Origin of the sequence: Sulfitobacter sp. 1A12157, from assembly GCF_043557345.1 — a bacterium.
In the GTDB taxonomy this organism is placed as follows: Bacteria; Pseudomonadota; Alphaproteobacteria; order Rhodobacterales; family Rhodobacteraceae; genus Sulfitobacter.
On record NZ_JBIFFV010000008.1, the window covers coordinates 168,553 to 215,605 of the forward strand.

Below are 47,053 nucleotides of genomic sequence, written 5' to 3' on the forward strand. Positions count from 1 at the left end.
TTGGCCTTGCCCGGATGCGCGCGCGGCCCACCTTGGCCAAGCGAACGCCCTACGTCTACGCACCACGGACCAGCTTTCTCATCGGGCGGCTCTTGGGCCGCGCACGGGACCGCGACTGACCGGTCCCGTCTTTTGCTGGAACTGGCGTAGCCCTTGCGATAAGGCTGCGCCAAGCACGGGAATATAGATATGACACGCCACCTCATCACCTCCGCCATCCCCTATATCAACGGGATCAAACATCTGGGTAACCTCGTGGGCAGCCAGCTGCCTGCGGACCTCTACGCGCGCTACCTGCGGGGCCGGGGGCAGGATGTTCTGTTCCTCTGCGCCACGGACGAGCACGGCACCCCCGCCGAGCTTGCCGCCGCGAAAGCGGGCAAACCGGTCGATGAATATTGCGCCGAGATGTATGAAACACAGGCCCGTATCGCCGAAGGCTTCGGCCTGTCCTTCGATCACTTTGGCCGCTCGTCCAGCCCGCAGAACCGCAAGCTCACCCAGCATTTTGCCGGTGCTCTGGCGGATCAAGGGCTGATCGAGGAAGTCTCCCAACGGCAGATTTACTCGCCGACCGACGGGCGTTTCCTGCCCGACCGCTATGTCGAGGGCACCTGCCCCAACTGCGGGTTCGAGGATGCGCGCGGCGATCAATGCGACAATTGCACCAAGCAGCTTGACCCCGAAGATCTGATCAACCCGCGTTCGACCATCTCGGGCGCCACCGATCTGGAGATGCGCGAGACCAAGCACCTGTTTTTGAAGCAAAGCCAACTCAAGGACGAACTCGACGCCTGGATCGACAGCAAGACCGATTGGCCCGTGCTGACCACCTCCATCGCCAAGAAATGGCTGCATGACGGCGACGGGCTACAAGATCGCGGCATCACCCGCGACCTGAGTTGGGGCGTGCCGGTGAAACGCGGCGATCAGGACTGGCCGGGGATGGAAGGCAAGGTCTTCTACGTCTGGTTCGACGCCCCCATCGAATACATCGCCTGCGCGCAGGAATGGGTCGATGCGGGCAAGGGCACCGATTGGGAAAGCTGGTGGCGCACCGACAAGGGCGCCGAAGACGTGCGCTATACCCAGTTCATGGGCAAGGACAATGTCCCCTTCCACACCCTGAGCTTCCCCGCCACAATCAAGGGGTCCGGCGAGCCGTGGAAGCTGGTGGATTACATCAAGTCCTTCAATTACCTCAATTATGACGGCGGTCAGTTCTCCACCTCGCGCGGGCGCGGCGTCTTCATGGATCAGGCGTTGGAGATCCTACCGGCGGATTACTGGCGCTGGTGGCTCCTAAGCCACGCGCCCGAGACCTCGGATGCCGAATTCACTTGGGAAAATTTCCAAGCCTCGGTGAACAAGGACTTGGCCGACGTGCTGGGCAATTTCGTCAGCCGGATCACCAAGTTCTGCCGCTCCAAATTCGGCGAAGCGGTGCCCGAGGCCGGTGAATACGGCGAGGCGGAACAGGCGCTTATCGAAGACATCACCGCCCGCGTCGCCCGTTACGAGACGCTGATGGAGGCGATGGAGGTTCGCAAATCCGCCGCCGAACTGCGCGGCATCTGGGCTGCGGGCAACGAATATCTGCAAGCCCAAGCGCCTTGGACCACCTTCAAGACCGACCCCGACCGCGCGGCGGCGCAGGTGCGGCTGGCGTTGAACCTGATCCCGCTCTATGCCGTGCTTTCCGCACCCTTCATCCCCACGGCCTCGGCCTCGATGCTGGCGGCGATGAAGGTCGACGACATGCCGTGGCCCGACGATGTGCCCACGGCCTTGGGCAAGCTTGCCCCCGGCCACGGCTTTGAAGTGCCCGAGGTGCTTTTTGCCAAGATCAGCGATGAGGACCGCGAAAGCTGGGCCGAACGCTTCGCCGGTAAGCGCGACTGATCAGAAATGTAGGAACGGCGGCGCGCGGTCATGCGCCGCTGTTTCGTTCTACGGCAGAAGCGCTCGGCTAACCGCCCCGCGCCCGCTTTACGTCTGGCACCGCGCGCACCGGTCCCACGCCATTCGCCGCCGCCTCCACACCCCGAAACCGGACGCCATGCCCCCGCCCCTCGGGATCCCGCGCCGCGGTGAGCCATCCGTGGACAATCCGGGCCGTCTCCTCCCCCGGGTGCATCTGAAAGCCGCCCTGCGGCGTCTGCCCCGCAAGCGCCTGCGCCCAAAGCGTGTCGATCTCTGCCCCATCGCAAAGCCGCGGCCCGAACAGTTCGCCGATATGCTGCCCGATCAGACAATCCCCCAGCCCATAGGTAACCCCGCAGGCCGCCTCATTGGCGTGGCAAACGCGCCCATCGGGGGAAAAAACCACCTCGATTTCGACCATATCGGCTTTGACGGGGGACAGGATGGCGTCACCCGCCGCCCCCTTCCCGCCCGCGGGGCCAAGAGAGGGCACAAGCGCCCCGCGAAGCCCCGCCTTGGGCAGCCCGCCATCTAGGTTCTGCCTAAACATGCGCCGCTCTGCCGCGAATACGATGGAGATGAGCGGAAGTTGCCCCGAGGTAAGCCTGCCCTCATGGCGGGCGGTATCTTCCCCGGACAGGCGCGCCATCTCACGCCGTTTGCCACGCCCAAAAACGCGACGCAGCGGTGCAAAGGTCAGCATCCGCGCACCATAGCCGCGCAGGCGAAAAGCCTTTTGCTGCAGATGGTTGAGCCATCTCACACCCTTCCCAAATCCCGCCATACGCCTGTCTCTGCCTCATCCTGTCCCACTGCCGACTTGGCGCAGGATTAGTGGCAAGGTCTTACGACCGAGTTAAAAAATGTAGGCACAGTGTGAACTTGCGAGAGCCTTATTTTGGCCCTATTCCGACAGCTATTAACCAAGTGTTAATATCAGATAGGATAAAGATGTTCCGGGTCGCCCATACAATTCACCACGATCACGACCTCGGACTTGTGCTGCTTGCAGCGCTGCTTTGTATCTTCGGCAGTTGGGTGGTGTCGCGGCTCTATAAGCATGTGCTTGAACAGCCCCGCCCACAGGCGCTGATCTGGTGCTATCTGACTGCGATGACGGCGGGGGTGACGATCTGGTGCACCCATTTCATCGCGATCCTTGCCTATCAGCTCGACGCGCCGGCGACCTTCCAATTCACGCTCACCTTCCTGTCGCTGATCATCGCCATCGTCGGCTCGATCCTGGGTGTCGTCATCGCGGGGCTGCTGAAATCCCGGCGGGCCACGGTTCTGGGCGGGACGATCTTTGGATTGGCGATTTCGGCCATGCATTATACCGGCATGGTCGCCTATCGCGTGCAGGGCACGATCCATTGGGACATGGGCTATCTGACCGCCTCCGTCATCATCGCGGTCGTGCTTGCGACCCTCGCGCTTGCCGCGGCGGGCCGTGGGGGCAAGGGCAGCGTGCTGTGGATGACGGCGCTTTTGGCGCAGGCGATCAACCTGCTCCATTTCACCGGCATGGCCGCCTTTCAGGTTACCCCGCTGGCCGCGCAGCCGCTTTACGTCAATCCGGTCGAGTACAAGTTGATCGCGCTGATCATCGCCGGGACCGCCGCCATCATCGCGCTGGCCGCGCTCTTTAGCTATGTGGTCGAAAACCGCACCCGCAACGAAAGCGTCGAGGAACTGCGTCAGGCCCGCGATGCCGCCGAAAGCGCCAGCCGGGCAAAGTCGGAATTCATGAGCGTGCTGAGCCACGAATTGCGCACCCCGCTGACCATCGTGATCGGCTACGCCAGTTTCATGTCGGAACTCAAACGCCACAACCTTGCCAAGCTCGGCCCGGATGAGAAACCGCAGTCCGAACATTTCACCAAGATGGGCGATCAGGCGGAACTCTACGGCCAGCGCATCAAATTCGCGGGCGGGCAATTGTTGACCATTATCAACGATATCCTCGACTATACGAATATGGAGTTGAACGACCTCGCGCTCGACAAGACCGCCTTCGAGACCCGCGCGCTTTTGGAAGAGGTCGTCGAAGCGCACCACGGTTCCGCGCATGACAAGACCGCCACGCTGCATATCGACACCCCACCGCTAACCGTCACCGCCGACCGCCGCCGCAGCCTCCAATTGCTGGGCCATATCGTCGGCAACGCGCTGAAATTCTCCAAGGCGCGGGACATCTACCTGCGCGCCCGCCCACAGGCGGGCGGGTTCGTTTTCGAGGTCGAGGACAATGGCGTCGGCATCGCCGCGCAGGATCTCGACCGCATTTTCGAGGCTTTCACCCAGATCGAAGACGCCGATGACCGCGCCGAAGGCGGCACCGGGCTGGGCCTCGCGATCTGCAAGAAGCTGGCCCTCGCCCATGGCGGTGACATCACGGTCAAAAGCACGCTCGGTCAGGGCACGACCTTTACCGTCTTCATCCCCGGGGCCACGCAAGTGGTAACGCCTGCGAGGCTGGCGAAAGCAAGCTAAGTCTTTGAAAAGCTGGTGCGGGCGGTGGGACTCGAACCCACACGGGGCTACGCCCCAACAGATTTTAAGTCTGGTATGTCTACCATTCCATCACGCCCGCATCGGGGCGCACAATAAGCATCACGCGGGCGGTGTAAATGGGCGAATGGCCCTAGCCTCAAGGTTCAGGGGCTAAGGTTCTGTGGCTGCGGTTTAGGCCGTATCGGCGAGCATGGTTTCCTTCACCGCCTCCATCGCCACATAGGTCGAGGTGCTGGCCACATGCGGCAGGGTTGAGATGACCTCCCCCAGAAAGCGGCGATATTCCGACATGTTCCGCGTGCGCACCTTGATCAGATAGTCGAAATGGCTCGCGATCATATGGGCCTGTTCGATCTCTGGCACCTTGGCCACGGCGAGGTTGAAGGCCCGCAAGGCCGCCTCGCGTGTGTCATTCAGGCGCACCTCGACAAAGGCGACATGATCCAGCCCCAGCCGGATCGGGTCCAACAAGGCGCGATAGCCGAGGATCACGCCGCTTTCCTCCAACCGGCGCAGCCGCGCTTGGGTGGGGGATTTCGACAGGCCGATGCGTCGGGCAAGATCGGTGATGCTGATGCGCCCATCCTCGGCCAACACCGAGAGAATCGCACTGTCAAACCGGTCCAGATTGAAAAGCTCATTTGACATGCCGCCCCCTCTTCTTCAGTCATAACGACTATCGTGACGTCTACATTAAGTCGATTAGCCTTCTCAACATGCGGTATTCTGGTCCAAACATCAACTGGAGCTTGCCATGGCCCTCGATCACGCCCCCGCCCTTCGCCAAACCATCGACGCGCGCACCTATGCCGAGCCTGACGCGCTGCTGACCGAACTTAAAGCGCAGGCCGATCTGTCGCCCGGGGACCGCGCCAAGATCACCGCCGATGCGGCGGGATTGGTGCGTGACATCCGTGGCACCTCGGCCCCCGGCATGATGGAGGTCTTCCTCGCCGAATATGGCCTCAGCACCGAAGAGGGCGTGGCGCTCATGTGTCTGGCCGAGGCGCTGTTGCGCGTGCCGGATGCCGAGACCATCGACGCGCTGATCGAGGACAAGATCGCACCTTCCGATTGGGGCCGCCACATGGGGCATTCGACCTCGAGCCTCGTTAACGCCTCCACATGGGCACTGATGCTGACGGGCCGCGTGCTCGACGACGACCAGCCCGGCCCGGTGCGCCACCTGCGCGCGGCGATCAAACGTCTGGGGGAGCCGGTGATCCGCACCGCCGTCAGCCGCGCGATGCGTGAGATGGGCCGCCAGTTCGTGCTGGGCGAGGACATTCAGGCGGCGATGAAACGCGCCCGCGGCATGGAAAAGAAGGGCTTCACCTATAGCTACGACATGCTGGGCGAAGCCGCGCGGACAGAGGCGGATGCGAAACGCTATCACCTCAGCTACTCCCGCGCGATCTCGGCCATCGCCGATGCCTGCACCCATGACGACATCCGCAAGAACCCGGGCATCTCGGTCAAGCTTTCGGCCCTGCACCCGCGCTACGAGTTGGCGCAGGAGGAGGCCGTGATGCGCGATCTGGTGCCGCGCCTGCGGGCGCTGGCGCTTCTGGCGAAATCGGCTGGCATGGGGCTCAACATCGACGCCGAGGAGGCCGACCGCCTCGCGCTCTCGCTTGAGGTCATCGACACGGTGATGGGCGAGCCCGCCTTGGCCGGTTGGGACGGTTTCGGCGTGGTCGTGCAGGCCTATGGCCCGCGCGCCGGGGTGGTGATCGACACGCTCTACGACATGGCGCAGCGCCACGACCGCCGCATCATGGTGCGGCTGGTCAAGGGCGCCTATTGGGACACCGAGATCAAGCGCGCGCAGGTCGAGGGGATCGACGGTTTCCCGGTCTTCACCCGCAAGGCGGCCACGGATGTGAGCTACATCGCCAATGCCCGCAAACTTCTGGGCATGACCGACCGCATCTACCCGCAGTTCGCCACCCATAACGCCCATACCGTCGCCGCCGTGCTGCATATGGCCGAAGACCCCGAGGCCTACGAGTTCCAGCGCCTGCACGGCATGGGTGAGACGCTGCATGACATCGTCAAGCGCAAGCACGGCACCCGCTGCCGCATCTACGCGCCCGTCGGCGCGCACCGCGATCTGCTGGCCTATCTCGTCCGGCGTCTTTTGGAGAACGGCGCGAACTCCAGCTTCGTGAACCAGATCGTCGACGAGGACGTACCGCCCGAGGTCGTGGCCGCCGATCCCTTCGACCAGTTGCAGGACGCGATCCCGACGATCCCGAAAGGCCCGGAAGTCTTCCAGTCGCAACGCGCCAATGCGCGGGGCTTCGATCTGGCGCACACCCCGACCCTCGCCGCCATCGAGGAGGCCCGCGCCCCCTTTGCCGAGGCGACATGGGAAGCCGCACCGCTGCTGGCCGGCAAGGCCGCGCCCGAGGCTCCCCAACCGGTCGCCAACCCCACCGGCAAGGCCTCTCCCGGTACCGTGCGCCCGGCCTCGGAGGCCGACGTGGCCACGGCGCTTGACCATGCTGCCCCTTGGGACGCCTCGCTCAACACCCGCCGCGCCACGCTTCTGCGCGCCGCCGACATGTTCGAGGACCGCTTTGGCGAGATTTTCGCCCTGCTCGCCCGCGAGGCCGGCAAGGGCCTGCCCGACTGCGTCGCCGAGTTGCGTGAGGCGGTGGACTTCCTGCGCTACTACGCCGCACAGGCGACCAACGAGCCGCCCGCGGGCCTCTTCACCTGCATCTCGCCGTGGAACTTCCCGCTGGCGATCTTCTGCGGGCAGGTCACCGCGGCGCTGGCGGCGGGCAACGCGGTGCTCGCCAAACCGGCCGAGCAGACCCCGCTGATCGCCCATCTGGCGGTCAAGGTGCTGCACGAGGCCGGCGTGCCGCGCGCAGCCTTGCAACTGCTGCCCGGCGGCGGCGAGGTGGGGGCTGCGCTTACCGGCGATGCCCGCGTGAACGGCGTGGCCTTCACCGGCTCCACCGCCACCGCCCTGCGCATCCGCGCCAACATGGCCGAGCATTGCGCCCCCGGCACGCCCCTGATTGCCGAGACCGGCGGCTTGAACGCAATGATCGTCGACAGCACCGCCCTGCCCGAACAGGCCGTGCAGGCGATCGTCGAAAGCGCCTTCCAGTCCGCGGGCCAGCGCTGCTCGGCGGTGCGCTGCCTCTACGTGCAGGAGGATATCGCCGAGGACCTGATCACCATGCTCAAGGGCGCGATGCAGGCGCTGCGCATGGGCGATCCGTGGCATCTCTCGACCGACGTCGGCCCGGTGATCGACGCGGCCGCGCGCAAGACCATTCTGGAGCATATCGAGACCGCCCGCGCCGAAGGCCGGCTGATCGCGGAACTGAAAGCCCCCGAGACCGGCACTTTCGTCGGCCCGGCGATCCTGCGGGTGGGCGGCATCGCCGACATGAAGCGCGAGATCTTCGGCCCCGTGCTGCATGTGGCGACCTTCAAGAGCCATGAACTCGACGATGTGATCGACGCGATCAACGCCACCGGCTACGGGCTCACCTTCGGTCTGCACACGCGGATCGACGACCGGGTGCAGCATGTCTCGGAGCGGATCGAGGCGGGCAATATCTACGTCAATCGCAACCAGATCGGCGCCATCGTCGGCAGCCAGCCCTTCGGCGGCGAGGGGCTCTCGGGCACCGGGCCGAAGGCGGGCGGGCCGAACTATCTGCCCCGCTTCGCGGCGCCCGACCATCAGGAGGCCGCGGGCACATGGGACAACGCGCAGCAAAGCCTGCCCGACCTCCCCGCGCATCCCTCCACCGTGCTTGAAACCCAGTCGATGCCCGGGCCGACCGGCGAGAGCAACCGCCTCTCCACTCTGCCCCGGCCCGCGCTTCTCTGCATGGGACCGGGGGCCGAGGCGGCTACGGCGCAGGCCAAGGCCGTGCGCGCCCTCGGCGGTGTCGCGGTCGAGGCCACAGGCCGGATCGCCCCCGACGCGCTCACCACCGGCCCGGCCTATGGCGGCGTGCTCTGGTGGGGCGATGAGGAGACGGCGCGGCAGATCGACAAGGCGCTGGCGGCCCGCGAGGGGGCGATCATCCCGCTGCTGCGCGGCAAGCCCGACACCGCGCGCGTGCGCGCCGAGCGGCATGTCTGTGTTGACACCACCGCCTCGGGCGGCAATGCACAGCTCTTGGGGATGATGGCCTGAACGGGCCGCACAATTAGGGGGAGCGCCATGCTGACGAACCGCGATATCGAAGAACTGACGCAGTTTCGCCGGGCGCTCCACCAATATCCCGAGGTTTCGGGCGAGGAGGTCGAGACCGCCCGGACCATCGCGGCGGAGTTGGAGAAACTTGCCCCTACCCGCATCCTCACCGGTCTTGGCGGGCATGGTGTAGCGGCGGTCTTCGACAGCGGCATCCCCGGCCCTACGGTGCTCTTCCGCGCGGAACTCGACGCCCTGCCGATCCCCGAGGAACATGACATTCCTTGGGTCTCTAAGGTGCCGGGCAAGTCCCACGTCTGCGGCCACGACGGCCATATGACCATGCTCTTGGCGCTCGGACGGATGATCGCGCGCCGCCCCGTTGCGAAAGGCCGCGTGGTGCTGATGTTCCAGCCCGCCGAAGAGGACGGCAGCGGCGCGCGGGCGGTGGTGAACGACCCTACCTATGCCCAGATCGCCGCCGGTTATGCCTTTGCCATTCACGTCGAGCCGGGCCGCCCCTTTGGCCATGTCGACACCGCGCCCGCGCTGATCAACTGCGCCTCAAAAGGCATCTCCGTCACCCTGCACGGCAAGACCGCCCATGCCGCCACCCCCGAAGACGGCACCTCCCCCGCCCTTGCACTGGCCGAGTTGATCCCGGTGCTGCAGGCGCTCGGCCCCGGCGGGACGCTTAACGATGACTTCCGTCTCATCACCCTCACCCATCTGCGCATGGGCGAGCCGACCTTTGGCGTCGCCCCGGGCGAAGCCGCGCTTTACGCCACCCTGCGCAGCACCCGCGACGCGGCGCTGGCCGAGATCGAAGCGGCCCTGCGCGCCGAAGTCGCCCGCGTGACCGAGGCCCATGGCCTGACGGCAGCTTTCGCAGAATCCGACCATTTCGCCGCCTCCATCAACCACCCCGAAGCTTACGCGATCGCCGCCGCGGCGATGGACGCGCTCGGTGTGTCGCATGGGCAGAAAAACCTGCCGATGCGCGCTTCCGAGGATTTCGGCCTGTTCGGGCGCGATGCCAAGGCCGCGATGCTCTGCCTCGGCCCCGGCGAGGGCTATGCCGCCCTGCACAATCCCGATTACGATTTTCCCGATGATCTGATCCCCGTAGGTGCCGGTATTTTTGAGCGGATCGCGCGGGATTTGCTCGGTTCTGCTTGACAGAAGCCCCCGCGGGCGCAGCTAAGGTCATGACGACCCCCCGCGCCGCTTGACGCTGCGGACGACTTGGCAAAGGCTGGCCCGCATGTTCCCGATCCGTGATCACAACCCCTCGGGCCGAACGCCCTTTGTCACCTATGGGCTGATGGCGCTCAACATCGGGGTGTTCCTGTCGTCCCTGTCGCTGATGGCGGATGAGCGCGCCTTGGCCGAGTTTTACTACAGCTACGCCCTGCTGCCCGCGCGGCTGAGCCATGGGGAGGGGTATTTCGGCCTCATAACCTCGCAATTCCTGCATGGCGGCTGGATGCATCTGGCGGGTAACATGCTGTTTCTATGGATATTCGGCGACAATGTCGAGGATGAGATGGGCCATGGGCGCTATTTGCTGTTCTACTTTGCCTGTGGCATCGCCGCCGGACTGGGCCAAGTCGTGACTGAGCCGCTGTCATGGGTGCCCATGGTCGGCGCCTCGGGCGCGATTGCGGGGGTGATGGGGGGCTACCTGCTGCTTTTTCCGCGCGCCAAGGTCGATATTCTGGTGATCTTCATCGTGTTCTTCCGCATCTTCGCGATCCCGGCTTGGATCATGTTGGGCCTGTGGTTCGCCATGCAGTTCATCGGCGGGATCGGCGCCACGCCGGGCAGCGGCGGGGTGGCCTATTGGGCCCATGCGGGCGGGTTCATCGCGGGGCTGTTGCTGACCCTGCCGCTCTGGCTGCGGCGGGGCGGTTTCGCCTTTTGGCGGCAGACCCACGGCCTTCCGCCCCATGCCGCCGCCGATTATGACCTGAGCGAAAGCCGCATTCCGAAAGTGAGACGCAGATGACCGAAACCTCCGAAACCCGCCGCGACTCTTGCCACTGTGGGGCCGTGGTGATCGAGGCGCTGTTCCCGCGTGGTCTGGCCTCGGCCGCGCGTTGCACCTGTACCTTTTGCCGCCGCCGCGCTGCCGCTACCGCCACGGCACTGGCCGAGACGGTGACCGTGTTGAAAGGGGCCGGGAACCTCACGCTCTACACTTGGGGCACCCATACCGCACAGCACTATTTCTGTAAGACCTGTGGCATCTATACCCACCACCGCCGCCGCTCGAACCCTGATGAATGCGGTGTGAACCTTGGTGCGATCGAAGGGGTCTTGCCTTGGGAGATGGAGCCGCTGCCCTATAGCGATGGCATCAACCACCCTTCGGACCGCGACCCCGGTTAAAGACTGGAGATCACGCCCTGCATCCGGGCCAGCAGCCCCGGTTGCGGCGCGGCTTGTTCGCGGCGCTGGTCCACGCTTTCATGCAGCCGCTCGGACGGATCCGCGCCCACCAGCCGGCGGCGGCGGGTCACCAGCATCTTGCCATAGCCGCGCCAACGCCCGATGGAGGGGGCAGCGGGGTCTTGATCGAACCGCGTGGCCCAGCCTGCGGGCAGTGGCAGGCCGCTTTCCTCCATCCGAGACAGCAGCCAGACCAGCGGGATATTGGCCAAGGGGCGCGCGGCCTCATGCCCGCCCAACTGGCCCCCCACGTCGCCATGGGTGCCGGGGAACCAGACCTGCTCAAGCCGCCCGTCATAGCCCTCGGGCGTGGTCCATAGCACCGGGGCATAGGCGACGCGGGTCTCGTTCAGGGCCAGCGCCTGAAAGCCGTTCTTCACGTTGCGGCTCAGGTCGTGGTTGTGGAACATATGCAGCGGCTGCGAGAACCGCCAGAACAGCGGCGCGTTGAGGCCCAGCGATTTGACCGTATCCCAAACGCCAATCGCCTCGATTTCGACCTCGGGGTGGCAATTGGCGCGGGCAAAGAGGTCGCCCGCCTTGCTCAGGTGATGCGCCTCGTAATGGCGGTAGACATCGCGGATGTTACGCTCTGTCGCCACCTCGGCACGCAGAAGCCCCACCCGGTCGATCACCCCGGCGAGGGAGCGCACCGCATAGCCGCCGCGCGAATAGCCCATCAGGAAAATCCGATCTCCGGGCCGGTAGCGCGAGGCGAGATAGCCATAGGCGCGGCGGATTTGCCGGTTGATCCCACGGCCCAAGATCACATCCCGAGCGCTGCGCCAATCGCGCCATTGCAGCCCCGGCTCGTAATAGATCGACAGGGCGCTGCCCATCTCGCGGCAAAGGCCATAGGCAATGCCCGCGTTGGTCTCGCGCCCCAGATCGAGCGAAGACATGGTCCCATCGAGGATGATGACATGGGTCACCGCCCCCCGGCGCGGGCCGAAATCGCTTTCAGGCCGCCGCCAGAACCGCCCGAAAAGCCGTTGGAACAGGGTTTTACTCGGCTGCGATTGCGGCACCTTGCAGCATCTCCCAGACCCGGTGCGGGGTGAACGGCATATCCGCCTGCCGCACGCCGCGTTCCCACAGGGCATCCTGCACCGCATTCGACACCGCCGCCAAGGCGCCGACGGTGCCCGCCTCCCCGCAGCCCTTCATGCCCATGGCATTGGCGGTTGAGGGGACTGGTTCGGATGTGAAAGAGATCATCGGCAGGTCGGCGGCGCGGGGCATGGCGTAGTCCATAAAGGTGGCGGTCAGAAGCTGTCCATCCTCGTCATAGACCACCCGCTCCTGCACCGCTTGGCCGATGCCCTGCGCCACCCCGCCATGGACCTGCCCTTCGGCCAGCATCGGGTTGATCAGATTACCGAAATCATCGACCACCGTGTATCGGTCGAGCGTCACCACCCCGGTCTCGGGGTCGATCACCACCTCGGCCACATGCGCCCCGTTGGGATAGCTGCGCCCCGGCAGGCTGGCGCGTTCGTGATGGCTCAGCAGATCATCCCGCCCCTTGGCGCGGGCCATTTCGGCCACCTCCAGCATGGTCGGGCTGATGTTCGACCCTTCCGCGCGAAATCGTTCGTCGTCAAAGGTGATATCCGCAGCGGCGACGCCCAACTCTTCGGCCAGAAAGCCGGTGAAGACTTCGGTGATCTTCGCCACAGTCGCCAAGGTCGCCGTGTTCTGCGTGGTGACCGAGCGCGAGCCGCCGGTGCCGCCGCCTTTCTTGATCAGATCGCTGTCGCCCTGCACCACGTCGATCCGCTCGGCGGGGATGCCGGTCTGGTCCGAGAGGAACTGCGCATAGACCGTCTCATGCCCCTGCCCATTGCTTTGGGTGCCGACATAGATCGTCACCCGGCCATCGCCCTCGAAAACCACCTTGGCCCCTTCGGAGGGATCGCCCAGAATGCTTTCGATATAGTAACCCAGCCCCTGCCCGCGCAGCAGGCCGCGCTTGGCATCTTCCGCCCGGCGCGCGGCGAAACCATCGCGTTCGGCCTCCTGCCCCACACGGGCCAGCAGCCGCGCGAAATCGCCCACGTCGTAAAGCTCGCCCGTCGCGGTGGTATAGGGAAATTGCTCTGGCTTGATGAAGTTGATCCGCCGCAACTCCCATGGATCGACGCCCAACTCTCGCGCGGCACGGTCCATCAGCCGCTCCAGCACATAGATCGCCTCGGGCCGACCGGCCCCGCGATAGGCGTCGACCTGCACGGAGTTGGTGTAGAACCCTTCGACATGCAAATAGGTGTCTTGCACGTCATAGACGCCCATCAAGACCTTTGAGAAGAGCTGCGACTGGATCGGCTGGCCGAACTGGCTGTTATAGGCCCCAAGGTTGCAGCGCGTGTCGACGCGGTAGGCGGTGATCTTATGGTTTTCGTCAAAGGCGAACTCGGCCCAGGACACCAGATCACGCCCGCCGTTGTCGGTAAGCATGGCTTCGGTCCGCTCCGACATCCAGCGCACCGGACGGCCCAGCGCCCGCGCGGCTTGGGCCACGCAGAAATACTCCGGGTAGGTCATCGCCTTCATGCCGAAACCGCCGCCGACATCGGGATTGGTCACGCGTACCGCGTCCTGTGGCAGGCCAAAGGCTTTGGTCAGAAACCCCTTATGCGCCCAAACGCCCTGCCCGCCCAGTGCCACATGCAAACGGCCCTCGGTCCATTCGGCATAGCAGCCCCGTGGCTCCATCGAATTGACGATGATCCGGTTATCCCCAACCTCGAGCTTGACGCGATGGGCGGCCTTGGCAAAAGCCGCGTCGACCTTGGCCTCATCGCCCATATGCCAGTCAAAGGCGCGGTTGTCGGGGGCCTCAGCGTGCAGGGTCTCACCGCCCGGGGCAATGTCCATCTTGGCGGGCAGATCGTCGGCATCGAACAAGATCATCTCCGCCGCGTCGCGGGCCTGTTGCAAGCTCTCGGCCACCACCAGCGCCACCGGCTCGCCCACATAACGCACGCGGTCCTTGGCCAGCATCGGGCGGAGCGGCGCCGCCCCTTTGCTGCCATCGCGGTTTTCGACAACCGTATGCGGCAGGGCGATATTCATTCCCGCCGCTTCCAGATCAGCGCAGGTCAGCACCAGATGCACGCCATCCGCCGCGCGGGCATCATCTACGTCCAACTCGGTGATCACCCCATGAGCCACCGGCGCGCGGAAAAAGACGCCATGCAGCGCCTCGCCGGGGGCGATATCATCGACATAGCGGCCTGCACCGGTCAGAAAGCGGTGGTCTTCCACCCGTTTGACCGGCTGGCTTTTCCCAAACTTTTCCATCTGACGCCGCCCCTGCTGCCCTGCCTCTTTCAGCGCAACAGTAACGGGCGCGCCGCCAGTGTCCAGAGGCTCAGGCCGCCTTGCGGGTAAGCGCGCCTTCAAGGTTTGAAACCAGCGTCACCCCTGCCAACCCATAGCCGTTAAAGGCGGTCGACATGGCGATGGAATAGGCTCCCATGCCCCCGAACAGGAGGTAATCCCCGGTCTGTGCATCCTCAGGCAGTGGCAGGCCATCGGGCAGACGGTCCAGCGAATCGCAGGTCGGTCCGAAGACCACGCGCGGCTTGGCCGCCCCCTGACGCCGCATGCCATCGGGGCCGATCACATCGACCAATCCCGATAGACCCATATCGCGCAGATCGGGCAACCCACCATAGATGCCGTCGTTGAGAAAGACGGTGCGCCCGTCATTGCGCATCCCCTTGATGCGGGTGGCCAGCACGGCGGCATCGGCCACCATCGCCCGGCCCGGCTCACAAAGCAGCACAGGGGCATCCGCGCCAAAACTCTCATCCAGCGCCGCATTGACGGCGGCGAAGACGGCCCGGTGGTCTGGCGCATCAAATCCACGGTCCACCGCAAAGCCCCCGCCGATGTTCAACCGGTCAATCGAGACATCGGCCATGCGCAGAATATCCGCCGCTGCATTGACATATTGCACCCAAGCCTGCGGATCGTTGCACTGCGTGCCGGGGTGGAAACACATCGACGGCGTGAACCCCATCTCGACCACCGCGCGCAACAGCGCCGCTGCCTCTTCAGGGGCCGCGCCGAATTTCGAGCCGAAGTCATAGGCCGCGCCCTTCACCGGCAAGGCAAAGCGCACTGCCACCTCATTGTCGCGCGGCACATCGCGCAGCTTGGCCAATTCCGACATTTCGTCGACCGACCAGCTATAGACCCCCGCCGCGATCCCGGCCTCCACCTCGGAAGCCGAGCGCACGGGGTTGTTGTAATGCAGCACCGCCTCAGGGCAGACCGCCCGCACCGCAGCCATCTCTGCCGGAGAGGCGACATCGAAGGTGGTGATCCCCGCCGCGACAAGGTTCGACAGTACCTCCGCCCGGTCGTTGGCCTTGACCGCATAGGTCACCAGCCCGTCGAAATCCGCTTGAAACCGCCGCGCGGTCGCTTGCAGCACCGATGGGGCCAGAAACAACACCGGCTTATCGGGGCTGTGTTTGGCCAGATAGGCGGCGGGGTTGTCGGAAAGGGGGGCGATATGCTGCATGGGAGCCTCTTCACTGCTTTTCTCCAATAAAGCGCGAATTTCGGTCGATTCATCGTGTCATACCGCCTAAAGTGACGCAAACTTTGGGCATAGTGACGACATGACAGCACAACTTGACGATACCGACCGCGCTTTGATCGCGGCGCTGCAATCCAACGCCCGCCAGCCGGTGGCCGATCTGGCGCGCGGCCTCGGCCTTGCCCGCACCACCGTGCAGGCCCGGCTGGAACGGCTGGAACGCTGCGGTGCCATCCTTGGCTATACACTGCGTTTGGGGGAAGCCGCCCGTGCGCCGCTGCATGCTACCGCTCTGGTCAATATCGAGCTGCGCGCCGGCCCCGCCGTTTTGGCGCGGCTGCGCAGCCTGCCGGCGGTGCAGGTGGTGCATACCACCTCGGGCCGCTTTGACCTGCTCGTGCAGATCGCGGCCCAGACCACGCAGGAGTTGGACGAGACCCTCGACCGCATCGGCGAGACGCGCGGCGTCAAGGGCAGCGAGAGCCTGATCCACCTGAGCACCAAGATCGACCGCAGCGGCTAAGCCCTGCCCCCGTGCCGCAAGCCCCGGTCAGGGGTCTTTCCCTTACCGCGCCAGAGCGCTAAACGGGGCGCAACAAAAGGGATCATGACCATGGCACTCGAAAAGACCTTCAACGCCGCCGAGGCGGAAAGCCGCATCTACGCCGATTGGGAGACCAAGGGCGCGTTCAAAGCGGGCGCGAATGCGCAGCGGGACGCGCATTTTTCCGTGATGATCCCGCCGCCCAATGTCACCGGCTCGCTGCACATGGGCCATGCCTTCAACAACACGCTGCAGGACATCCTCGTGCGCTGGCACCGGATGCAGGGGTTCGACACGCTCTGGCAGCCGGGTCAGGACCACGCCGGCATCGCCACCCAGATGGTGGTGGAGCGCGAATTGGCCGCCAGTGGCCAACCCGGCCGCCGCGAGCTGGGCCGCGAGGCTTTCACCGCCAAGGTCTGGGAGCAGAAGCAGAAATCCGGCGGCACGATCATCGACCAACTGCGCCGTCTGGGTGCCTCCTGCGACTGGTCGCGCAACGCCTTCACCATGTCCGGCGCGCCCGGTGCGCCCGAGGGGGAAGAAGGCAACTTCCACGACGCCGTGATCAAGGTCTTCGTGGACATGTACAACAAGGGGCTGATTTACCGCGGCAAGCGGCTGGTCAACTGGGACCCGCATTTCGAGACCGCGATCTCCGACCTCGAGGTCGAGAGCACCGAGGTCGACGGCCACATGTGGCATTTCAAATACCCGCTGGCGGGGGGCGAGACCTACACCTATGTCGAGCGGGACGAGGACGGCACCGTGCTCTTCGAAGAGACCCGCGACTATATCTCCATCGCCACAACCCGGCCCGAAACCATGCTGGGCGACGGGGCGGTGGCGGTTCATCCATCGGATGAACGTTACGCCTCAATCGTTGGTAAACTCTGCGAAATCCCGGTTGGCCCGAAGGCGCAGCGCCGCCTTATCCCGATCATCACCGATGAATACCCGGACAAGAACTTCGGCTCTGGTGCTGTGAAAATCACCGGTGCGCATGACTTCAACGACTATGGCGTGGCCAAGCGCAACAACATCCCGCTCTACGCGCTGATGGACACCCAAGGACGCATGCGCGCCGATGGTCTGCCCTACGATCAGGCCGCCGCCCGCGCGCAGGCCATCGCCGAGGGCCGCGAGGACGCCCCCGAGGACGCGACCGAGATCAACCTCGTGCCCGATGCCTACCGCGGCCTCGACCGCTTCGAAGCCCGCAAGCGCGTGGTCGAGGACGTGACAGCCGAGGGCCTCGCCGTGATGACCGAGGCGACAGACCCGCGCCTTGGCCGCGCCGCCAAGAAAGCCCCCGTCGAGCCCGGCGAGGGCGGCGAGATGCGCACCGAGGAAGACAACCTCGTGCCGCTCGTGGAAGCCAAGAAGATCATGCAGCCCTTCGGCGACCGCTCCAAAGTGGTGATTGAGCCGATGCTGACCGACCAGTGGTTCGTCGCCACCGACAAGATCGTGCAGCCCGCCATCGACGCCGTGCGCTCGGGCGAGGTGACGATCCTGCCCGAACAGGACCGTAAGGTCTATTTCCACTGGCTGGAGAACATCGAGCCGTGGTGCATCTCGCGCCAGCTTTGGTGGGGGCACCAGATCCCGGTGTGGTTCGATGACGAGGGCAACGAATATTGCGCGCCCACCGAGGCCGAGGCGCAGGCCATGGCCCCGGGCAAGACGCTGCGCCGCGATCCGGACGTGCTCGACACATGGTTCTCCTCCGGCCTCTGGCCCATCGGCACATTGGGCTGGCCCGAGCAGACCGCAGAACTGGAGAAATACTTCCCCACCTCCGTGCTGGTCACCGGTTTTGACATCATCTTCTTCTGGGTCGCCCGGATGATGATGATGCAATATGCTGTGGTCGATCAGAAACCCTTCGACACCGTCTATGTCCACGCGCTGGTGCGCGACGAGAAGGGCAAGAAGATGTCGAAGTCCCTTGGCAATGTGCTCGACCCGTTGGATCTGATCGACGAATACGGCGCCGATGCGGTGCGTTTTACGCTGACCTCGATGGCGGCGATGGGGCGCGACCTGAAGCTCTCGACGCAGCGCATCGCGGGCTACCGCAACTTCGGCACCAAGCTCTGGAACGCACACCGCTTTGCCGAAATGAACGGCGTCTTCGACGCGATGCCAGCCGCGCAGCCGCAGCCCACCGCCACGCTGAACAAGTGGATCGTGGGCGAGACCGCGCGGGTGCGCGAGGAGGTCGACGCAGCCCTCGGCAACTTCCGCTTCAACGACGCGGCCAACGCACTTTATGCCTTCGTCTGGGGCAAGGTCTGCGACTGGTACGTGGAGCTGTCCAAGCCGCTCTTGCAGGACGACGCCCCCGAGGCTGCGGAAACCCGCGCGACCATGGCTTGGGTGTTGGAGCAATGTCTGATCCTGCTGCACCCGATCATGCCTTTCATCACCGAGGAGTTGTGGCAGACCACCGCCAAGCGCGATGAGCTTCTGGCCCTCACCGATTGGCCCGCCTACACCACTGCCGATCTGCTCGATGCCGACGCGGACCGGGAGTTGAACTGGGTCATCGGTCTGATTGAGAGCATCCGTTCGGCGCGCCAGCAGATGCATGTGCCCGCGGGGCTGAAGGTGCCGATGCTGGTGACCGAGATGGATGCCGCCGCCCAGGGTGCCTGGGACCGCAACGAGGTGATGATCAAACGTCTGGCCCGGGTCGAGAGCCTCGAGCGGAGCGAGAGCTTCCCGAAAGGCACCGTCTCGATCGCGGCGCCGGGGGCGAGCTTCGGCCTGCCGCTCGCAGGGCTGATCGACATCGACGCCGAGAAGGCCCGTCTGCAGAAGTCGCTCGACAAGCTCGGCAAGGAGATCGGCGGGCTGAAGGGGCGTCTCAACAACCCCAAGTTCGCCGCCTCCGCGCCGGAAGAGGTCGTGGCCGAGGCGCAGGCGAACCTCGCGGCGCGTCAGGAAGAGGCGGACCAGTTGCAGGCGGCGCTGGACCGCTTGGCCGAACTGGCCTGAGGCGGGGGGCGGAGCCGGGCAGCGCCAGACCGCGGGATGGCGCTCCTTACGCCACAGTTAGGCAGTTAATTTCTGCCGCGCTTGCGCCGGGTTCTCAGGACGGGACTTCGCTTGCAAAAGCGCCAGCCCGTTCGGGCGGTCTGGCGCTGCCCGGCGGCCTGCGGCCTTGATTCCGGGCTGTTTCGTTCAACGTGACCGGTTCCCAAGCCGTCCTACTTGAACACCGCGGGCCGTTTGCCGAACTCCGCTGCGATCACCTCCATCTGCTCGGGCTTGCCCAGCAGCGCCGCCTGCTCGCGCGATTCAGCCAAGAGCACATCCGCATCCGACGCCCCCGTCTCTACGTATCCGATCAACCGCTTGGCCGTGCGGATCGCATTCGGCCCCTTGCCCGCGATCACCTGCGCCAGTTCCAGCGCTGCCGCCTGCGGGTCTTCGGCGATCTCGGTCACCAGCCCCCAACGCTCCGCCTGCGCGGCATCCACCGGCGCGGCGGTATAGGTCAGCCGCCGCAACACGTCCGAGCGCACCAGCCGCGGCAGCAGCACCATACCGCCCATATCCGGCACGATGCCCCATTTCATCTCCATCACTGCAAGCTTCGTATCCGGCGCGGCAATCCGAATATCCGCCCCAAGCGCCAGCTGCATCCCGGCGCCATAGACCACCCCATGCAGCGCAGCGATGACCGGGATTTCCAAACGGTGCCAAACCATCGACACCTCTTGCCATTTGTTCGTCGTGCCCGCGCCATGGCTGCGGGGCGTGATCAACGCCTCGACATCCTGCCCCAGCATCCCCGAGAGCCCGCCAATATCAATGCCCGCGCAAAAGCCTTTGCCCTCGCCCGAGAGCAGCACCACGCGGGCGTCCGAAGCCGCAATCTCCTGCCCCGCTGCGATGATCGCCTCGATCATTTCGTCATCCACGGCGTTCATCTTGTCTGCGCGGGTGAGGGTCACATGGGCGATATGGTCTTCGATCCGAGTGCTGACGCGGGGCATGGCTGTTCTCCTGAAAGTTTGGCGCAGTTCAGCGCAGATCATCGCGCGGCACCAGCAAAACGTGGCGGCAGGTGCTGCGGCACTTGCCCTCTCACGGGCCCGCCCCTACACCTTGGCGCATGACATATGCACGCCTCACCCCCCTCGCCCAACGCCTGCCCGCCAATGTCCCCTTCGTGGGCCCCGAAGCGCAGGAGCGCGTCCTTGGCCGCCCCTTCAAAGCGCGGCTTGGCGCCAATGAAAACGTCTTTGGCCCCTCGCCCCGCGCCATCGCGGCCATGGCCGAGACCGAAATGTGGAAATACGGCGATTCCGAAAGCGTGGAGTTGCGCGCGGCACTGGCCGATTTGCACGACATCTCCCCTGCGAACATCATCGTCGGCGAGGGTATCGACGGGCTGCTGGGCTACCTTGTGCGTCTGCTGGTGGGCGAAGGCGATGCGGTGGTGACCTCGGAAGGCGCCTATCCAACCTTCAACTACCACGTCACGGGCTTTGGCGGCGTGCTGCACAAGGTGCCCTACCGCGACGATCACGAAGACCCGGCGGCGCTGTTCGCCAAGGCGGCGGAGGTCGACGCCAAGCTGGTCTACCTCGCCAATCCCGACAACCCGATGGGCACTTGGCACGAGGGCGCGGCACTGGCACGCGCGCTCGACGACCTGCCGCAAGGCAGCCTGCTGTTGCTGGACGAGGCCTATATCGAATGCGCCCCCGAGGGCACCGCGCCCGTGCTTTCCGCCGATGACCCACGGGTGATCCGGATGCGGACCTTTTCCAAAGCCTACGGCCTCGCCGGGGCGCGGATCGGCTATGCCATCGCCGCGCCCGAGTTGATCACCGCCTTTCACAAGGTCCGCAATCACTTTGGCCTGAACCGCGCGGCGCAGGCGGGGGCTTTGGCGGCGGTACAGGATCAGAGCTACCTGAAAGAGGTTCAGACCAAGATCGCCGAGGCGCGCCGCCGGATCGCCCATATCGCCGAAGAGAACGGGCTGAGCACCCTCCCCTCTGCCGCCAATTTCGTCGCCGTCGATTGTGGCGGTGATGGCGCTTTCGCCAAGGCGGTCCTCGACGCGCTGGTGGCGCGGGGGATCTTTGTGAGGATGCCTTTTGCCGCGCCGCAAAACCGCTGCATCCGCATCAGTTGCAGCACGGCGGAAGAGCTGGATCACTTCGCCGCCGCCTTGCCCGCGGCCTTAGCTGACGCGCGCGGGGCTTAAGCCCCGCCGATCACCTCCGCCGCCGCCTGCAGGGCGCCCGGGCCGTGGTCGATCTTCAGCGCCGAAAGCCCGGCTTCGATCCCGCCGAGCAGCCCCATGATCATTTGGCCGTTCACATGACCCATATGGCCAAGGCGGAAAAAGCCGTGCCACGCGGGCTCCCCCGGCAGGGCCATGCCCAGCCCCACGCCCAGTGTCAGGCCCAGATTGCCCTGCACCCAATCGCGCAACTCGGTCGCATGGGGGGCTTGCAGCCGCAGCGCGGTGACCGCATGGCTGCGCAGGGCGCGGTCTTCGATGTTGAACCGCAGGCTGCCCTTGGCCGACCACGCCTCACAGGCCGCCCACACCGCCCGGGCCAGCGTCTCATGGCGCTGCCAGACCTGCTCGATCCCCTCTTCGTGAATGATGTCGAGAGCGGCGCGCAGGCCATAGAGGTGATGCGTCGGCGCCGTGCCGCCGTGGTATTGATAGAACTCCTGCGCATGGGCGCGCGGCGACCAATCCCAATAGCGGCTCACGCGCGGCAGACGCGCACGGGCTTCCTCGGCCCGGTCGTTGAAAAAGACGAAGGCCATGCCCGGCGGCACCATCAGCCCCTTTTGCGAAGCGGTGACCATGACATCGACGCCCCAAGCATCCATCTCGAAGCGCTCACAGCCCAATGACGCGATGCAATCGGCCATCAAAAGCGCGGGGTGGCCCGCCTCATCCAACAGGCGGCGCAGGCCCGGCACGTCATTGCGGACCGAGCTTGAGGTGTCCACATGCACCGCCATCACCGCCTTGATCTGGTGGCCGCTGTCGGCCTTCAGGCGTTCGGCCACCTGTGCGAGATCGACGGGCGCGTTGCGGCCAAAGTCGAGGATATCCACCTCGGCCCCCAGCCCCGTCGCCATTTCGGCCCAGCCATGGCCGAAACGCCCCGTGGCCAGCACCAATACCCGGTCGCCGGGGGCTATGACATTGCTCAGCGCGGCTTCCCACGCGCCGTGGCCGTTGCTGATATACATCGCCACATGACGATCTGTACGCGCCACGCGCTTTAGGTCGGCGGCCAGCGCTGGCATCATCTCGACCAATTCGCCCTCGTAAATATTGGGGGCCGCGCGGTGCATCGCGCTCAGCACCGCGTCGGGCATGACCGAGGGGCCGGGAATGGCGAGGTACGAACGACCGGGGGCGAGTTTATTCTGCTTTGTCATGATATTGGCTGCCGTTTTGAAAATGCGTGACCGGGGGACGGTCGGGCGCAGCTTACTGCCCGGCAGGCCGGGGTCAACACGCGATCGGACCTTAGGTAAGGCGCGCCCCTAAGCCCCCCTTCCACGCGCTGAGACCGCCCCCTGCGCGCCTTGCCCGACCTGCGCGACGGCTTGCCCTGCCTGCGCGGCTTTCGTACACGGGATCCGACTGCCCAAAAGGATCAGGCACCGGTATGAATGATGACAGTTACACCTCCGCGCAGTTGATGCGCTGGCTTTGGCGGGACTATCTAAAGAAACACACCGGCCTGATGGCCATCGCGGTGATCTTCATGATCATCGAAGGTTCGACCTTGGGCGTGCTGGCAAAACTGATGGAGCCGATGTTCGACCGCGTCTTTGTCGGCGGCGACCGCGGGGCGCTGGTCTGGGTCGGGCTGGTGCTGGTGGCGATCTTTGCGCTGCGGGCGCTCGCCACAGTGGTGCAAAAGGTGCTGCTGACCCGCGTGGCACAGCGCACGGCGGCGGATCTGCGCATCGACCTGCTGGACCGGATGATGCAGCAAGACGGCACCTTTCACCAAAGCCACCCGCCCGGCTTTCTTGTCCAGCGCGTGCAATCGGATGTGAATGCGGTCAGCGATGTCTGGCGCGCGGTGATCACCGGCGCGGGGCGCGATCTGGTGGGGCTGGTGATCCTCATGGGCGTGGCCATCGCGATTGACCCGATCTGGGCGCTTCTGGCAATGGTCGGCGTGCCGCTGATGGTGCTGCCCGCCGCCATCGCCCAGCGTTTCGTCCGCGCCCGCTCGCGCGAGGCGCGTGACATCGGGGCCAGCCTCTCGACCCGGCTGGACGAGGTTTTCCACGGCATCGTACAAATCAAGCTCAACGCGCTGGAGGACTACCAAGCCCGGCAATACCGCGAGTTGACACGCACCTTCATCCGCACCGAAGTCCGCGCCGCCTTTGGCAATTCCGCGATCCCGGCAATGATCGACATCATGTCGGGCATCGGCTTCATGGCCGTGATCGTCTACGGCGGGTCCGAGATCATCGCCGGCAACAAGACCATAGGCGAGTTCATGACCTTCTTCACCTCGCTGGGGTTCATGTTCTCCCCCCTCCGCCGCCTCGGCGCGATCAGCGGCCTATGGCAGATGGCCGCCGCCGCGCTGGAACGGATCAAGGAATTGCTCGATGCGCCGCTGCATCTGCGCAGCCCGGACAAAGCGCAGGCCGCGCCCGATGGCCCACCCGATGTGACGCTGACGGATGTCTCGCTCTCCTACGGCGACACGAAGGTGTTGAACGGCTTGGACCTGACCGCGAAAGCAGGCCAGACGACCGCGCTGGTCGGCGCTTCGGGGGCGGGAAAGTCGACCATCTTCAACCTGCTCACCCGACTGGTGGATCCGCAAAGCGGCACGGTACGCATCGGCGGCGTCGACACCGCTTCGATGACCATCCCAGACCTGCGCGGCCTGTTTTCTGTCGTGACGCAAGAGGCGCTCTTGTTCGATGAAACCCTGCGCGAGAACATCGTGCTGGGCCGTGAGAATGTCACCGACGAAGAACTCGACCGGGTGCTGAAGGCCGCCCATGTGGCGGACTTTCTGCCGCAGTTGGAACAGGGGTTGGACACCCGCGTCGGCCCGCGCGGCTCGGCCCTGTCGGGCGGACAGCGCCAACGCGTGGTGATCGCCCGCGCCCTGCTGCGCGACACGCCGATCCTGCTGCTGGATGAGGCCACCAGCGCGCTTGATGCGCAATCCGAGCAGGTGGTGCAGGACGCGCTCGATCGCCTCGCCAAGGGGCGCACCACCATTGTCATCGCGCACCGGCTGTCGACCATCCGCAGCGCGGATAAGATCGTGGTGATGGACCGGGGCCGCGTCACCGACGAGGGCACCCATGACGAGTTGATGGAACGCGGCGGCATCTACGCCGACCTATACCGCCTGCAATATCGCGACGGGAAGACCGTATCGGACGCCCGCGGCCTCAGCGCCCTCTCCGCGAAGAAACGCCGCGAAAGGGCGCGCCAGCCCAACCTGCTCCAACGGATCGGCGCGGCGTTCTTTAACTGAATGCGCGGGGCATGGGGAAACCCACGCCCCTTTCACGAACGCCGGTAGCTTTCGGCGAGCGCCTCGGGGCTGACCCCCATCGCATAGCGCGCCAGCGTCCAGAGGTTGCGCCCACCCCGGCGCAGCCAGCCTTGACGGCGGTATTTCTCGGCACTGGTCACGGCGATCCCATCCAGCCGGGTCAAGCGGCCACGAAGGGCGCGGGCCAGTGCCACATCCTCCATCAATGGCTGATCGGGATAGCCGCCGACCGCATCATAAAGCGCGCGGGGCAAAAGCAGCCCCTGATCGCCATAGGGCAAGCCCAGAGCGCTGCGCAGGTTCGCCCAGCTTGCCACCAAGCGTGGCGCCAGACCGCGCTGATCGAAGCGCAGGCGAAACCACCCCGCGCCCGCTGCCCCGCGCGCCATGTGATCATGCATCGCATCGCTCCAGCCCGGGGCCAGCACCGTATCGGCGTGCAACACCAGGAGCCACGCCCCCTGCGCCGCGTCGCAGCCACGCCGCAACTGCCCGCCCCGCGAAGGCGCGCCCGAGACGACCTCGCCCCCCCAGCCTTCGGCCAGCGCACGCGTGCCATCCGTCGAGCCGCCATCGCTCAGGATCACCTCGCGGAGCAGCCCGGCCTGCAACCCTTCGACGAGCGCGGCGAGGCAAGCGGGCAGCGCGGTGGCCGCGTTGAGGGTGGGAATGACGACAGAGATCGGCGCGCGCATGGTTGCCCCTTTTGGATGGCTTTGACAGGTTATATGTCATGGCCAGCAATCAAAGGACACCCGCATGACCCCGCGCCGCATTCTGCGCCTCTCCGGCCCCGACACCCGCGACTTTCTGCAAGGTATCGTGACCAATGACATCGGCAAACTGGACCAAGGCCCGGTCTATGCCGCCCTGCTGACGCCGCAAGGCAAATATATGGCCGATTTCTTTCTGATCGCCGATGGCGAAGACGTTCTGCTGGACGTGGATGAGAGCCTTGGCGTTATGCTGAACCAGCGGCTGTCGATGTACAAACTGCGCGCCAAGGTAACGATCGCGCCCAGCGATCTGCACCTGCACCGCGGCACCGGGCCGGCGCCCGACGACGCCTTAGCCGATCCGCGGCACCCCGAGATGGGCTGGCGCGCCTATCGCGACACTCCGCAGACTGAAGACGCGACCGATTGGGACGCCCTGCGCGTGGCCCATCTGATCCCCGAGACGGGGATCGAACTCACCCCCGATACCTTTATCCTTGAGGCGGGGTTTGATCGGATCAACGGGCTGGATTTCCGCAAAGGCTGCTATGTCGGCCAAGAGGTGACCGCCCGGATGAAACACAAGACCGAGTTGCGCAAAGGGCTGACCCGGGTCGAGGTCAGCGGCAGCGCCGCCCCCGGCACGGCAATCACGGCAGAGGGGAAACCCGCGGGCACGCTCTACACCCAAGCGGGCGGTCAGGCTTTGGCGCATCTGCGGTTCGACCGCGCCAAAGGCCCGATGCAGGCCGAAGGTGCAGAGGTCACTTGGCCCGGCCCCGCGACCTGAGCACCGCGCGCCGCTGAAAGGCTCCCGCGAAACAAAAAGCCCCGGCAAAACCGGGGCTGATCTACTTTACCAAAGATGACGTCGCGTCAGGCGCGTTCGACATATTCCATGGTTTCGGTATTCACCACGATGTCCTCGTCTTGGCCCACGAAGGGCGGCACGGTGATCTTCACACCATTGTCGAGCACGGCAGGCTTGAAGGAATTGGCCGCCGTTTGGCCCTTCACCACCGGCTCGGTCTCGGCCACTTTGCAGGTCACCTTCTGCGGCAGCGAGGCGTTCAGCGCCTCCTCCTCGTGATATTCGACCACGATCATCATGCCGTCCTGCAAGAAGGGGCGACGCTCACCCAAAAGATCGGCAGACAGTTGCACCTGCTCGTAGGTTTCGGTGTCCATCACCACCAGCATACCGTCGTCTTCATACAGAAATTGCTGGTCTTTTTGCTCCAACCGCACACGCTCGACCTTGTCGGCAGAGCGGAAGCGTTCGTTCAATTTGGAGCCGTTGCGCAGGTTGCGCATCTCGACTTGGGCAAAGGCGCCGCCCTTGCCGGGCTTCACGTGATCGACCTTCACAGCCGCCCAGAGGCCACCGTTATGTTCAAGGACGTTTCCGGGGCGGATCTCGTTTCCGTTAATCTTGGGCATGTGACAAAACCACGACATAAGGTTGATGATATGATGTCCGGGTCTATATCGGGAGGGATGGTCCCCTGCAAGCAGGCGTTATTTTCTGCTGCCGCAAAGACTAGATATGCGCAAGCTGCATGGGAGCTATGCTAAATAGAGGTATCCGAATCAAAAGTTATCCGTCATAAGGGCCTCCACGCCCGAATGACAAGAGCAAGAATAATCGAAAGGACGACGAGATGAAAGATTTCGTTGATGGCACCGCTTTCAACAACGAGCAAGGCAACCGCGCGCGCAAGCTCTTTGCTGCTGTGGTGCTAGCTGCTTTGGATGACGCAATTGCCGATGATAAAAAATATGGCAACGGTCCTGAACAGATCGCCCGCTGGGCCCGCTCGCGCGATGGCCGCGAGGTTCTGAGCTGTGCCGGTATCGACCCCAACGAGCGGGTCGTCGAAGGTTTGATGGAATTCGTCGGCAAAGGCGTGCGGACCTCCGTCGCCCTGTCGCGTGAAGAATCCGAGCGCCGCAATGCCGCGCTTCAGGCCGAAGCCGCCTAAGACATATCCGCCAAGTGGCGCAATTGACGCAGCCTTCGGGCTGCGTTTTTTTGTGCCTGCCCCTCGGCGATGGGCTTTCCCCTGCCCCGGATTTGCGCCAATTTGCGTGAAACCAAGGGCGAGCAGACATGACCAAAGCCATCATGATCCAAGGCACCGGCAGCAATGTCGGCAAGTCGATGATCGTCGCCGGATTGATCCGCGCCTGCGCCCGGCGTGGCCTGCGGGTGCGCCCATTCAAACCGCAGAACATGTCCAACAACGCCGCCGTCACCGAAGACGGGGGCGAGATTGGCCGCGCGCAGGCGTTGCAGGCCCGTGCGGCGGGCGTGGCCCCGCATACGGACATGAACCCGGTGCTGCTAAAACCCCAGAGCGCCACCGGCGCGCAGGTGGTGGTGCAAGGCAAAATCGCGGGACAGCAAGAGGCGCGGGAGTTTGGCCGCAACAAAGCCAGCCTGATGCCCGCGATCCTGCAATCCTTTCGCCGTTTGGCCGACAGCTGCGATCTGATCGTGATCGAGGGCGCGGGCTCCCCGGCTGAGACGAACCTGCGGGCGGGCGACATTGCCAATATGGGCTTTGCCCGCGCCGCCGGCGTGTCGGTGGTGCTGATGGGCGATATCGACCGCGGCGGGGTGATCGCGCAGATCGTCGGCACGCAGGCCGTGCTCTCCCCCGAAGATAACGCGCTGATCCGCGGCTTTGCGGTGAACAAATTCCGCGGTGACCGCAGCCTCTTTGACGCGGGGCGCGATGACATCGCCGCCCGCACCGGCTGGCCGAGCCTTGGGGTGATCCCGTGGTTCGACGCGGCCCACCGCCTGCCCGCCGAAGACGTGATGGACCTGCCCGCCCGCGCCCGTTCAGGCGGGTCGGGCTGCGTTATCGCCGTGCCGCGCCTGCCCCGGATCGCCAATTTCGATGACCTCGACCCGCTGGCCGCAGAGCCGGGCGTCGACCTGCGGATGGTCATGCCCGGCAGCCCCCTGCCCGCCGAGGCCGATCTGGTGCTCATGGTCGGCAGTAAGTCCACGATCTCCGACCTCGAAGCCTTCCGGGCCGAGGGGTGGGACATCGACCTTGCCGCCCATATCCGGCGCGGCGGCCATGTGCTTGGCCTTTGTGGCGGCTATCAGATGCTGGGCAAGACCATCACCGATCCGCAGGGGATCGAAGGCCCGGCGGCGCGGGTGGCGGGGCTGGGTCATCTGGATGTGGAAACCACGATGGCCCCGCTCAAACATCTGTCCGAGAAGAGCGGCCAGCACCCGGCGAGCGGCACCACCCTCACCGGCTACGAGATCCATATCGGAGAGACCACCGGCCCTGATTGCGCCCGCGCGTGGCTCCGCTTCGACGGCACGCCCGAGGGCGCGGCCTCTCGCTCGGGCCGGGTGCAGGGCTGCTATATGCATGGGATTTTCAGCTCGGATGCCTTCCGCCGCGCCTATCTTGGCGGTTTCGGCGTTACCTCTTCGCTGGATTTTGAAACCGGCGTCGAAGAGGCGCTGGACGCGCTGGCCGATCATGTCGAGACCTATATGGATGTCGACCTGTTCCTCTCCCTCGCGGCAGAGGTCTAGGCTGGAGAGCGCGCGGCCCTCCAGCCAAGCGCTTAAAATTCGACGACCGCCCGGATCGATTCACCCTTGTGCATCAGATCGAAACCTTCGTTGATCTGATCCAAGGTCAGTTTGTGGGTGATCATCGGGTCGATCTCGATCTTGCCGTTCATGTACCAATCGACGATCTTGGGCACATCCGTCCGCCCCTTGGCCCCGCCAAAGGCGGTGCCGCGCCAGACCCGGCCGGTGACCAGTTGGAACGGCCGGGTGGAGATCTCGGCCCCCGCGGGTGCCACGCCGATGATGATGCTCTCGCCCCAGCCCTTATGGGCGCATTCCAACGCGTCGCGCATGACTTTGGTGTTGCCGGTGGCGTCAAAAGAGTAATCCGCGCCGCCCTTGGTCAACTCGACCAGATGCGCGACCAGATCGCCGTCAACTTTCGAGGGGTTCACGAAATCGGTCATGCCGAAGTAACGCGCGGCCTCTTCCTTGTCGTCGTTAAGGTCAACGCCGACGATCTGATCCGCCCCGGCCATGCGCAGGCCCTGAATGACGTTCAGACCGATGCCGCCCAGCCCAAAGACCACGCAGCGCGCACCCAATTCGACCTTGGCGGTATTGATCACCGCCCCGATGCCCGTGGTGACGCCACAGCCGATATAGCAAATCTTGTCAAAAGGCGCGTCTTTTCGCACTTTCGCCAGCGCGATCTCGGGCACCACGGTGTGGTTGGCAAATGTCGAACAGCCCATGTAGTGGTGGATCGGCGTGCCATCCAGCATCGAGAACCGCGTCGTGCCATCGGGCAGCTTGCCTTGGCCTTGGGTCACGCGGATCGCCTGACACAGGTTGGTCTTGCCGCTGAGGCAATATTCGCATTCGCGGCACTCTGGCGTATAAAGCGGGATAACGTGATCGCCCGGCTCCAGCGTGGTGACGCCCTCGCCCACTTCCAGCACGACACCCGCGCCTTCATGGCCGAGGATGGCGGGAAAGATGCCTTCGGGATCGTCGCCCGAGCGGGTGAACTCATCGGTATGGCACAGGCCGGTCGCCTTGATCTCGACCAAGACCTCGCCGCGTTTCGGCCCTTCGAGGTTCACCTCCATGATTTCAAGCGGTTTGCCGGCTTCCACGGCAACGGCGGCACGGGTTCTCATCATGGGTCTCTCCTTCGGGTGTGATCTCTGCTGCTTTATGAAGCACGCATGCGGCAAATGTCCAACGCAGAAAACGCCGCCCTGATCGCCTCACCCGGTGATCGGCGCGTCGGATTTGATTTGCCGCAGGATCACATTCGTCGTGGCCGAATTCACCGCCGGATGCAGGAACAGAAAGCTCTCCAAAAAGGCGTTATAGGCGTCGATATCGCGGCACAGCACGCGCAGGTGATAATCCGCTTGGCCCGTGGTGGCGAAACATTCCGTCACCTCCGTCCGGCTTTGGATCGCGCGGATGAAACTGGCGAGGGCCGAGGCGTCATGCCGGGTCAGATGCACATGGACCATCGCCTCGAACCCCAGCCCCATCGCCTTGGGGTCGACCACGGCGGCATAGCGTTTGATCACCCCGGCCTGCTCTAGCGCCTTGACACGTCGCCAGCAGGCGGAAGCGGAAATGTTCAGCTTTTCGGCCAGTTGTGCGTTGGGCAGGCGCGAATCCTGCTGAAGCAGGAATACAAGCTGCCGGTCCGTCGCATCCAGTTCACTCATCGGGTAAATCTTTCACTCTGCGGGTGCATTTCGGATAATTTACCCACCTTTACCTGTGGCTACCAGCAAAACTGGTGCAAAAATTCGCGCGTCTTGCGGTATACTCCCCAATGAGGAGACCCCCATGACAGAACAACCGCGCGAATTTACCACTTATAAACTTGATGACCGCTATGATCAGACCGAAGGCCGCGTCTTTCTGACCGGGACGCAGGCTTTGGTGCGCATTATGCTGGATCAGGCCCGGCGTGATCGCGCGGCGGGGTTGAACACCGCCGGTTTCGTCTCGGGCTACCGCGGCTCGCCCTTGGGCGGGCTCGATCTGGAATACTGGCGCATCAAGGACAGGGTGGCCAAGGCGGGGGTGAAGTTCCTGCCCGCGGTGAACGAAGACCTTGGCGCCACAGCGGTTTTGGGCGCGCAGCAGGCCCATCTCGACCCGCAGGCCGAGGTCGAGGGGGTCTTTTCCATGTGGTACGGCAAAGGCCCGGGGGTGGACCGGTCGGGCGACGCGCTGAAACACGGCAACGCCTATGGCTCCGCGCCCAAGGGCGGCGTGCTGGTGGTGGCAGGCGACGACCATGGCTGTGTTTCGTCGTCGATGCCGCACCAGTCCGACGTGGGCTTCATGTCGTGGTTCATGCCGACGCTGAACCCGGCTTCGGTGGCGGAATATCAGGCGTTTGGCGAATACGGTATCGCGCTGTCGCGTTTCTCGGGCACATGGGTCGGCTTCAAGGCGATCTCCGAAACCGTGGAGAGCGGCGCCTCGGTCGATCTGACCACCGACCGGGTCTTCAAGCAACCCGACTACACCGCCCCTCCGGGCGGGCTGCATGTGCGGCTGGGTGACCTGCCCTCCCCGGAGATCGAGACGCGGCTGCATCACAAGCTCGACGCGGTGCAGGCCTTCATGCGCGCCAATCCGATCGACCGGCATATCTACGAGACGCAGGACGCCTCCTTCGGCATCGTCACCACCGGTAAGGGCCATCTCGACACGATGGAGGCGCTGCGGCTTCTGGGCCTCGACGAGGCCGCCTGCCGCCGCCTTGGCATCGACATCTACAAGATCGGCATGGTCTGGCCGCTGGCGCTGGACGACGCGCTCGACTTCGTGAAGGGCAAGCGCGAAGTGCTTGTGATCGAAGAGAAACGCGGGATCATCGAGAGCCAGTTCAAGGAAGCCTTCTACGACTGGCCCGGCTCGAAACCCGCGCGGATGGTCGGCAAGCACGACGAGAACCTCGAGGAGCTCGTGCCCTGGACCGGGGAGCTCTCGCCGCTGAAGCTGGTGCCGATCATCGCCGCGCGTCTGCATGCCTTCTTTCCGCAGGAAAAGCTGCTCGAAAAGGCCCGCATGCTGACCGACCAGCCGCCCGTGCTGCTGAACGTCGAGGGCGCCACCCGCACCCCCTATTTCTGCTCGGGCTGCCCGCATAACTCTTCCACAAAGCTGCCCGAAGGCTCAAAAGCCAACTCCGGCATCGGCTGCCACGTCATGGCCTCATGGATGGACCGCGAGACCGCCGGTTTTGCCCAGATGGGCGGCGAGGGCGTGCCGTGGATCGCCACCTCGCTGTTCAACGGCGGCAAACACGTCTTCCAGAACCTCGGCGAGGGTACGTGGTATCACTCCGGCTCGCTGGCGATCCGGCAGGCGGTCGCGGCGAAGACCAATATCACTTACAAGATCCTCTACAACGACGCGGTGGCGATGACCGGCGGCCAGCCGGTGGACGGCCCCGTCTCCGTCGCCGCCATCGCGCAGGCCTGCCGTGCCGAGGGTGTGGAGCGGATCGCGCTGGTCTCGGACCGGCCCGAATTGCTGGAGAAGGGCGATTTCCCCGCCGGCACCACCTTCGACCACCGCAGCGCTCTGGACCACGTGCAGCGCGAGTTGCGCGACATCCCGGGCGTCACCGTGCTGATCTACGAACAGACCTGCGCCACCGAGAAGCGCCGCAAGCGCAAGCGCGGGCTGATGGACGATCCGAAGAAATTCGTGATGATCAACGATCTGGTCTGCGAGGGCTGCGGCGATTGCAGCCTCGAGTCGAACTGCCTCAGCGTCGAGCCCAAGAAAACCGAGTTCGGCACCAAGCGCCAAATCAACCAGTCGACCTGCAACAAAGATTACTCCTGCCTTAACGGTTTCTGCCCCTCCTTCGTGACGGTGGAGGGCGGCAGCCGCCGCAAACGTTCCGGCGCGGGGCTGGACGTGGCGGGGCTCTCGGCGCAGCTTCCGATGCCCGACCTGCCCAAGCTCGACCGGCCCTTCAACCTGCTGGTGACCGGCGTCGGCGGCACCGGCGTGGTGACCGTGGGCGCGCTCATCACTATGGCCGCGCATCTTGAAGGGTTAGGCTCCAGCGTGCTCGATTTCACCGGCTTCGCGCAGAAGTTCGGCACCGTGCTGGGCTACGTGCGTCTCGCTAAACGCCCCGAGGAGGTGCATCAGGTCCGCATCGATCAGGGCGGCGCCGACGCGGTGATCGGCTGCGACATGGTGGTGAGTTCCGCGCCGAAAGCTTCCGCCCACTACCGGCGCGGCACGCGGATCGTGCTGAACCGCGCCGAGATGCCCACTGGCGATCTGGTGCTGAACCGCGACGCCGACCTGCGCGTCGACGACCGCGAGGCGGTGATCGCGCAGGCGGTGGGGGCCGAGAACCTTTCGGCCTTTGACGCCAACGCCATGGCCGAGAAACTGATGGGCGACGCGGTTTTTGCCAATGTGATGATGCTGGGTTTCGCGTGGCAGAAGGGGCTGGTGCCGGTCTCGCTCAGCGCGCTCGAACAGGCGATCGAACTCAACGGCGTCGTGCCCGACAAGAACCGCGCCGCCTTCGGATTTGGCCGGGTCATGGCGGGCAACCCGCAGGCGATCGAGGCACATTTTGCCCCTGCCCCTGCGCCCGACGACACAGTCGAGGGCCTGATCGCCCGCCGCATGGAGTTCCTCACCGGCTACCAGAACGACGCCTATGCCCAGCGCTACAAGGGCAAGCTCGATGCGCTGGCAGGCGAACTGCCGGAAGGCTCTGACGACCTCATGCGCGCGGCGGCGAAATCGCTGTTCAAGCTGATGGCTTACAAAGACGAATACGAGGTCGCGCGCCTGCATCGGCAAAGCGGTTTCGAAGAGCGTATCGCCGATACCTTCGAGGGCGACTACAAGGTGCATTACCACCTCGCCCCGCCCGCTTGGCCCACCGGCACCGATGGCCGCAGACGTCCGAACAAGCGCAAGTTCGGCCCGTGGATGGGCCGCGCCTTCGACCTTCTGGCGGCGATGAAACCCCTGCGCGGCACGTGGGCCGACCCCTTCAGTTACGGCGCCGACCGCAAGCTCGAGGTCGCCCTGATCGGCTGGTACGAGGAGGTCATGGCAAAGGCCCCCGCCCTGCCCCATGACGCAGCGCTGGCGGTGCTTTCCGCCCCGATGGAGATCCGCGGCTACGGCCCGGTGAAAGAGGCCGCAGCCGAAAAGGTGCAGGCCGAGGTGGCCGCGCATCTAGGGTAAGAGCGTCGAAAAGTCGCCGCGCCGCCCGGCCTCAAGCAATCCGAGGCCGGGCAAACATCCCGAATACATCGCCACCATTCCCGGCGGGAGCGACAAGAATTCCGCCGAAACATCACGGGGGGTAAGCGCGACTAGCCGGTCCCCTTCCCGAGCTCGCGCCGTCGTTGAGCGCGCAACAGGCAAACCGCCAACGCGCCGATACGCACCACCACTGAGAAAGCCCCCCGGCTAGCCATTCTCGCGGCGAGGCGCGGTGCCACCCTGCCAGATCAAAGAATCCGCAAAATTCCGCCCAGAATTCGCAGGGAAAAACGCTCAATCGCGCCCAAAAGCCTGCACAGTTTCCACGCAATAGCCTCCCGCAATGCGGGAAAATAAGGGGCGGCGGCGCCCTCTGCCTGTCAATTCAATGGTTTCGCGGGGCTGCAAAATATGGTTAATAATTCATACGGCGGCACAAGCTATTGATGCAGCAATGTCACAATTTCGCCGGGTTTATAGGACTAGATGTGAACAGATTATAAAGACACCCGGACTGCCCGTCTGCCCCACGAAAGAGGTGCCAAAAATGAAAATTCTTGCTGTCGACGATGACCCATTTATCCGCGAATTGTTGCCCGTTGTTTTCCGCGAAGCTGATTATCCGCATTTGACACTGGCCGCATCGGGCGCTGCCGCTCTGCAACTGCTTGAAACCGACAAAGAACATTTCGACTGCCTGCTCTTGGACATCGAGATGCCCGAGATGGACGGCATCACCCTATGCCGCCGCATTCGTACGCTGGAATCCTATCAAGACACGCCGATCCTGATGGTGACCTCGCGCGCCGACGCGACCGCGATCGAAAGCGCTTTCGCCGCCGGGGCCAACGACTATGTGACCAAGCCTTTCGACGTGAAAGACATCGCAACCCGCGTGCATATCGCCGAGCGGATGCTGGAGAACACCCAACGCGCCCCGCGCCTTGATCCGCAGCATTTGAAGAACGTGGGCGAGCCCGGTGTCCACGACTTCGCGCTGGCCGATCCGGTGCATATCAATGGGGTCGATCAATTGGTGCTGCCCTTCTCTTTGGGCAATTACCTGTCGCAGCTTTCACGCCAACACCTTGATATCTGTCAGGTCTTCGCGGCCAAGATCGAACATATCGATGAGCTTTACGCTACCTGCAACACCGGCGAATTCGCCCGCGCCATCGCCGCTGCGGCCGAGGCCATTGCGCGCGTGGTCGATTGCCCACAGCTGCTGATGACCCATAACGGATCCGGCACGCTCCTGTGCATCGTGACAGGTGACAGCCTGCCCGCTTGGCCCGAGATCGAGGTGCTCATCCAAGGGGAGCTCGACGGCATGGACCTGCGCCATGACGACAACAGCCCGATGACGGTGATGCTCTCCGTCGGTGGCCCGATCCAGCCCAATGCCAGCCGCACTCAGCGGGTCAGAAAGACATTCGACCGCGCCATCCGCCGCGTGGCGATGCGGCAGAAGGTCAAGCTCGACACCCCCCCAACCGAGAAACCCTCTGTCTCTGCCGCCCATTGAAGGCAGAGCAATCACTTCAAGAAAAACCCGCCTCATGGGCGGGTTTTCGCATTCAGTTGATGGGGAATTGCACCAAACAGCGCTCAGCGATGCGGCGGTAATCCTCAAGCGTGTCAGGCACGCTGCGCCGGTCGCGCATCACCTCCATCGCGGCGCGTTTCTGCGCCCAAGTCCCCTCCACATGCCGGTCGAGAATGCGCACGGTCACGCCCAGCATCACATTCTTCTCCCCCTCGCCAATCAACTCCGCCGCGGATAATGCCACAGCCGTCAGCGCCAGCGTATTGGCGCAGCGCAGCGCCGCGGCTTCGCGCCCCTCATAGACCCGCGTGCCCGCCTCAGCCGCGCCAGAAGAGGCCACGAGCGAAGAGATCGACAAAACGGAACAGACGGCTGCTGTCAGAACGAACCGGCGCGCCACCTCAAAAGACCTTGAAGGTCATCGTGGTCAAAGACCGCTCGATGCCTTCGATGTCCAACAGATTGTCATTGATATAGACGCCCACATCTTCGCCCTTGGGAATATAAAGCTTCATCAAAAGGTCATATTCACCGGAGGTGGAATAAAGTTCGGAATGGATTTCGCGCAGGGCGATCTCTTCGGCCACACGATAGGTCGTGCCCGGTCGGCAGCGGATCTGGATGAATACGCAGGTGGTCATGTCGCGCCTCTTTCTGGGATTTGGTTCAAGCTGACATATGGGCCCTGCCCCCGCAATCCCCGATCGCGCTGTCCCTGCCTAAAGGCGTTTCACCGCTTGGGCTTGGCGCGGCGGCAGGCCCTGTTATAAGGGCGCAACAATTGCCTTCGGAGATGCCCCATGCGCCGCAGCACCCTGACCCGCACCACTGCCGAAACTGACATCACGGTCGAGATCAACCTCGACGGCACCGGCAGCTATGACAATGAAACCGGCGTCGGCTTCTTTGACCATATGCTCGACCAACTGTCGCGCCATTCGCTGATCGACATCAAGGTGCGCGCCAAGGGCGATCTGCACATCGACGATCACCACACTGTCGAAGACGTCGGGATTACGCTGGGCCAGGCACTGACCCAAGCGCTCGGCGACAAACGCGGCATCCGCCGCTACGGTTCCTGCCTGCTGGCGATGGACGACGCACAGATCCGCTGCGCGCTCGACCTCTCCGCGCGGCCCTTTCTGATCTGGAACGTGGATTTCCCCACCAGCAGCATCGGCAAGTTCGACACCGAACTGGTCCGCGAGTTCTTCCAAGCGCTCAGCACCCACGGCGGCATCACCCTGCATGTCGACGCGCTGCACGGGTTCAACAGCCACCACATCGCCGAAGCGGCCTTCAAATCCGTCGCCCGCGCCCTCCGCGAAGCGGTCGAGACCGACCCCCGCAAAGCAGACGCCATTCCCTCCACCAAGGGTGCCTTGTAAACCAATGCTGACAGCAATTATCGACTACGAATCCGGCAACCTGCACTCCGCCCATAAAGCCTTCGAGCATATGGCCCGCGAGCATGACGCAGGCGAGGTCACGGTGACCTCGGATGCCGAGGTCGTGGCCCGCGCCGACCGTCTGGTCCTGCCGGGCGATGGCGCCTTCCCTGCCTGTATGGCCGCCCTGAAAGGGGCTGGCGGCCTCTATGACGCGATGGTCGAGGCGGTCGAGGAAAAGGGCCGCCCCTTCCTCGGCATCTGCGTCGGCATGCAGCTGATGGCCAGCATGGGCCGCGAATACCAAGACACCCCCGGGCTGGGCTGGATCGGCGGCGAGGTGACCCAAATCACCCCGAAAGACCCGAAGCTCAAAGTCCCCCATATGGGCTGGAACGACCTCGTGATTGACCACAACCACGCGGTCTTCGACGGGTTGCAAACCGGCGATCACACCTATTTCGTGCACAGCTATCACATGGCCGTCGCCACCCCCGCAGAACGTCTGGCCCATGTCGACTACGGCGGCGAGGTCACGGCGATCATCGGCCGCGATACGATGCTGGGCATGCAGTTTCACCCAGAGAAAAGCCAAACCACCGGCCTGCGGCTGATCTCGAACTTCCTGACCTGGGCGCCTTAACCCGCGCCGCACCTGTTGAAACGTCGGAAGGTATTTAAGAAAGGATGAAGATGAAGAAAGACTCTCTTCATCTTCATCCTTTTACAAATACCTCTGCGCTGCGCTGTCCTTATGCAAAACGTAAAGAAGGCGCGATGGACATGCCTCGCGCCTTCTAACCTTGGCAAAGATGCGCGGACCTTACTTGATGCGCGCCCAAGTCTGTTTCGAGCAGATCAGCCCGCCCGCGACGCAGCCCGAGAGTTTCAGCGAGTTGCCCGAGACGTTCATCTTCCCAATGTAGATTTTGCCGTTGGACGGACGCCAGACCTTGCCGGCGTATTTGCCGCCGCCTTCAGGTTTCATGTCGATGACGAGCGTTTTGCCGATATTCGGGGATTTATATTCGCCGCTGCCGTTGAAGGTGCGCGCGATGGTGCCGCAGATTGCCCCGCCGCAGGGGGCCATTTTCACATGGGCATAGGCGCCGTCATCCACTTGGGTTTTCCACGTACCGACTGCCGGATCCGCGGCATGGGCGGCGCCGGTCAGGCCAAGGCCCAGAAGGGCCGCTGCGATAAGCTGTTTCATGATCTCTCCTCCCGATCTGGCATTAGTGTTAGCCACAACTTTCAATCGGGCAAGACTGACCTAGGGTCGCGTTGCAAAATCCCTGGCGACGTGCAAAAGGAAAGCGACTTCTCTAACAAGGGCCCGGCCATGATCCTTTACCCCGCTATCGATCTAAAAGACGGTCAGGCCGTGCGCCTTGTACATGGCGACATGGAGCGCGCCACCGTCTTCAACGACGATCCTGCCGCACAGGCGCTTAGCTTTGTCGAAGCGGGCTGTGATTGGCTTCATCTCGTTGACCTTAATGGCGCTTTTGCCGGGGCCCCGGTGAACGCCGCGCCGGTGGAGGCGATTTTGAAAGCCTGCAAGGTGCCTGCGCAATTGGGCGGTGGCATTCGCGATATGGCAACGATCGAGAGCTGGCTGGATAAGGGGCTGGCGCGGGTCATTCTGGGCACCGTGGCGGTTGAGAACCCCGAACTGGTCCGCGAGGCGGCGCGCGCCTTTCCCGGGCAGGTAGCGGTAGGAATCGACGCGCGGAACGGCAAGGTCGCGACCAAGGGTTGGGCCACAGAGACCGATGTGATGGCCACCGACCTCGCGAAATCCTTTGAGGACGCGGGCGTGGCCGCGATCATCTACACCGACATCATGCGCGATGGTGCGATGGGCGGGCCGAATGTGTCGGCGACAGCCGATCTGGCGCGGGCCGTTTCGATCCCGGTGATTGCCTCGGGCGGGGTGTCATCACTCGAAGACTTAAGCGCGTTGCGGGACACCGGGGTCATCGAGGGCGCGATCTCGGGGCGCGCGCTTTATGATGGCGCGATTGATCTGACCGACGCCATGAAGATGTTGAAGGGCTGAGCCATGCTGAAGACCCGCATCATCCCCTGTCTCGACGTGGCCGATGGCCGCGTGGTGAAGGGTGTGAACTTCGTCGGCCTGCGCGATGCGGGCGATCCGGTGGATGCCGCGATTGCCTATGATGCGGCGGGGGCGGATGAGCTTTGTTTTCTCGACATCCACGCCACCCATGAAAACCGCGGCACGATGTTCGATCTGGTCACCCGCACCGCTGAGCATTGCTATATCCCGCTGACCGTGGGCGGCGGCGTGCGGACCGTGGCGGATGTGCGCGCCTTGCTGCTGGCGGGGGCCGACAAGGTCAGTTTCAACTCCGCCGCTGTGGCAAACCCCGATGTGATCGCCGAAGCGGCGGATCATTTCGGCAGCCAGTGCATCGTCTGCGCGATTGACGCCAAGACCGTAAGCCCCGGCAAATGGGAGATTTTCACCCATGGGGGGCGCAAGCCCACGGGCATCGACGCCGTGGAATTCGCCCGCGCCGTCGCCGCCAAGGGCGCGGGGGAAATTCTGCTAACTTCGATGGACCGTGATGGCACCAAACAGGGGTTCAACCTGCCGCTGACCCGCGCCATTTCCGATGCCGTATCGGTGCCGGTGATCGCCTCCGGTGGGGTCGGCAATTTGGATCATCTTGTCGATGGGGTGATCGAAGGGGGTGCCTCGGCGGTGCTGGCAGCCTCAATCTTTCACTTTGGCGAATATACCGTGCAGGAGGCCAAGCAACATATGGCCGCCGCTGGCATTCCAATGAGGCTTTCATGACGCTTGATGACCTTTACGCCACCATTCTGAGCCGCAAAAGCGCTGATCCATCAAGCAGTTGGACCGCGCAACTGCTGGCCAAAGGGCCAGAGAAATGCGCCGAGAAATTTGGCGAAGAGGCCATCGAGGCGATTATCGAGGCCGTGAAGGATGACCGCAAAGCACTGACCTCGGAAGCCGCGGATGTGCTCTACCACCTGCTCGTTATGCTGGCGGCGCGGGATGTGCCGCTGAGCGATGTGCTGGATGAGTTGGCCCGGCGGCAATCGACCTCCGGCATCGCCGAAAAGGCCGCGCGGAAATAATCAACCGAGCAGGCGCGGGATTTCCACTTTGGGGCAGCGGTCTTGGATCACATCCACGCCGCGCGCTTCGGCCTTGGCCGCCGCTTCGGCATTGGTGATGCCCATTTGCATCCAGATGGTCTCAAGCTCGGGGAAGGCCTCTAACGCCTCATCAACGACGGGGGGCACGTCCTCGGACCGGCGGAAAATATCGACCATTTGCACCGGCGGGTCTATTTCGACCAGAGTGGCGACGATGGTCTTGCCAAAGACCTCCTTGCCCGCGTGCACCGGGTTGACCGGCACCACGTCATACCCTTTCTGCGCAAGGTATTCAGCCACATAGTGGCTGGGCCGCGCGGGATTGGGGGAAACACCGACCACCGCGATGCGGCGGGTGCGGGTGAGAACATCTTTGATCAATGCATCTGTCATAGGCAGAACTTAAGCGCCTGCGCGCGGGTTTCAACGGCCGAATGACGTGGCGTCAAGCCTGCCGCCCCCTGCCCGCGATTGGCAAGGCCGCGGGGATTGCATAGGCTTCTCTCAAAGGGCCGTCTGTGGAGGAACCGGGCGGCACTGCGAACCATCATCACCGGGAGCATAGGATGATCGATCAGACCTTGGATATGAACAATCTCGAAATGTCGGAGAAGGCCAAGCCGCTGCTGGCGGCGGTCATCAAGCACATCCGTGAGAATGTCGATCCGATCACCGAAGAGTTCTTTCGCCTTGGCGAAGGCCGCGCCGACCGCTGGTCTTATGCACCCGGCCAGTTGGAACTGCTGGATGGCGCCAAACAGAAGGCCCGAGAGGCTGGGCTGTGGAACTTCTTCCTGCCCAATGCCGAAACCGGTGAAGGGCTGGCGAACCTCGATTACGCCTATATCGCTGCCGAATTGGGCAAGAGCCCACTGGCGCCCGAAAGCCTGAACTGCTCTGCCCCGGATACCGGCAATATGGAGGTGCTGGAACGCATCGGCACGCCCGAGCAGAAAGAGCGCTGGCTGAAACCGCTGCTGGCGGGCGAAATCCGCTCGGCCTTTGCCATGACGGAGCCTGATGTCGCCTCTTCGGATGCGCGCAATATCTCGACAAGCGCTGTGCTGGATGGCGACGATTGGGTGATCAACGGCGAGAAATTCTACATCTCGGGCGCGGGCGATCCGCGCTGCAAGATCATGATTGTCATGGTGAAAACCTCGCCCGAGGCCGAGACGTTCCGCCAGCAGAGCCAGATCCTCGTGCCGATGGACACGCCGGGGGTGGAGATCCTCGGCCCGATGCATGTCTTTGGCCATGACGACGCGCCGCATGGGCATATGCATATCCGCTTCACCGATGTGCGCGTGCCGCGCGAAAACGTGCTCTGGGGCGAAGGCCGTGGGTTCGAGATCAGTCAGGTGCGCTTGGGACCGGGGCGGATTCACCACTGCATGCGCTCTATCGGGGCGGCGGAAAAAGCGCTGGACCTGATGATCGAACGCGGGCTGGGGCGCGAGGCTTTTGGCAAGAAAATCATCGACCTCGGCAAGAACATGGAAACGATCAGCCGCGCGCGGATCGACATCGAAGCCATGCGCCTGATGGTGTTGAAAGCGGCCAAGGCGATGGATGTCTTGGGCAATAAAGAGGCGCGCATCTGGGTCAGCATGATCAAGGCGCTGGTGCCGGAAAAGGCCTGCGAGATCATTGATGCCTCCATGCAGGTGCATGGGGCCACGGGGATGAGCCAGTGGAGCCCGCTTTCGGGCATGTACACATGGCAGCGCGCGCTGCGCTTTGCCGATGGACCGGATGAGGTGCACCATCAGGTGATCGCCCGGGCCGAGGTGAAAGCCTTTCAGGCGTCGAACGCGCGCGGCTCTGGCAGCGACAGCTGATATGGAGCTCGCGGGCCGCGTCATCGTCATCACCGGGGCCGCCAGCGGCATCGGGCGGGCCTTGGCGCTACGCTTTGCTAGGGAAGCGCCTGCGCATATCGTCTGCGTAGACATCGACAGCGCGGGGGCCGAGGCGACAGCGGCTGAGGTCGGCGGCACGGCCTTCCCCGTTGATGTCGCGCGGGAGGCGGAGATCGCCGCGCTGATCGACAGCGTCGAGCGTGACATCGGGCCGATTGATCTTTTTTGCTCCAACGCCGGTATCTCGGTCGAAGGCGGCGTCGGGGTGCCGGATGCCGAGTGGCAACGCATTTGGGAGATCAACGTGATGAGCCATGTGCGCGCAGCACGGCATCTGGTGCCGCTGATGCGGGCGCGCGGGGGTGGCTATCTGCTCAACACCGCCTCGGCGGCGGGGCTGCTCAATCAGGTGGGCGCTGCGCCCTATGGGGTAACGAAACACGCCGCCGTCGGCCTCGCCGAATGGTTGGCGATGAGCTATGGTGACGACGGGATCAAGGTCTCCGTGCTTTGCCCGCAGGCGGTCCGGACCGAGATGATGCGCGGGCTAGAGGATCATGTCGCCGCGATTGATGGCATGTTGGAGCCTGAACCGGTGGCCGAGGCCTGCGTGCAAGCGATCCGCGATGAGGTCTTTCTGGTGCTGCCGCATCCGCAGGTGCGCGACTATATGCGAGGCAAGGCGCAGGATTATGACCGTTGGATCGGCGGGATGCGCAAGCTGAACCGGCGCTTTGGGGCGGCAAAAGACAGCTAGCGGCCCTTAGCTCTCACCCTTGGGCCGGATCGGGCGCAGCAGCCCCTCCTGCGCCACGCTGGCCACCAATTGCCCGTTTTGATTGTAGATCATCCCACGGTTAAACCCCCGCGCCCCGCCGGTGAACGGCGCATCGAGCGCATAGAGGTGCCATTCGTCAAAGCGGATCGGCGCGTGAAACCACATGGCGTGGTCAAGGCTCGCCGTCATCACCTTGCCCTGAAACCACGTCAGCCCATGGGGCCGCAGGGAGGAGCCGAGCAGGTTCATGTCCGAGGCATAGGCAAGCAGAGCGTGCTGCATCACCGGATTCTGCCCTTCGGCGGCCCCCATGCGAAACCACAGATAGTTGCGGTCGCTGACCTTTTCCGGCGTCAGGAAATCGCGCGGCTCGACCTCGCGGATCTCGATGGGGCGCTCGCGCAGGAAGTCTCCCCGGTATTTCTCGGGCAATTTTTCGGCAAAAGCCTCGCGCAGTTCGGGCCGGTTCGGCCAGTTTTCCGGGGCCGAGACCTGCGGCATCTCATGCTGCCAATCGAACCCCTCCTCTTCGACCTGAAACGAGGCAGAGAGGTTCAGGATTTGCTTGCCATGCTGGATTGCCACCACCCGGCGGGTCGTGAAACTGCCCCCATCGCGGGCGCGGTCGACCTGATAGATCACTGGAATTTTCGGATCCCCGGGCCGGATGAAATAGGCATGAAGCGAATGACACGCCCGGTCCGGCACCGTCCGGTAAGCCGCCATCAGCGCCTGCGCGATGACATGACCGCCGAAGATACGCATCGAGGTCTCCCCCCCGGCACCCGTGCCCCGGAACAGATCGACCTCAAGCTGTTCGATATCCAACAGATCAAGCAATTGCCGCGCAGCATTGGTCATGGGTCATCCTTTCGGGCCGGGGTGTTCCGGCCCTAGCAACAGGTTTTCACCGCAAAGCTCAAGCGCCAAACGCCGCGCCGCCCGCTCAGCGGTCGCGGTCCAGCGCTTCCAGCCCATGGCGCGCAAAAACCGGGACATATTGCCCTAATCTCAATCCATATTCGGGGTTCGAGGCATTGCCCTCCAAGGCGCGTTTCAACACACCTTGGATGATTGCGGCCATGCGGAAGAAGCAAAAGGCAAGGTAATAGCCGAAGTTGTCGATGCCCTTCAGCCCGCGCCTGCGGCAATAGGCGGCGATGAATTCGGCATCGCTGGGCAGGCCAAGCGCCTTGCGGTCCACCCCGGCCAGACCGCGCCCTTCGGCGCCTACCGGCATCTGCCACTGCATGATAACAGCGGCAAGATCGGCAAAGGGATGGCCAATGGTCGACAACTCCCAATCCAAGACCGCACGGCAGGCGGTGCCATGGGTGTCGAAGATCATATTGTCGATCCGGTAATCGCCATGCACCAATGTGCGCTGCCCGTCGTCTTCGGGCAGTTCCGCGCTGAGGCGCTGCATCAGCGCATCCATATCCGGCCGCGGCTCGGTCTCTGATGCGCGGTATTGCTTCGACCAGCGCGCCACCTGCCGCTCGAAATAGTTGCCCGGCGGGCCGTAGTCGGAGAGGCCAACCGCGTCGATATCGACCTCATGCAGCGCTGCCAGCACGCCATTCATCTCATCCATGACCGCGCCACGCTCTGCCGGGGTCAGCTCTGGCAGTGTGGGGTCATTGAAGTTGCGCCCCGGCACATGGTCCATGACATAGAACATTGAGCCGATGACGCTCTCATCCTCGCAAAGCAGATGCATCCGCGCGACCGGCACCTGACTGCCCGCCAAAGCCTGCTGCACCCGATATTCCCGATCCACCGCATGGGCGGATTTCAACAGTGTCCCCGGCGGTTTGCGACGCAGCACATAGTCATGTTCCGGGGTCGAAAGCAGGAATGTCGGGTTGGATTGCCCCGCCTGAAACTTCGTGACCTCCAACGGCCCGGCAAAGCCCGGCAGGTTCGCCTCCAACCAGCGGCAAACGGCGTCTTCGTCTAGGGTTTGGGTATCCATGCTCACTGTGCGAACTCCGCTGCCAACCTCGTGCCAGCCGCGCGATACTCCGCCTCGATACGGTCCACCAAGTCCCCCGCGCCACCAATCTCTTTGACGGCACCAATCCCCTGCCCCGCGCCCCAAATTTCTTTCCACGCCTTAGGCTTGGACGAGCCCGAACCAAAGTTCATCGAAGAAGCATCCGCCGATGGCAGGTTGTCCGGGTCCAGCCCCGCCGCCTCGATCGACGGGCGCAGATAGTTGCCCGACACCCCGGTGAAGAGCGACGAGGTCACGATGTCATCCGCCGCGCCCGAGACGATCATATCCTTGTAGCCCGGCACCGCATTCGCCTCTCGCGTGGCGATGAAGGCCGAGCCCATGTAGCCCAGATCGGCCCCCATGGCGCGGGCCGCCAACAGCCCCTCGCCCGTGGCCAAGGCACCGGAAAGCAGAAGCGGCCCGTCGAACCACTCACGGATTTCGCGGATCAGCGCGAAGGGTGATTGCGGCCCCGCATGGCCCCCGGCCCCCGCCGCCACGGCAATCAGCCCATCCGCGCCCTTCTCGATCGCCTTGCGCGCAAACCGGTTATTGATGACGTCATGCAGCGTCACGCCGCCACAGGAATGCGCGGCCTCGTTCACCTCAACCCGCGCGCCAAGCGAGGTGATCCAGATCGGCACCTTATGTTTGACGCATATCTCCAGATCGCGCTCCAACCGCGCGTTTGAGCGATGCACGATCTGGTTCACTGCGAAAGGGGCCGCGGGCCGGTCGGGGTTCTCTTGATTATGCTTGTCCAAGGCTTCGGTGATCTGGGTCAGCCAAGCATCCAGCAAGGGCGGCTCGCCCTCCGCCTCCCGCGCATTCAGCGCCGGGAAAGACCCGACGATCCCCGCCTTGCACTGCGCGATGACAAGCTCCGGCCCCGATAGAATGAACATCGGCGATGCGACCAGCGGCAGGCGCAGACCGCGCAGGGCTTGGGGTAGATGGCTGTCGTCACGCATAGGGGGTCTCCGTTCGGGGTGTATCGTTTGGCATCACAATGCCTTCTCAAAAATATTCGGTCCCGACATCACATTGATGCCGCCGCTGACCGGGATCACGGCCCCGGTGACATAGGCGCCGCCGCGTCCGCAGAGAAACAGCATGCAACCTGCGATATCTTCATCCCGTCCAACACGGCCAAGCGGGACATCCTGCCCCACCGCGGCCCGCGTCTTTTCATCGCCCGTGGCGAATGCCGTCATGCGCGAGACGAAGGGCCCCGGCGCCAATGCGTTCACGGTGATCCCCTCCCCGGCCAATTCCTTGGCGAGGATTTTGCTCAGGTGAATGACCGCCGCCTTGGAGGCGGCATAGCTATAGGCGCCGTCGCCCATCTCGCGCTCGCCCATGACCGACCCGACATTGACGACCCGCGCGGGATCATCCGCCGTGGCCCCGGCGCTGAGAAGCGGCAGCAGCTTTTGCGTAAGATCGAAGAGCCCGGCGACATTCACACCCATGACCCTGTCCCAAGCCCGGAAAGGGAACTGCCCCAAGGGCGCCCCCCAAGTCACGCCCGCATTGTTCATCAATATATGCAGCCGATCGCTGCGCGCCTGAACCGCGGCCACGAGCGCATCCACGCCAGCCTCCGTCCCCACATCGCCCGCAAAACCCTCGGCGCTGCCCCGCGCGCCAAGCGCATTCAGCTCAGCCGCCACCGCTGCGCAGGCCTCTCCGTTCCGGCTGGCCAGCATGACCCGCGCCCCGGCCCGCACCAAAGCCTCGGCCGCCATCCGCCCGATGCCCGTGGCCCCGCCGGTGATCAACGCGGTCTTTCCCTCCAAGCCAAAGAGCGTCTCGATATCCATGCCCCGCCTCCCAACGTCGACTGCCGCCGCTACTGTGACAGGGCTTCGGGCAGCGTCAAGCGGATGCCAGAGGGAGGCTCCGGTAACCGGGCGTCATCATGTTCTGCGGGATCGCCCCCCCCCCCTTCAACACAAAACCGCCGCAGCTATGAGCTGCGGCGGTTCTGTTATCCTGATCATCGTAGAGAGATACTGTAGTCTAGGAACTTATTAGGTTTGGCGATGACCTACTCTCCCACGTCTTAAGACGCAGTACCATCGGCGCTACGGCACTT

The 47,053-nt window shown here is 64.1% G+C and carries 42 protein-coding genes and 1 tRNA gene (1 of these 43 cut by a window edge); 23 read left to right on the forward strand and 20 right to left on the reverse strand.

The features are described 5' to 3' along the window. A protein-coding gene (locus tag ACGYLC_RS14435) for an MFS transporter (RefSeq protein WP_394402307.1) crosses the window boundary here: on the forward strand, positions 1–119 show its 3' end. The gene continues 1,105 nt to the left of window position 1, outside the view; only the last 119 of its 1,224 coding nucleotides appear in the window; its start codon lies beyond the left edge, outside the window; its stop codon occupies positions 117–119. Positions 120–189: 70 nt separating this feature from the next. Then, positions 190–1,902, forward strand: a complete 1,713-nt coding sequence (metG, locus tag ACGYLC_RS14440) for a methionine--tRNA ligase (RefSeq protein ID WP_394402310.1) — start codon at positions 190–192, stop codon at positions 1,900–1,902. Positions 1,903–1,969: 67 nt separating this feature from the next. On the opposite strand, the gene ACGYLC_RS14445 is transcribed toward metG, so the two are convergent. Next, entirely contained in the window at positions 1,970–2,707 is a 738-nt protein-coding gene (locus ACGYLC_RS14445) for a PAS domain-containing protein (RefSeq protein ID WP_394423469.1), read from the reverse strand. Positions 2,708–2,874: 167 nt separating this feature from the next. On the opposite strand from ACGYLC_RS14445, the gene ACGYLC_RS14450 reads away from it, so the two are divergent. Beyond that, positions 2,875–4,416 carry an MHYT domain-containing protein gene (locus ACGYLC_RS14450; protein WP_394423471.1) on the forward strand — a complete coding sequence of 514 codons (1,542 nt, stop codon included), beginning with the start codon at positions 2,875–2,877 and terminating at the stop codon, positions 4,414–4,416. Positions 4,417–4,429: 13 nt separating this feature from the next. Here ACGYLC_RS14450 and ACGYLC_RS14455 read toward each other — a convergent pair. Both ACGYLC_RS14455 and ACGYLC_RS14460 read right to left on the reverse strand, forming a co-directional pair. Further along, a tRNA-Leu gene (locus ACGYLC_RS14455) sits at positions 4,430–4,516 on the reverse strand. A 92-nt stretch (positions 4,517–4,608) separates the two neighbouring features. Beyond that, positions 4,609–5,085, reverse strand: coding sequence for an Lrp/AsnC family transcriptional regulator (locus tag ACGYLC_RS14460; protein WP_067267484.1), 477 nt, complete (start codon positions 5,083–5,085; stop codon positions 4,609–4,611). Positions 5,086–5,191: 106 nt separating this feature from the next. Here ACGYLC_RS14460 and putA point away from each other — a divergent pair, with 106 nt between their 5' ends. The 4 genes from putA (at position 5,192) to ACGYLC_RS14480 (ending at position 10,999) form a co-directional block, all read left to right on the forward strand. Beyond that, a complete protein-coding gene (putA, locus tag ACGYLC_RS14465) occupies positions 5,192–8,608 on the forward strand; it encodes a bifunctional proline dehydrogenase/L-glutamate gamma-semialdehyde dehydrogenase PutA (protein WP_394423473.1) in 3,417 nt (1,138 codons plus the stop codon). A 27-nt stretch (positions 8,609–8,635) separates the two neighbouring features. Then, positions 8,636–9,787 (forward strand): amidohydrolase, encoded by a 1,152-nt coding sequence (locus ACGYLC_RS14470; protein ID WP_394423474.1) that lies wholly within the window; start codon positions 8,636–8,638, stop codon positions 9,785–9,787. 85 nt (positions 9,788–9,872) lie between these two features. Further along, positions 9,873–10,616 carry a rhomboid family intramembrane serine protease gene (locus ACGYLC_RS14475; protein WP_394423476.1) on the forward strand — a complete coding sequence of 248 codons (744 nt, stop codon included), beginning with the start codon at positions 9,873–9,875 and terminating at the stop codon, positions 10,614–10,616. Beyond that, on the forward strand, positions 10,613–10,999 hold the full coding sequence (locus ACGYLC_RS14480; RefSeq protein ID WP_394423477.1) for a GFA family protein: 387 nt from the start codon (positions 10,613–10,615) through the stop codon (positions 10,997–10,999). The genes ACGYLC_RS14475 and ACGYLC_RS14480 overlap by 4 nt, the downstream gene beginning before the upstream one ends. Here the strand turns inward: ACGYLC_RS14480 and ACGYLC_RS14485 are convergent. From ACGYLC_RS14485 to ACGYLC_RS14495, 3 genes are all read right to left on the reverse strand, one after another. Continuing rightward, complete coding sequence (locus ACGYLC_RS14485; protein ID WP_394423479.1) at positions 10,996–12,087, reverse strand: DUF2235 domain-containing protein; 1,092 nt, start codon at positions 12,085–12,087, stop codon at positions 10,996–10,998. The genes ACGYLC_RS14480 and ACGYLC_RS14485 overlap by 4 nt on opposite strands. After that, on the reverse strand, positions 12,065–14,362 hold the full coding sequence (locus tag ACGYLC_RS14490) for a xanthine dehydrogenase family protein molybdopterin-binding subunit (RefSeq protein ID WP_394423481.1): 2,298 nt from the start codon (positions 14,360–14,362) through the stop codon (positions 12,065–12,067). Before ACGYLC_RS14490 ends, ACGYLC_RS14485 begins: the two co-directional genes overlap by 23 nt. Before the next feature lie 70 nt (positions 14,363–14,432). Continuing rightward, a complete protein-coding gene (locus ACGYLC_RS14495) occupies positions 14,433–15,593 on the reverse strand; it encodes a type III PLP-dependent enzyme (protein ID WP_394423483.1) in 1,161 nt (386 codons plus the stop codon). A 100-nt stretch (positions 15,594–15,693) separates the two neighbouring features. On the opposite strand from ACGYLC_RS14495, the gene ACGYLC_RS14500 reads away from it, so the two are divergent. Both ACGYLC_RS14500 and ACGYLC_RS14505 read left to right on the forward strand, forming a co-directional pair. Next, positions 15,694–16,134 carry an Lrp/AsnC family transcriptional regulator gene (locus ACGYLC_RS14500; protein ID WP_209219353.1) on the forward strand — a complete coding sequence of 147 codons (441 nt, stop codon included), beginning with the start codon at positions 15,694–15,696 and terminating at the stop codon, positions 16,132–16,134. Positions 16,135–16,224: 90 nt separating this feature from the next. Beyond that, on the forward strand, positions 16,225–19,158 hold the full coding sequence (locus ACGYLC_RS14505) for a valine--tRNA ligase (RefSeq protein WP_394423485.1): 2,934 nt from the start codon (positions 16,225–16,227) through the stop codon (positions 19,156–19,158). Positions 19,159–19,370: 212 nt separating this feature from the next. On the opposite strand, the gene ACGYLC_RS14510 is transcribed toward ACGYLC_RS14505, so the two are convergent. After that, positions 19,371–20,162 carry a crotonase/enoyl-CoA hydratase family protein gene (locus ACGYLC_RS14510; RefSeq protein WP_394423487.1) on the reverse strand — a complete coding sequence of 264 codons (792 nt, stop codon included), beginning with the start codon at positions 20,160–20,162 and terminating at the stop codon, positions 19,371–19,373. 119 nt (positions 20,163–20,281) lie between these two features. Between ACGYLC_RS14510 and ACGYLC_RS14515 the strand changes: the two genes are divergently transcribed. After that, positions 20,282–21,385, forward strand: coding sequence for a pyridoxal phosphate-dependent aminotransferase (locus ACGYLC_RS14515; protein ID WP_394423488.1), 1,104 nt, complete (start codon positions 20,282–20,284; stop codon positions 21,383–21,385). Here ACGYLC_RS14515 and ACGYLC_RS14520 read toward each other — a convergent pair. Continuing rightward, positions 21,382–22,590, reverse strand: a complete 1,209-nt coding sequence (locus tag ACGYLC_RS14520) for a pyridoxal-phosphate-dependent aminotransferase family protein (RefSeq protein WP_394423490.1) — start codon at positions 22,588–22,590, stop codon at positions 21,382–21,384. The genes ACGYLC_RS14515 and ACGYLC_RS14520 overlap by 4 nt on opposite strands. 233 nt (positions 22,591–22,823) lie before the next feature. On the opposite strand from ACGYLC_RS14520, the gene ACGYLC_RS14525 reads away from it, so the two are divergent. Beyond that, positions 22,824–24,680, forward strand: coding sequence for an ABC transporter ATP-binding protein (locus ACGYLC_RS14525; RefSeq protein ID WP_394423491.1), 1,857 nt, complete (start codon positions 22,824–22,826; stop codon positions 24,678–24,680). 32 nt (positions 24,681–24,712) lie between these two features. Here the strand turns inward: ACGYLC_RS14525 and ACGYLC_RS14530 are convergent, their stop codons facing one another. Further along, positions 24,713–25,396, reverse strand: coding sequence for a TIGR04283 family arsenosugar biosynthesis glycosyltransferase (locus ACGYLC_RS14530; RefSeq protein WP_394423492.1), 684 nt, complete (start codon positions 25,394–25,396; stop codon positions 24,713–24,715). Positions 25,397–25,460: 64 nt separating this feature from the next. Here ACGYLC_RS14530 and ACGYLC_RS14535 point away from each other — a divergent pair, with 64 nt between their 5' ends. After that, positions 25,461–26,207 carry a YgfZ/GcvT domain-containing protein gene (locus ACGYLC_RS14535; RefSeq protein WP_394423494.1) on the forward strand — a complete coding sequence of 249 codons (747 nt, stop codon included), beginning with the start codon at positions 25,461–25,463 and terminating at the stop codon, positions 26,205–26,207. Between the two features lie 86 nt (positions 26,208–26,293). Here the strand turns inward: ACGYLC_RS14535 and efp are convergent, their stop codons facing one another. Beyond that, positions 26,294–26,857, reverse strand: coding sequence for an elongation factor P (gene efp / locus ACGYLC_RS14540; RefSeq protein ID WP_394402355.1), 564 nt, complete (start codon positions 26,855–26,857; stop codon positions 26,294–26,296). Positions 26,858–27,078: 221 nt separating this feature from the next. Here efp and ACGYLC_RS14545 point away from each other — a divergent pair, with 221 nt between their 5' ends. Then, a complete protein-coding gene (locus ACGYLC_RS14545; protein WP_007120494.1) occupies positions 27,079–27,399 on the forward strand; it encodes a DUF6280 family protein in 321 nt (106 codons plus the stop codon). Positions 27,400–27,527: 128 nt separating this feature from the next. Continuing rightward, positions 27,528–28,985, forward strand: coding sequence for a cobyric acid synthase (locus tag ACGYLC_RS14550; protein WP_394423496.1), 1,458 nt, complete (start codon positions 27,528–27,530; stop codon positions 28,983–28,985). A 32-nt stretch (positions 28,986–29,017) separates the two neighbouring features. On the opposite strand, the gene ACGYLC_RS14555 is transcribed toward ACGYLC_RS14550, so the two are convergent. Together ACGYLC_RS14555 and ACGYLC_RS14560 are read right to left on the reverse strand one after the other, a co-directional pair. Next, the gene (locus ACGYLC_RS14555) at positions 29,018–30,130 is read right to left on the reverse strand and encodes an S-(hydroxymethyl)glutathione dehydrogenase/class III alcohol dehydrogenase (RefSeq protein ID WP_394402405.1); all 1,113 of its coding nucleotides are present in this window, start codon (positions 30,128–30,130) and stop codon (positions 29,018–29,020) included. A gap of 90 nt (positions 30,131–30,220) precedes the next feature. Continuing rightward, complete coding sequence (locus ACGYLC_RS14560) at positions 30,221–30,682, reverse strand: Lrp/AsnC family transcriptional regulator (RefSeq protein ID WP_394402360.1); 462 nt, start codon at positions 30,680–30,682, stop codon at positions 30,221–30,223. 124 nt (positions 30,683–30,806) lie between these two features. Here ACGYLC_RS14560 and ACGYLC_RS14565 point away from each other — a divergent pair, with 124 nt between their 5' ends. Together ACGYLC_RS14565 and ACGYLC_RS14570 are read left to right on the forward strand one after the other, a co-directional pair. Next, complete coding sequence (locus ACGYLC_RS14565) at positions 30,807–34,208, forward strand: indolepyruvate ferredoxin oxidoreductase family protein (protein WP_394423498.1); 3,402 nt, start codon at positions 30,807–30,809, stop codon at positions 34,206–34,208. Positions 34,209–34,776: 568 nt separating this feature from the next. After that, the gene (locus tag ACGYLC_RS14570; protein ID WP_394423500.1) at positions 34,777–35,754 is read left to right on the forward strand and encodes a PleD family two-component system response regulator; all 978 of its coding nucleotides are present in this window, start codon (positions 34,777–34,779) and stop codon (positions 35,752–35,754) included. A 52-nt stretch (positions 35,755–35,806) separates the two neighbouring features. Here ACGYLC_RS14570 and ACGYLC_RS14575 read toward each other — a convergent pair whose 3' ends face one another. Both ACGYLC_RS14575 and ACGYLC_RS14580 read right to left on the reverse strand, forming a co-directional pair. Continuing rightward, the gene (locus ACGYLC_RS14575; protein WP_394423502.1) at positions 35,807–36,175 is read right to left on the reverse strand and encodes a hypothetical protein; all 369 of its coding nucleotides are present in this window, start codon (positions 36,173–36,175) and stop codon (positions 35,807–35,809) included. Position 36,176: 1 nt separating this feature from the next. Beyond that, complete coding sequence (locus ACGYLC_RS14580; RefSeq protein ID WP_007120503.1) at positions 36,177–36,416, reverse strand: Lrp/AsnC family transcriptional regulator; 240 nt, start codon at positions 36,414–36,416, stop codon at positions 36,177–36,179. Positions 36,417–36,575: 159 nt separating this feature from the next. Between ACGYLC_RS14580 and hisB the strand changes: the two genes are divergently transcribed. Next, positions 36,576–37,163 (forward strand): imidazoleglycerol-phosphate dehydratase HisB, encoded by a 588-nt coding sequence (gene hisB / locus ACGYLC_RS14585; protein ID WP_067265185.1) that lies wholly within the window; start codon positions 36,576–36,578, stop codon positions 37,161–37,163. Positions 37,164–37,167: 4 nt separating this feature from the next. Then, entirely contained in the window at positions 37,168–37,806 is a 639-nt protein-coding gene (hisH, locus tag ACGYLC_RS14590) for an imidazole glycerol phosphate synthase subunit HisH (protein WP_394423504.1), read from the forward strand. Positions 37,807–37,986: 180 nt separating this feature from the next. On the opposite strand, the gene ACGYLC_RS14595 is transcribed toward hisH, so the two are convergent. Beyond that, complete coding sequence (locus tag ACGYLC_RS14595; RefSeq protein ID WP_394402373.1) at positions 37,987–38,376, reverse strand: DUF2147 domain-containing protein; 390 nt, start codon at positions 38,374–38,376, stop codon at positions 37,987–37,989. A gap of 129 nt (positions 38,377–38,505) precedes the next feature. Between ACGYLC_RS14595 and hisA the strand changes: the two genes are divergently transcribed. Genes hisA through ACGYLC_RS14610 form a run of 3 tightly spaced genes read left to right on the forward strand, consistent with a single transcriptional unit; the run spans position 38,506 to position 40,295 of the window. Then, on the forward strand, positions 38,506–39,225 hold the full coding sequence (gene hisA, locus ACGYLC_RS14600) for a 1-(5-phosphoribosyl)-5-[(5-phosphoribosylamino)methylideneamino]imidazole-4-carboxamide isomerase (protein WP_394423506.1): 720 nt from the start codon (positions 38,506–38,508) through the stop codon (positions 39,223–39,225). A 3-nt stretch (positions 39,226–39,228) separates the two neighbouring features. Beyond that, the gene (gene hisF / locus ACGYLC_RS14605) at positions 39,229–39,990 is read left to right on the forward strand and encodes an imidazole glycerol phosphate synthase subunit HisF (protein WP_394423507.1); all 762 of its coding nucleotides are present in this window, start codon (positions 39,229–39,231) and stop codon (positions 39,988–39,990) included. Next, on the forward strand, positions 39,987–40,295 hold the full coding sequence (locus ACGYLC_RS14610) for a phosphoribosyl-ATP diphosphatase (protein ID WP_322329355.1): 309 nt from the start codon (positions 39,987–39,989) through the stop codon (positions 40,293–40,295). Before hisF ends, ACGYLC_RS14610 begins: the two co-directional genes overlap by 4 nt. On the opposite strand, the gene ACGYLC_RS14615 is transcribed toward ACGYLC_RS14610, so the two are convergent. Further along, positions 40,296–40,709: a CoA-binding protein gene (locus ACGYLC_RS14615; RefSeq protein ID WP_394423509.1), complete on the reverse strand. Its 414-nt coding sequence runs from the start codon at positions 40,707–40,709 to the stop codon at positions 40,296–40,298. Between the two features lie 173 nt (positions 40,710–40,882). On the opposite strand from ACGYLC_RS14615, the gene ACGYLC_RS14620 reads away from it, so the two are divergent. Next, positions 40,883–42,157, forward strand: coding sequence for an acyl-CoA dehydrogenase family protein (locus tag ACGYLC_RS14620; RefSeq protein ID WP_394402383.1), 1,275 nt, complete (start codon positions 40,883–40,885; stop codon positions 42,155–42,157). A 1-nt stretch (position 42,158) separates the two neighbouring features. Continuing rightward, positions 42,159–42,935 carry an SDR family oxidoreductase gene (locus tag ACGYLC_RS14625; RefSeq protein ID WP_394423511.1) on the forward strand — a complete coding sequence of 259 codons (777 nt, stop codon included), beginning with the start codon at positions 42,159–42,161 and terminating at the stop codon, positions 42,933–42,935. 6 nt (positions 42,936–42,941) lie between these two features. Here the strand turns inward: ACGYLC_RS14625 and ACGYLC_RS14630 are convergent, their stop codons facing one another. The 4 genes from ACGYLC_RS14630 to ACGYLC_RS14645 all read right to left on the reverse strand — a co-directional run bounded on the left by ACGYLC_RS14630 (position 42,942) and on the right by ACGYLC_RS14645 (position 46,778). Beyond that, positions 42,942–43,817 carry an acyl-CoA thioesterase gene (locus tag ACGYLC_RS14630; RefSeq protein WP_394423512.1) on the reverse strand — a complete coding sequence of 292 codons (876 nt, stop codon included), beginning with the start codon at positions 43,815–43,817 and terminating at the stop codon, positions 42,942–42,944. A gap of 85 nt (positions 43,818–43,902) precedes the next feature. Continuing rightward, positions 43,903–44,937, reverse strand: coding sequence for a phosphotransferase family protein (locus ACGYLC_RS14635; RefSeq protein ID WP_394423514.1), 1,035 nt, complete (start codon positions 44,935–44,937; stop codon positions 43,903–43,905). Further along, a complete protein-coding gene (locus ACGYLC_RS14640) occupies positions 44,934–45,926 on the reverse strand; it encodes an NAD(P)H-dependent flavin oxidoreductase (protein ID WP_394423515.1) in 993 nt (330 codons plus the stop codon). The genes ACGYLC_RS14635 and ACGYLC_RS14640 overlap by 4 nt, the downstream gene beginning before the upstream one ends. A 33-nt stretch (positions 45,927–45,959) precedes the next feature. After that, positions 45,960–46,778 carry an SDR family oxidoreductase gene (locus tag ACGYLC_RS14645; protein ID WP_394423517.1) on the reverse strand — a complete coding sequence of 273 codons (819 nt, stop codon included), beginning with the start codon at positions 46,776–46,778 and terminating at the stop codon, positions 45,960–45,962. Between the last annotated feature and the right edge of the window lie 275 nt (positions 46,779–47,053).

Coding starts and splice junctions, on each gene's coding strand:
- metG (WP_394402310.1), top strand. CDS start 190: ATGACACGCCACCTCATCACCTCCGCCATCCCCTATATCAACGGGATC.
- ACGYLC_RS14445 (WP_394423469.1), bottom strand. CDS start 2,707: ATGGCGGGATTTGGGAAGGGTGTGAGATGGCTCAACCATCTGCAGCAA.
- ACGYLC_RS14450 (WP_394423471.1), top strand. CDS start 2,875: ATGTTCCGGGTCGCCCATACAATTCACCACGATCACGACCTCGGACTT.
- ACGYLC_RS14460 (WP_067267484.1), bottom strand. CDS start 5,085: ATGTCAAATGAGCTTTTCAATCTGGACCGGTTTGACAGTGCGATTCTC.
- putA (WP_394423473.1), top strand. CDS start 5,192: ATGGCCCTCGATCACGCCCCCGCCCTTCGCCAAACCATCGACGCGCGC.
- ACGYLC_RS14470 (WP_394423474.1), top strand. CDS start 8,636: ATGCTGACGAACCGCGATATCGAAGAACTGACGCAGTTTCGCCGGGCG.
- ACGYLC_RS14475 (WP_394423476.1), top strand. CDS start 9,873: ATGTTCCCGATCCGTGATCACAACCCCTCGGGCCGAACGCCCTTTGTC.
- ACGYLC_RS14480 (WP_394423477.1), top strand. CDS start 10,613: ATGACCGAAACCTCCGAAACCCGCCGCGACTCTTGCCACTGTGGGGCC.
- ACGYLC_RS14490 (WP_394423481.1), bottom strand. CDS start 14,362: ATGGAAAAGTTTGGGAAAAGCCAGCCGGTCAAACGGGTGGAAGACCAC.
- ACGYLC_RS14495 (WP_394423483.1), bottom strand. CDS start 15,593: ATGCAGCATATCGCCCCCCTTTCCGACAACCCCGCCGCCTATCTGGCC.
- ACGYLC_RS14500 (WP_209219353.1), top strand. CDS start 15,694: ATGACAGCACAACTTGACGATACCGACCGCGCTTTGATCGCGGCGCTG.
- ACGYLC_RS14505 (WP_394423485.1), top strand. CDS start 16,225: ATGGCACTCGAAAAGACCTTCAACGCCGCCGAGGCGGAAAGCCGCATC.
- ACGYLC_RS14510 (WP_394423487.1), bottom strand. CDS start 20,162: ATGCCCCGCGTCAGCACTCGGATCGAAGACCATATCGCCCATGTGACC.
- ACGYLC_RS14515 (WP_394423488.1), top strand. CDS start 20,282: ATGACATATGCACGCCTCACCCCCCTCGCCCAACGCCTGCCCGCCAAT.
- ACGYLC_RS14520 (WP_394423490.1), bottom strand. CDS start 22,590: ATGACAAAGCAGAATAAACTCGCCCCCGGTCGTTCGTACCTCGCCATT.
- ACGYLC_RS14525 (WP_394423491.1), top strand. CDS start 22,824: ATGAATGATGACAGTTACACCTCCGCGCAGTTGATGCGCTGGCTTTGG.
- ACGYLC_RS14530 (WP_394423492.1), bottom strand. CDS start 25,396: ATGCGCGCGCCGATCTCTGTCGTCATTCCCACCCTCAACGCGGCCACC.
- ACGYLC_RS14535 (WP_394423494.1), top strand. CDS start 25,461: ATGACCCCGCGCCGCATTCTGCGCCTCTCCGGCCCCGACACCCGCGAC.
- efp (WP_394402355.1), bottom strand. CDS start 26,857: ATGCCCAAGATTAACGGAAACGAGATCCGCCCCGGAAACGTCCTTGAA.
- ACGYLC_RS14545 (WP_007120494.1), top strand. CDS start 27,079: ATGAAAGATTTCGTTGATGGCACCGCTTTCAACAACGAGCAAGGCAAC.
- ACGYLC_RS14550 (WP_394423496.1), top strand. CDS start 27,528: ATGACCAAAGCCATCATGATCCAAGGCACCGGCAGCAATGTCGGCAAG.
- ACGYLC_RS14555 (WP_394402405.1), bottom strand. CDS start 30,130: ATGAGAACCCGTGCCGCCGTTGCCGTGGAAGCCGGCAAACCGCTTGAA.
- ACGYLC_RS14560 (WP_394402360.1), bottom strand. CDS start 30,682: ATGAGTGAACTGGATGCGACGGACCGGCAGCTTGTATTCCTGCTTCAG.
- ACGYLC_RS14565 (WP_394423498.1), top strand. CDS start 30,807: ATGACAGAACAACCGCGCGAATTTACCACTTATAAACTTGATGACCGC.
- ACGYLC_RS14570 (WP_394423500.1), top strand. CDS start 34,777: ATGAAAATTCTTGCTGTCGACGATGACCCATTTATCCGCGAATTGTTG.
- ACGYLC_RS14580 (WP_007120503.1), bottom strand. CDS start 36,416: ATGACCACCTGCGTATTCATCCAGATCCGCTGCCGACCGGGCACGACC.
- hisB (WP_067265185.1), top strand. CDS start 36,576: ATGCGCCGCAGCACCCTGACCCGCACCACTGCCGAAACTGACATCACG.
- hisH (WP_394423504.1), top strand. CDS start 37,168: ATGCTGACAGCAATTATCGACTACGAATCCGGCAACCTGCACTCCGCC.
- ACGYLC_RS14595 (WP_394402373.1), bottom strand. CDS start 38,376: ATGAAACAGCTTATCGCAGCGGCCCTTCTGGGCCTTGGCCTGACCGGC.
- hisA (WP_394423506.1), top strand. CDS start 38,506: ATGATCCTTTACCCCGCTATCGATCTAAAAGACGGTCAGGCCGTGCGC.
- hisF (WP_394423507.1), top strand. CDS start 39,229: ATGCTGAAGACCCGCATCATCCCCTGTCTCGACGTGGCCGATGGCCGC.
- ACGYLC_RS14610 (WP_322329355.1), top strand. CDS start 39,987: ATGACGCTTGATGACCTTTACGCCACCATTCTGAGCCGCAAAAGCGCT.
- ACGYLC_RS14615 (WP_394423509.1), bottom strand. CDS start 40,709: ATGACAGATGCATTGATCAAAGATGTTCTCACCCGCACCCGCCGCATC.
- ACGYLC_RS14620 (WP_394402383.1), top strand. CDS start 40,883: ATGATCGATCAGACCTTGGATATGAACAATCTCGAAATGTCGGAGAAG.
- ACGYLC_RS14625 (WP_394423511.1), top strand. CDS start 42,159: ATGGAGCTCGCGGGCCGCGTCATCGTCATCACCGGGGCCGCCAGCGGC.
- ACGYLC_RS14630 (WP_394423512.1), bottom strand. CDS start 43,817: ATGACCAATGCTGCGCGGCAATTGCTTGATCTGTTGGATATCGAACAG.
- ACGYLC_RS14640 (WP_394423515.1), bottom strand. CDS start 45,926: ATGCGTGACGACAGCCATCTACCCCAAGCCCTGCGCGGTCTGCGCCTG.
- ACGYLC_RS14645 (WP_394423517.1), bottom strand. CDS start 46,778: ATGGATATCGAGACGCTCTTTGGCTTGGAGGGAAAGACCGCGTTGATC.